This is a genomic window from Photorhabdus australis DSM 17609 (assembly GCF_000711895.1).
GTDB lineage: Bacteria > Pseudomonadota > Gammaproteobacteria > Enterobacterales > Enterobacteriaceae > Photorhabdus > Photorhabdus australis.
Window position 1 is genome coordinate 1 of record NZ_JONO01000041.1, and the last position, 46,854, is coordinate 46,854.

At 43.0% G+C, this 46,854-nt stretch carries 40 protein-coding genes, 1 tRNA gene and 1 pseudogene; 15 read left to right on the top strand and 27 right to left on the bottom strand.

Annotated features, from left to right (window positions below; translation table 11 throughout):
* Positions 1–181: 181 nt before the first annotated feature.
* Positions 182–379, top strand: coding sequence for a DUF7706 family protein (locus BO26_RS12640; protein ID WP_036771860.1), 198 nt, complete (start codon positions 182–184; stop codon positions 377–379).
* A gap of 271 nt (positions 380–650) precedes the next feature.
* Here the strand turns inward: BO26_RS12640 and BO26_RS12645 are convergent, their stop codons facing one another.
* Together BO26_RS12645 and BO26_RS12650 are read right to left on the bottom strand one after the other, a co-directional pair.
* A complete protein-coding gene (locus BO26_RS12645; RefSeq protein WP_036771863.1) occupies positions 651–971 on the bottom strand; it encodes a hypothetical protein in 321 nt (106 codons plus the stop codon).
* Positions 971–4,999 carry an RHS repeat-associated core domain-containing protein gene (locus BO26_RS12650; RefSeq protein WP_236637451.1) on the bottom strand — a complete coding sequence of 1,343 codons (4,029 nt, stop codon included), beginning with the start codon at positions 4,997–4,999 and terminating at the stop codon, positions 971–973. Before BO26_RS12650 ends, BO26_RS12645 begins: the two co-directional genes overlap by 1 nt.
* Between BO26_RS12650 and BO26_RS24100 the strand changes: the two genes are divergently transcribed.
* Complete coding sequence (locus tag BO26_RS24100) at positions 4,965–5,399, top strand: hypothetical protein (RefSeq protein ID WP_477707031.1); 435 nt, start codon at positions 4,965–4,967, stop codon at positions 5,397–5,399. The genes BO26_RS12650 and BO26_RS24100 overlap by 35 nt on opposite strands.
* On the opposite strand, the gene BO26_RS12655 is transcribed toward BO26_RS24100, so the two are convergent.
* The 8 genes from BO26_RS12655 to BO26_RS24885 form a co-directional block, all read right to left on the bottom strand.
* On the bottom strand, positions 5,387–5,806 hold the full coding sequence (locus BO26_RS12655) for a DUF1795 domain-containing protein (RefSeq protein WP_036771867.1): 420 nt from the start codon (positions 5,804–5,806) through the stop codon (positions 5,387–5,389). The genes BO26_RS24100 and BO26_RS12655 overlap by 13 nt on opposite strands.
* Before the next feature lie 57 nt (positions 5,807–5,863).
* Positions 5,864–7,759, bottom strand: a complete 1,896-nt coding sequence (locus BO26_RS12660) for a type VI secretion system Vgr family protein (protein ID WP_036771868.1) — start codon at positions 7,757–7,759, stop codon at positions 5,864–5,866.
* A gap of 727 nt (positions 7,760–8,486) precedes the next feature.
* Positions 8,487–9,230, bottom strand: a complete 744-nt coding sequence (locus tag BO26_RS12665) for a 4'-phosphopantetheinyl transferase family protein (RefSeq protein ID WP_051690970.1) — start codon at positions 9,228–9,230, stop codon at positions 8,487–8,489.
* A gap of 169 nt (positions 9,231–9,399) precedes the next feature.
* On the bottom strand, positions 9,400–10,428 hold the full coding sequence (locus BO26_RS12670; protein WP_036771869.1) for a fimbrial protein: 1,029 nt from the start codon (positions 10,426–10,428) through the stop codon (positions 9,400–9,402).
* A 28-nt stretch (positions 10,429–10,456) separates the two neighbouring features.
* Positions 10,457–12,937, bottom strand: a complete 2,481-nt coding sequence (locus BO26_RS12675) for a fimbria/pilus outer membrane usher protein (protein ID WP_036771871.1) — start codon at positions 12,935–12,937, stop codon at positions 10,457–10,459.
* Positions 12,938–12,960: 23 nt separating this feature from the next.
* Entirely contained in the window at positions 12,961–13,626 is a 666-nt protein-coding gene (locus tag BO26_RS12680) for a fimbrial biogenesis chaperone (RefSeq protein WP_036771872.1), read from the bottom strand.
* Between the two features lie 58 nt (positions 13,627–13,684).
* Complete coding sequence (locus BO26_RS12685) at positions 13,685–14,212, bottom strand: fimbrial protein (RefSeq protein WP_036771874.1); 528 nt, start codon at positions 14,210–14,212, stop codon at positions 13,685–13,687.
* 1,689 nt (positions 14,213–15,901) lie between these two features.
* Positions 15,902–16,045 (bottom strand): hypothetical protein, encoded by a 144-nt coding sequence (locus tag BO26_RS24885; RefSeq protein ID WP_477707032.1) that lies wholly within the window; start codon positions 16,043–16,045, stop codon positions 15,902–15,904.
* 273 nt (positions 16,046–16,318) lie between these two features.
* Between BO26_RS24885 and BO26_RS12690 the strand changes: the two genes are divergently transcribed.
* Positions 16,319–16,930 carry a LysE family translocator gene (locus BO26_RS12690; RefSeq protein ID WP_036771875.1) on the top strand — a complete coding sequence of 204 codons (612 nt, stop codon included), beginning with the start codon at positions 16,319–16,321 and terminating at the stop codon, positions 16,928–16,930.
* Between the two features lie 255 nt (positions 16,931–17,185).
* Here BO26_RS12690 and ybaL read toward each other — a convergent pair whose 3' ends face one another.
* Both ybaL and BO26_RS22765 read right to left on the bottom strand, forming a co-directional pair.
* A complete protein-coding gene (ybaL, locus tag BO26_RS12695) occupies positions 17,186–18,895 on the bottom strand; it encodes a YbaL family putative K(+) efflux transporter (protein ID WP_036771878.1) in 1,710 nt (569 codons plus the stop codon).
* A gap of 241 nt (positions 18,896–19,136) precedes the next feature.
* Positions 19,137–19,313 (bottom strand): annotated as a pseudogene (locus BO26_RS22765) (MFS transporter); the annotation flags it as partial.
* A 231-nt stretch (positions 19,314–19,544) separates the two neighbouring features.
* Here BO26_RS22765 and ushA point away from each other — a divergent pair.
* Positions 19,545–21,203, top strand: a complete 1,659-nt coding sequence (gene ushA, locus BO26_RS12700; RefSeq protein ID WP_036771880.1) for a bifunctional UDP-sugar hydrolase/5'-nucleotidase UshA — start codon at positions 19,545–19,547, stop codon at positions 21,201–21,203.
* A 122-nt stretch (positions 21,204–21,325) separates the two neighbouring features.
* Here ushA and ybbP read toward each other — a convergent pair whose 3' ends face one another.
* Both ybbP and ybbA read right to left on the bottom strand, forming a co-directional pair.
* Positions 21,326–23,758, bottom strand: a complete 2,433-nt coding sequence (ybbP, locus tag BO26_RS12705; RefSeq protein WP_036771885.1) for a putative ABC transporter permease subunit YbbP — start codon at positions 23,756–23,758, stop codon at positions 21,326–21,328.
* A complete protein-coding gene (gene ybbA / locus BO26_RS12710; RefSeq protein ID WP_036771887.1) occupies positions 23,755–24,441 on the bottom strand; it encodes a putative ABC transporter ATP-binding protein YbbA in 687 nt (228 codons plus the stop codon). The genes ybbP and ybbA overlap by 4 nt, the downstream gene beginning before the upstream one ends.
* Between ybbA and tesA the strand changes: the two genes are divergently transcribed.
* From tesA to BO26_RS12735, 5 genes are all read left to right on the top strand, one after another.
* Positions 24,412–25,044, top strand: coding sequence for a multifunctional acyl-CoA thioesterase I/protease I/lysophospholipase L1 (gene tesA / locus BO26_RS12715; protein WP_201771271.1), 633 nt, complete (start codon positions 24,412–24,414; stop codon positions 25,042–25,044). The genes ybbA and tesA overlap by 30 nt on opposite strands.
* Positions 25,045–25,094: 50 nt before the next feature.
* A complete protein-coding gene (locus BO26_RS12720) occupies positions 25,095–25,880 on the top strand; it encodes an SDR family oxidoreductase (protein WP_036771889.1) in 786 nt (261 codons plus the stop codon).
* Positions 25,881–25,946: 66 nt separating this feature from the next.
* A complete protein-coding gene (locus tag BO26_RS12725; RefSeq protein ID WP_036771890.1) occupies positions 25,947–26,804 on the top strand; it encodes a co-chaperone YbbN in 858 nt (285 codons plus the stop codon).
* Positions 26,805–26,826: 22 nt separating this feature from the next.
* Positions 26,827–27,747, top strand: coding sequence for an SPFH domain-containing protein (locus tag BO26_RS12730; RefSeq protein WP_012777160.1), 921 nt, complete (start codon positions 26,827–26,829; stop codon positions 27,745–27,747).
* A 2-nt stretch (positions 27,748–27,749) separates the two neighbouring features.
* Positions 27,750–28,205, top strand: coding sequence for an NfeD family protein (locus BO26_RS12735; RefSeq protein WP_036771892.1), 456 nt, complete (start codon positions 27,750–27,752; stop codon positions 28,203–28,205).
* Here the strand turns inward: BO26_RS12735 and cueR are convergent.
* Positions 28,199–28,600, bottom strand: a complete 402-nt coding sequence (gene cueR / locus BO26_RS12740) for a Cu(I)-responsive transcriptional regulator (RefSeq protein ID WP_036771895.1) — start codon at positions 28,598–28,600, stop codon at positions 28,199–28,201. The genes BO26_RS12735 and cueR overlap by 7 nt on opposite strands.
* Positions 28,601–28,741: 141 nt before the next feature.
* On the opposite strand from cueR, the gene copA reads away from it, so the two are divergent.
* A complete protein-coding gene (gene copA, locus BO26_RS12745) occupies positions 28,742–31,477 on the top strand; it encodes a copper-exporting P-type ATPase CopA (RefSeq protein WP_036771897.1) in 2,736 nt (911 codons plus the stop codon).
* A gap of 104 nt (positions 31,478–31,581) precedes the next feature.
* On the opposite strand, the gene BO26_RS12750 is transcribed toward copA, so the two are convergent.
* Together BO26_RS12750 and BO26_RS12755 are read right to left on the bottom strand one after the other, a co-directional pair.
* Positions 31,582–32,070, bottom strand: a complete 489-nt coding sequence (locus tag BO26_RS12750; RefSeq protein WP_036771900.1) for a type II toxin-antitoxin system YhaV family toxin — start codon at positions 32,068–32,070, stop codon at positions 31,582–31,584.
* Positions 32,070–32,387: a type II toxin-antitoxin system PrlF family antitoxin gene (locus tag BO26_RS12755; protein ID WP_036771902.1), complete on the bottom strand. Its 318-nt coding sequence runs from the start codon at positions 32,385–32,387 to the stop codon at positions 32,070–32,072. Before BO26_RS12755 ends, BO26_RS12750 begins: the two co-directional genes overlap by 1 nt.
* A gap of 186 nt (positions 32,388–32,573) precedes the next feature.
* Here BO26_RS12755 and BO26_RS12760 point away from each other — a divergent pair, with 186 nt between their 5' ends.
* Positions 32,574–33,386: a TraB/GumN family protein gene (locus tag BO26_RS12760; protein WP_036771905.1), complete on the top strand. Its 813-nt coding sequence runs from the start codon at positions 32,574–32,576 to the stop codon at positions 33,384–33,386.
* Between the two features lie 314 nt (positions 33,387–33,700).
* On the opposite strand, the gene BO26_RS12765 is transcribed toward BO26_RS12760, so the two are convergent.
* The 3 genes from BO26_RS12765 to BO26_RS12775 form a co-directional block, all read right to left on the bottom strand.
* A complete protein-coding gene (locus BO26_RS12765) occupies positions 33,701–34,759 on the bottom strand; it encodes an LLM class flavin-dependent oxidoreductase (RefSeq protein WP_036771907.1) in 1,059 nt (352 codons plus the stop codon).
* 138 nt (positions 34,760–34,897) lie between these two features.
* Positions 34,898–36,172 carry an MFS transporter gene (locus tag BO26_RS12770; RefSeq protein WP_036771908.1) on the bottom strand — a complete coding sequence of 425 codons (1,275 nt, stop codon included), beginning with the start codon at positions 36,170–36,172 and terminating at the stop codon, positions 34,898–34,900.
* Positions 36,173–36,228: 56 nt separating this feature from the next.
* Complete coding sequence (locus BO26_RS12775; RefSeq protein ID WP_236637453.1) at positions 36,229–37,116, bottom strand: outer membrane protein OmpK; 888 nt, start codon at positions 37,114–37,116, stop codon at positions 36,229–36,231.
* 832 nt (positions 37,117–37,948) lie between these two features.
* Between BO26_RS12775 and BO26_RS12780 the strand changes: the two genes are divergently transcribed.
* On the top strand, positions 37,949–38,569 hold the full coding sequence (locus BO26_RS12780; RefSeq protein WP_036771911.1) for a riboflavin synthase: 621 nt from the start codon (positions 37,949–37,951) through the stop codon (positions 38,567–38,569).
* A 260-nt stretch (positions 38,570–38,829) separates the two neighbouring features.
* Here BO26_RS12780 and purK read toward each other — a convergent pair whose 3' ends face one another.
* From purK to ppiB, 4 genes are all read right to left on the bottom strand, one after another.
* Positions 38,830–39,897 carry a 5-(carboxyamino)imidazole ribonucleotide synthase gene (gene purK / locus BO26_RS12785; protein WP_036771912.1) on the bottom strand — a complete coding sequence of 356 codons (1,068 nt, stop codon included), beginning with the start codon at positions 39,895–39,897 and terminating at the stop codon, positions 38,830–38,832.
* Positions 39,894–40,424 carry a 5-(carboxyamino)imidazole ribonucleotide mutase gene (gene purE / locus BO26_RS12790; RefSeq protein WP_036771913.1) on the bottom strand — a complete coding sequence of 177 codons (531 nt, stop codon included), beginning with the start codon at positions 40,422–40,424 and terminating at the stop codon, positions 39,894–39,896. The genes purK and purE overlap by 4 nt, the downstream gene beginning before the upstream one ends.
* A 138-nt stretch (positions 40,425–40,562) precedes the next feature.
* Positions 40,563–41,285, bottom strand: coding sequence for a UDP-2,3-diacylglucosamine diphosphatase (gene lpxH / locus BO26_RS12795; RefSeq protein WP_036771914.1), 723 nt, complete (start codon positions 41,283–41,285; stop codon positions 40,563–40,565).
* Positions 41,286–41,295: 10 nt separating this feature from the next.
* The gene (gene ppiB, locus BO26_RS12800; RefSeq protein ID WP_036771916.1) at positions 41,296–41,790 is read right to left on the bottom strand and encodes a peptidylprolyl isomerase B; all 495 of its coding nucleotides are present in this window, start codon (positions 41,788–41,790) and stop codon (positions 41,296–41,298) included.
* 269 nt (positions 41,791–42,059) lie between these two features.
* Here ppiB and cysS point away from each other — a divergent pair, with 269 nt between their 5' ends.
* Complete coding sequence (gene cysS / locus BO26_RS12805; RefSeq protein ID WP_036771917.1) at positions 42,060–43,445, top strand: cysteine--tRNA ligase; 1,386 nt, start codon at positions 42,060–42,062, stop codon at positions 43,443–43,445.
* 59 nt (positions 43,446–43,504) lie between these two features.
* Here the strand turns inward: cysS and ybcJ are convergent, their stop codons facing one another.
* On the bottom strand, positions 43,505–43,717 hold the full coding sequence (gene ybcJ, locus BO26_RS12810; RefSeq protein ID WP_036771918.1) for a ribosome-associated protein YbcJ: 213 nt from the start codon (positions 43,715–43,717) through the stop codon (positions 43,505–43,507).
* Entirely contained in the window at positions 43,717–44,592 is an 876-nt protein-coding gene (gene folD / locus BO26_RS12815; RefSeq protein ID WP_036771927.1) for a bifunctional methylenetetrahydrofolate dehydrogenase/methenyltetrahydrofolate cyclohydrolase FolD, read from the bottom strand. The genes ybcJ and folD overlap by 1 nt, the downstream gene beginning before the upstream one ends.
* Positions 44,593–44,788: 196 nt before the next feature.
* On the opposite strand from folD, the gene BO26_RS12820 reads away from it, so the two are divergent.
* Both BO26_RS12820 and BO26_RS12825 read left to right on the top strand, forming a co-directional pair.
* Positions 44,789–44,865, top strand: a tRNA-Arg gene (locus BO26_RS12820).
* A 165-nt stretch (positions 44,866–45,030) separates the two neighbouring features.
* On the top strand, positions 45,031–46,245 hold the full coding sequence (locus tag BO26_RS12825) for a tyrosine-type recombinase/integrase (protein WP_036771921.1): 1,215 nt from the start codon (positions 45,031–45,033) through the stop codon (positions 46,243–46,245).
* Positions 46,246–46,433: 188 nt separating this feature from the next.
* Here the strand turns inward: BO26_RS12825 and BO26_RS12830 are convergent, their stop codons facing one another.
* On the bottom strand, positions 46,434–46,667 hold the full coding sequence (locus BO26_RS12830; RefSeq protein ID WP_036771923.1) for a helix-turn-helix domain-containing protein: 234 nt from the start codon (positions 46,665–46,667) through the stop codon (positions 46,434–46,436).
* Positions 46,668–46,854: the final 187 nt, after the last annotated feature.

The following is a 46,854-nucleotide window of genomic DNA, read 5'->3' on the forward strand; positions in this document are numbered from 1 at the left end:
TTAATACCGGCGGCCAGATTACGGTGAAGGTGATGGACGGTTGTCTGGTGCTCATTCCTGACAGTGAGGCCACGCAACAACAGCATCAGCAGTACCAGCGGCAACAGGTCCAACTGCGGGAGATAAAGCAACAGATGCGGGCGCTGATAACCGGTTTTGTGGGTTAAGGGGAGAGCATAAGATGACGATAGTGATTGAACATTTACAGGACATTCAGTTAACCCACATTGAAGCGCTGGCCTTGGCTCAGCTGGTGAAGCGGCTGAACTGGGCGGAGATACGCGCCTGTGCGATTGATGATGCGGAAGCCTGGGTTATCAAGGCCGCGATAGGGCGGCTCCAGTCGGCACTGGCGTGTCACGGGTATTCACCACGGTAAGAAAGAAACAGGCCGGAAGCGATTCCGGCTTTTTGCGATTTCAGGGAGAAAACAGAATAAAATATCTAAAATATAGCCTATGTATATATTTATCATTAATCTTATATTTTTCTGTATTATTCCTTTTTTTATCTTCTTATTTATTTTATATTTTTGTGGTTTTAAATTATATATTTAATATATAAGACCAACCCTGAAAGATATTTATTTTAAGCATAAAATAACAAGGCTGGAAGATCACGGGGATCTTTCCGGCCTTATTAATTATTAACTACCACTTATATGGATACGCATGATTTGATAAGATTTGCTGCTTAATTTCCTCATCAAGAGGACTATTTTCACGTTTTTCTAAATATTCGACTCTTTTGATTACAAAATTCTTATCTGCTTCTAGAAATTTTGAGAAAACTTTATCCCAATCATCCTTATAACCATACATATTCAACATTTTTTCCAATGCTGAATTTATCAAAGGACTACTTGAATATATCAGTGTTCCAGGATCTTCACATTCAAACTTTATATAAAGGATCAGCTTGATTATTGCATTCACCTCTTCCCTTGCTAATTGAATAGATTCGTGCTTCATTATTTCCCTCCGCACTTTCTGATTTTAACTTGATTATCAGTGAGTTTGAGTCTCGTATCATAATCAAGATGTTCTAATATGGTATATGGGTTTTTACCGGCATACAGAATATTATTCAATTTCAACTTTCCTTCATGAGTATATTCTAATCTAGAAGGTGAACGGATATTTCCTCTTTCCCCTGGGTCTATTTTGAAAATAATCGCATAGTCTCCTCGTCCTATATGATTGGGGTTGTTTATCAATAAATCTCTCATTACATCTTTTGGCGACATCAGTATATCCGTTATATAAACTTTTCCACTGACGTTTGGATTAAGAACACCGCTCTTCATAATGCCGTCAAAGCCAGCTTTATTTGTATAGTGAATAAATACATTTTCACCAGCTAGCCCCAGAGGATCAATCCAGTTCGCCGGATTATGAACGTATGAATACGGGTTCGGACCCCCATTTAGCCCTAGAGGGTCAGTACTCAGGTAGCACGCTGCTTCCGGCAAATAATAGCGAAATCGGTTATAAAATAAACCACTTTCTTCATCAAAAAGTTGCCCGGCAAACCGGAGGCCCGGGTCCAGTTGCGGGTTTTCACCCAGCCCGCTCAGCCGCAGCCCGTACAGAGACTGCTTTGGCTGCCGCCACACCCGCTTGCCTGTCGGGTCGAACAGCGCCAGCGGCTCGCCGGTCGGGGCGCTGACCGCATACTGGGTCTCCACCTCCCCGGCCATCAGTTCCACCCGGTTATCCAGATTCAGCGTGAACTGTTGCGTCTGCTGCGCCACCAGTGCCCAGCCGTCAAACACCAGATGGCGGATCATTTTCAGCCGGCCATGCTGATACTCCCGGATTTCCGCCGGCACATCGCCGTCCCATAAATACGTGGTCAGTTTACCGGTCTGGATACAGCGCTTTTCGGTCCGCCGTCCAAAAGCATCATAGCGATATTCCCACCGGATACCGTCCGGGGTGATGAGACCTGTCAGCTGATTCTGGCTGTTCCAGCGGTATCGGGTCAGCGCCGGACGGTAACCTTCTTCTAAACGCTGTTTCTCCTTCATCCGACCGGCCCGGTCGTACACAAACTTATGTGGGCCAATCCAGTTCAGACGGTGACCTTCCTGATACAGCGTTTCCGCCCTGATTTCCTGCACCCCGTCGAACCGCCGGGACGGGTAACCGCTGGCGTCATATTGATAATGCTCGCGCAGGTTCCGGCTATCACCAACTGACACCACCTGACCATTTCCGTTAAGGAGATAGTGCAGCTGTTGCCTGTCATCATTGGTTGCTGTCAGGTTGAGTGCGGCATCATATTCATACTGACGCGCCAGACCAGCAAAGGTGGGTGTCGGAATATCCGCCAGGTCAGTCTGCCGGAAAAAATGGGGATTACAGCCGGCACGTTGGGCGGTCAACAGGCCCATCAGGTTGTACTGCTGGCGTAGGATGAAACCGCTTTCGGTGCGACGGCCCGTGTCCCGTCCGGCTTCGTCGCGTTCTACTGTTAGAGGTAACAGGTCGTCCAGCGTTAACCCGATCAGCTCCCCGGCCCGGTTGACCTGCATCCGGCTCTGCCAGTGTTCCGGGTGAGTCTGTCCGGCGAACCGGGGCGGCCCTGCTGTGGGTTCGGTTGCGCCGGTCAGCAGCTGTCGCTCCACTGTGCGGTTATCCGGGTAGTGGCGCAGAATTTCGCCGTGCGGCTGAATTTCCCGGACTATCCGGTCTTGTTCATCATATTCAAAAGACAGCGTGTTGTCCGGTGACTCAACCATCAGCAGCCGTCCCACAATATCGTAATGATAATGGGTGGTGCCTTCCGGGGCATGCAGGGCGATCAGCCGGCGTGTCGCATCATAGTCATAGCGGGTCACGGTCTCTTCTCCGTCCCGCTTCTCAATGCAGTTGCCTGACAGGTCATAACGGTAGTGCCAGCGGGTACCGGCATAATCCTGCTCAGTGACCACCCGGCCATCGGTATCCAGGAGGTACGTGTAGTTTTCCCCTTGCGGGTTAATCACTTCAATCAGTTGCAGCGAGTCGGCATCATAGCGGTACTGCCAGCGGTTTCCTTCACCATCATGCCGTGCTACCGGCAGGTCAAATGGCCCATATTCCACCTGCCATGCCACCCCGCGCGCATCGGTCCAACAGGTTAAATTACCATGCCGGTCATGGTGAAAATGTTCCAGATTGTTATCGGGCCGGTCGCTAACGGCCACCCGGTGATGTCGGTCGTAACGCCAGCGCCACAGTGCCCCGGCGGCGGTCATGCTGCGCAGCCGGTCCTGACTGTCGTAGCCGAGGTTAACTGTGCGGCTTTCCTCATCAAACAGTCTGACCAGTCGCTGATGGGTATCATATTCCTGAGTACGGCGGTTACCGTCGGTGTCTTCTTCCGCTGTCACCAGCCCGAAAGCATTACGGGTCAGGGTGGTTTTCCGGCCATCCGGGGCAATAAATCCTTTCGGCTGGCCCTGTTCATCATACAGTTGCAGCCAGGTGCGGTGCAGCGGGTCAGTCATGCCGGTCAGTTGCAGGGTGTCGGCATCATAGCTGTATTGCCAAACCGCCCCAGTTGCATCAGTGAATGAAGTCACCCGACCAGTATCAGCCAAGTAGATCAGGGTCAGGACTTCTCCCATCGGTGACGTCTGTTGTATCAGATTGCCTTGGTTATCATAGTCATAGCGGGTGATACTGCCGCCAGGGGTGTGGACTTCGGTGACCTGATGCTGGTCATTGTAATACCAGGTCGTAGTGTGCCCCTGTGGCGTGGTAGAGCGGGTGAGGCCAGGGGCGTAATCTAGGTGGACTGGATAGAAGCCGCCAGCCCCCACACTGTCAGTACAGCGCCCCTGTTCATCGTAGCGGTAATCCACCCAGGTTTGGTCGCCGTCAGACCAGCGGCTTATCAGGCCCTGCGCGTTGTATTCATAGTACAGGTGGAATTGCTGGGTGCTGTCTGCTTCCGCCAGCTGGCCATTATCATGATAGTGATAGCGGGCCATGACTGCCTGTAACCCTTCATCGGTGCGGATAATCTCTGTTAGCTGCCCGTTCAGGTTATAGCCCAGAGTCAGCACTGGTCCGTCACTGTGGATGACGTCTGTCAGCTGATAGCGGTCGTTATAGACAAAACGTAGTCGGTTGTCGTACACATCCCGGTGTTCAGTGAGCAGCCAGCGCTGCGTGTCGCCGGGGGAAGACGGGGCAGGCAGGGTAAAATATTTTTGTACCGGGGAATCGCGGTGGCGGAGGAGATATCCCGGTTTGTGCCGGCTCAGGGTGAAATCCGGGTGGTCCGGGTTGATACTGTGAGTACAGGTGGCCGGTAACGCAAAATAGAGTGAAGCCCCTTCGGTGGTGCTGATTTCTACTCGGTCGCCGGTGACCCGGACGCATTCGGAAAAGCTGTCGGTCCATCCTGGTCCCAGCAAGCCTTGTTCTCTGGGGGTCCAGCTGCGTAAAAACACCAGCGGTAGGGTCTGACCGAGGGTGATATCCGTGCGCTGGTCGAACAGTTGGCCGGTGGTGACATCAATCGGGTCGCCGGTGAAGAATTTTTTCGTCGCTTCCCAGTAACGTTTCGCGCCCTGAGTCTCTTTAAAGGCGGTTTTGGCACAGGAAATCGTGCCCATGGACAAGATTTTTCCGGCATGCCGGGCACCGGCCTTTGCCCCGTTCAGTACCGCCTGACGACCGGCTTTGGTGAACAGTTTACCGAGGCCCTTAATGGCTCCCCGGGATGGTGGCACCAGAAATTCCACGGCTATCAGAATCGCCCGTTCCCAGGCGGAGAATTCTTCCTCAATATCCAGATAGGTGCCCTGACCGGAGCCGATAAACACGGTTTTAGCCCCGGCTTTGATGGTGGCGCCGCAGACCAGTTTGTCATCTGCCCGGGCCGCCGGGTAGCCGTTGATGAATACTGTTTCACTGCCCTGAGCAATCAAAGATGGAGCGGGATGTTTCGTACAGTCGGCAGTATCGACAGTGGCTCTGGCGGCTGGTTTGCCTTCAATGGACACGTTTGACGAGCCGCTGCTGAGTTTGCCGTCGGGCGGGCCAATACTGTCCACCATGCGGGTGACTGCGGAACTGGCGGCACTGATAACATTCCCCAGAGCTAGTGTGCCGGCAGTGCCCAATGCTATTACCGCAACGGTGGCTAAACCGCCGGTGCCCACCACCACCGCAGCGGCTACGGCAAAGACTGCCGCGCTTATCAGTGCTCCGGTAATGGCGCCAGCCAGCGCACCAAGGAAGCTGGCATGTTTAATCGGGTCGTCCTTGCGGGCTGCTGCCGGGCCTGGTGTTCCCTGTGGCGGGGAAACGGGCGCCGCGTGTCGGGCTCCGACCCGGGCAATTCGGGTGACAATTTCATCACCAAGTGACATGTTATGCCTCCTGCCGGGTCAGACGGCCTGAAAACTGTGGATAACCTCCAGTAGTGCATCTCGCTGTCCCGCTTCAAAGGGGGTGGGGGAGGTGAGGTTGAAGGCCAGTAGCTGTGTGCCGCGGATTTGCAGCACCACGGTCTGGTACATGTCCCCTTCCGGGCTTTTCCATTGGTAATCCAGGCGGCGGGCAGGTTGCTGGCTGAGAGTGATTTCGCTACGTTGGTGTTCCTGGTAACCGGGCAGGTGTGTGCGGAACTGCTCCAGGGTCTGTTCATAGTAAGCGTAGTTATCCATACCGGCTGGCACCGGAGTGCGGTTAACCACCAGGTTAATGCCGCTGTCGTCCGGCAGCACAAAGACATGCATGGATTCATCCCGCCAGTTGTCTGGGATAGCGAGGGTGCCTTCATTCATCTGATACACTGTGTTTTCCATGATTTTTTCCGTTATTTGATTTGGGGCATGCATTAAGGTGTTGAATATCAATACGGGTCAGTTCACATTGACCTGTTTGCCATTGATGGTGATATTGAGTCCCTGAATGCTGATATTGCCGGCGTTGTCGATGGTAATGCTGCCCCCTGCGGTGGCAATTTCGATCCCCCCCGACTGAGAGTGTATCTGAATGTTATTTTTCACGTTCAGCAGACTGTCTTTTTCTACGGTGATTTGACGCAGGCCGGTGATAGCGCTGACTTCATTGCCCGTGACTTCTTTATGGCGGTCATTCCTGATCGACAGTACCTGATTATGGCCGATGCTTTCGGTATGGTCGTTCATCACCCGGGTTTCTCGGTTATTGAGCACCACGGTATTCATATCGCGTTGCGCGTGCAAAGCCAGCTCTTCACTGCCTTTGGCATCTTCAAAACGCAGTTCGTTATAGCCTTCCCCTTTATGGGTTTTTGAGCGGAAAGCCATCTGGGTTTTACTGCCCGGTAACGCGCCCGGCGGGATGTTGCTGGCATGATAGGTCCGTCCGGTGACTATCGGCTGGTCCGGGTCACCATGCAGAAAGTCCACCACCACTTCCTGACCAATACGCGGAATCGCCAGCATCCCCCAGCCCTGACCGGCCCACGGCTGGGTCACCCGTATCCAGCAGGAGCTGTGGTCGTCACTCTGGCCGTAACGGTCCCATAAAAACTGTAATCGGATACGACCATACTGGTCGCAGAAGATTTCTTCCCCTTCCGGACCAACCACTTTGGCAATCTGTGGGCCGTCCATCACCGGCTTGGGCAGTGGCGTTGGACGCCAGTGCTGGTCATAGGGGATAAAAGTGAAGTGGTTACTCATCACTGTGCCTGACTCACTGCTGGCCTGCTCCAGCGCCTGCGGCTGGCTGCCTGTATGGGCAACACTGACCAGTTGCCAGAGCCGGTTGAGGTCAGGGCGCGGATGGTCGGTCAGGGTGAACAGCACGCCCGGTTGCATGGCCGCATCGTTACTGTCTCCGTATCCCATCAGAGCATTGTTGCGCAGGGCTTCCAGCCGGTAGCGGGTAAAATCAGCACCGTGCTGCTCATCTTTGAAGCGACCGGGAAAATCAAAGTGTTCATAACCGGTATACTGGAGGTTGGTTTCCCGCATCTGCTGGCGAAACTCGGCAGCCCAGACGGGATTTTTAAAGGTGTAATCCTTGAGTTCGACGGTAGCCGGACGTACCTGAGCACTGCGGGTCAGGGCGGTGATACACAACGACTGAGCTTGGGCGGCATCTTCCGGGTGATAGGGCAAGACTGGCCCTTTGGCGATGGAGCCGGCATCGTCGGCAAATACCAGCGTATTTTTATGGCCACTAAACTCAAAGAAGTAAAAGATGCCTTCTTCCGCCGTCAGCCGTTGCAGAAAATCAAAATCAGTTTCCCGGTACTGGACACAAAACTCTCGCTCCGGGTGCGGATTACGCAGGCTGAATACCACATCCCGGACGCCGTTTTCTTTGAGTAGGGTGGTAATGATAGTTTTAATGTCCTGCTGCTGAAAGATACGGGAATTCTGGCGCAGAGAGGTGCGCCACATATCCGGACGGATAGTCATTTCGTAACGGGTTTGATGCTTGCCGGTGTTGCCCTGAACAAAGCGCGCGACCATTCCGGTGACGGTACGCTGGACCTTGCCTTCGCGCAGGATGGACAAGGTGGCGCTTTTATCGAGGACGGCGGTGAAATCAATCGCCGGGTCGGCACTGGCTAAGCTGACCTCAAGGCTGAACGGGGTAGAAAAGGCCTCATTCAGTGAAAAGGCGGCAACCACAAAGGTGTGGGACGGCAGGCCGGCGGCGGAGAGGGTAAACTGTAAGCCGCCGGCACTCTGGGTACTGAATCGGTCAGCGGTTTGCTTTAGCGCCCCTGGCAACCCGGCGGCTGTTTTCTGGAATGACATATAAAGTGCTCCTTGTTATTTCTGAACGGCTTCACGTACAGTATTATCAGCCCGGCAACGTTCTGTTATGTGAGTTAAAACTAATCAAGGGGTAAAGAAGTCATCTTGGGAAAGAACATCAATATATACCTGTTATCTTTCAAGTTACCTCTTTGTTGGCTGCACTCACTCACCCCAGTCACATCGTTATCTATGCGCCCGGGGATTCTCTCCCTTGCCGTCGCGATGCATCTTGAAATCTATTGGGTATAGTGATGCAGTATTGCTTGGTCCGCAGCCTCAGAGATGATAAAGACAAGCAACCAATACTTTCATCCGATTAATATATAACGAGGAGAATATAATAAAAAAATTAAAGTGTCTTGGATATTTGATAGATGGATTTCTGTTTAATTTAAAAAAATGTGATTTAAGTCATAGAATACTTCAGGTCATTTACCTTAAGAATAATCCTATTGGCTGAAAAATAGGGGTTTTTTAGGGTTGATTCATGCTTGCTGTTTATTGAGTTTGTATTATGAAATCGAGTCATCTCAAATGATGATGATGGTATAGGCTCATATTAGTCTTTAATAATGCTAAATTACCCATTAAATTTCACTATCATATTAATTGAGGTAATAATCAGGGAAGGCAGATTCATAACGAGTATGGATATCTATACGAACTAAGGCTATTTATCCAGGTGGAAAATCTGAGATAAATAACCACTTTGTATTGTTTCAGGCTACTGAATAATTAGTGTCAATATTTCCTGTGGGTAGATAATAAACTGCCCGCGGAATAGGGTACCTGCTGGATAATGATTAGTCAGTGTCTCCTGCAATTGTAGTGTTATTTCATTATCTTCGAGGGATAGGGCAATAACTTCAGCGACTTCAAATCCAAAAAATCGTTTTACGTGTGGATAGAGTGCTTTAAATAGGCTTTCTTTTACAGAAAATGCCAATGTGAACATGTGTTCAGGGGGTAAATGGTAATTATTTAGGCAGGATATTTCTCTATTATTCAATACCATTTTTATCATTTCGTTCATATTTTGATGGCTGACAATGGTTTCTATATCGACACCAATTAATCGGTTATTGGTTTGCGGTGCTGCCAGTACAATAGTGCGATGAGATGAATGTGAAACAGAACCGCAAATCCCCTGGGGCCAGATGGGTGCGCGATCAGTGCCAGATATTAAATTAAACGCGGGTTGCCCTAATTGTGCTAAAAGTTGGCGGGCACAATAGCGTGCGGCCAGATATTCAGCTCGTCGTTTGTTGACTGCTTTATTTAATTGGGCAGGGAAGGGAAGATTTAACTGTCTGAATAGTTCATCGTGATAATAAGAGAGATCAAAACAAGCCTGCCAGAGATGTACTTGAGGATATTGAATAACCGTTCCATACTCGATTTGAGTGATAAATCCATTACCATCTTTTGGCAGCGTGGTTTGACTGGTATGTATAACTGTTTGTTCCATGTTGATTATCCAGATAAGAAGATGCTATACAGTTTATACCCGTTATCTTTCAAGTTACCTCTTTGTTGGCTGCACTCACTCACCCCGGTCACATAGTTATCTATGCTCCCGGGGATTCGCTCCCTTGCCGTCGCGACGCATCTTGAAATCCATAGGGTATATATTAATATCATTCATATTGAATTGTAAAATGTGCGGTAGCATTAGCTATTCCGCCGGTTATTTTATTTCTGGTTTGGTAATATCGGGCAGTAAAATGAGCGACATAGTCAGGATCTTGTGATGTGCGATTAAGAACCAGAGGATTTTCCAGAGAAACAGGTGTTCCGCCATATAAGATTTGGACACCAATGCCTTTTGCTGTATTTGCATTGTTGCTATTATCTAATCGAATAACACTATCTGGAGTGTCTGTAGGGTTTTTAATCCTTTTTCCTGAAAAGGTAATTTTAGGTATAACATTCTCTACACAATTCATAATTATATCAAAATTAGCATAGCCAGCAGTGGTTCCTTTTCCTTTAAATAAAGAACCTTGTACGTTACCGAAGTTTACATTTCGTAATGGTGTTGTTGTCATGCAACCCATGGTCTTAAATCTATATGTACTTGAATGTCTTACTGAAATTAAATTTAGTACTGGGCTTCCTAATACTGCTAATTTAAACATGACTCCGGAAGATAGTGATTTTCCTGAATGAATTGCCCCTTTCTTATGAAGATAAATACTAACATTTCCTATATCTTTCCAGGTGATTTTTTTTCTTGTTCCAGAGTTATATGAATAGTTATTTCCATCTGTTTTAGGATAGCCTATTTTACCAATATTCCCTCCAGAAATAACGAAATATAAATATAACTTGTCTTCGATGATTTTTAATCCACCAGTGCCATGTTCAGTATTACCCGGTTTTCCAGTAAGAACACTGTCGCCAAACATTAGGGGGATATTTTCTTCATCACATGAAAAAATTGGAGCGTTTACATCAATACCCATTGTTGAGGCTATATGTTCAGCACTGAAAGTTTTGATGTTAATGTCTTTATTATTCGCTTTGTTAATCTCTTTTTCATATTCTTTTAAATTAAAATACAAAGAAATAGGGGTGGCTTTCGGGTTTAATTGACATTCTGCAAATGACTTGTTGCTGTTTAACAGTAGTATAGGAGCAATGAATAACCATAAGTAGTGTTTCATATAAATTCCGGTTGAGAATTATTCTTAATTATTGACAACTCAATGAGGCCAAGATGATACCATTAATTTTTTGGTATTTTTTACTATCAAAATTAATATAACAGTTTTGTTGATCGCCCAAATCAGCTTTTAACTTTGCTGTATCACCAACACCGTTGAGAAAGACTTCTCCTCTTTCATTGACCATACCATTGATATTATTCTCACTTGTGATTATCGTCCCGAATGGGAGTTTCTTACTTTTATGTTGTAATGTTAAAAATACCCGATGACCAACACGAATAGAATAATCAGCCAATACCAGAGCCCCTTTTGTTGGAATAACTTTAGTGGTTGGATTATCAATATCTACGTCAGTACTAAATGTATTGGTATCAAGAGATAAAGCATTCTCGCGATATTGCGATATATAAGGTACAACGGTATATCCTCGCCAGTCTGTACTGATAGAGGTATTATTTAATACTTTTGCATTAGCTGCCCCGGGAGCGCGAATTAAAGCACTGGCACCGCTTTCGCTAATATTTTGTGCCAGGGTAACACCATAAGGATGTGCAATAATTGAGCCCTCTAGTCCATAATTAATACGCTTATTTTTTCTATGATTAGTGGTGTAACCCGCATTTACTGAACCGTATGATCCTCTATAATACAAGCTAACTGTATTACCTGATTCTTTTTCCTTCTCTGATTTTTCGTAGCTGTAATTCTGAGAAACCATATAGTTCAGATTCTGCTGTTCAAGTAAAGAGCCAGATAATGTCATAGTATGTTGGCTGTCGCCATTTGTATTATAAGTGGTATCATAATCTACAGTTGCACTATGATTACCGGATGGCAACCATTTATCCAGAGGAACACTAACATTTAACGAAAAAGTTTGATCGTTATTCATGCCTGAACGATTACGATGGTAATTGTAGTTCAATGATAAGGAGATGTTATGAATATTGGTGTGATAAGACATCATATATGATCGATTCTTGCTGGTTTTATCTTGCCAGTAATCTTGTTGCCAGGCTGATAATGAAAGATTGCCATATTGACCTAAACTTTGTCCCAGGGTTATTTGCATATGGTTTTTCGGCGCACTATTTCTGTTGTTATCAGTAATTGGGTAATTGTTATTAGCATCGCTAAAACTGAAAAAACCATTGGTATTGTAACGATAGCCAGCTAATGTCACCGTGGTATTCGTGGCAGTGAAGCTTTTATTGTAGCGTACCTGATAAGACTGGCCGGTTTTCTTTTCTCTATTTGGGAAATGCGTTTCTGCCTTTGTGACATCTATTGAAACAGTACCAAATAAGCCGAGATTGTGCCCTAAACCTAATGCATAACTCCGATAGTCGGAAGAAGCAATTGTTCCACCATAAATTGTGGTGCTGTCCCATAGCCCGTAAGTGACTTCTGTCTGGACAAATTTTTTTTTGTTGGCTTGTTTGTTGCCACTGAATTTACCGATATTAACAGAATATTTCGTTTGCCCTTTACGAATCGTCAATGGTGAGGCTGCAAAGGGTTGAGTAAATTTTCTGACTTTACCATTTTCTTCATAAATAGAGACCTCCAGATCACCATTTGAGTTGCTGGGATAAATATCGGTAATTTCAAATGCGCCAGGTGGAACAAAAGTCTGATAAATCAGATTATCTTTCTGATGGATTTCTATTCTGGCGTGAGTCATAGCAATACCGCGAACGACAGGAGCAAATCTTTGTTGACTGTCTGGCAGCATTTGACTATCAGACATCAGTTTAACACCATTAAAAGTGAAACTATCGAACACCGTGCTATCAGTTGTTGTTTCGCCCAATACCAATCGGGATCTTAATGGACGAATATCTCGCTCAGCATAAGCTTTAAGTGATTTCCATTCAGATGTTGTACTATTACGGCTATAGTAACTATTATGACGAACGCGCCACGGACCTAAATTAAAGCCACTACGTAAATTCAGGTATTGATTTTGTTCACTTTGATTTTTATTCCAGGATTGCATGCCTGTTAGATTGTAATTGGTAAAAAACATAGGCAAACCATCATCCCACTGATCAGGAGAGATTTCTCCCCTGATTTGTGATCTCATTGCCGCCTGAGGAAAATTCAGCGTTAAAGTAAGATGACTTAAATCCAAATCTGCTGATGCATATTTAATATATTTCTCTGGTTGAGAAATGATTTCCTGTTCAGAAAGTGATGCTAATTCAGGGAAGCTTTCTGTTTTTACCCCAATTTCTTTTAGTAAGCTGACAGATAATTCAGGACAAAGTTTTTCACCACAGTCAATAAAGGATAGGTTTTTGATGCCAATATCCTGTTGATTGACGATAACATTCACTTTATAGATACCCGGAATGTAACTATCTGTTTGTGCCAAACTGTCCAGATTAATGTTTTCTCTGTCTTCATCTGATAATTGTAATGCATTTATATCAAAGTACAGCTCTGCATATGCTGGCAATGATAAACAATAAGCGAGTAAAGCAAAGCTGATTATTCTTTTCACAATACACTCATCAGATAATATTATTAGAAATTAAACAGGCGCTCTTCCGTTATGCCACCGTAATCATTAATAGCCGTCAGCATCACGCTTTTTATATTACTTTGGGCCGGAAATACCTTGTGACCAAAAGGTGGAATAAATCCTGGTCTGGCTATTAGTTTGCCATCGATTTTCATCTCACTAAGATTAATGTAATAAGCTGTGGGATTAGTTAATTGAACACTATTGGCATTACGTGATGCTGCCAAACGATGAATAGCATTATTCGCATCATCATCAGATAGCCCAGTTGGGCGATAAATCAGTTTGATAATGTTTTTGATCGTTATAATCATCTTGCTGTTGTCATTTTTTTCAACCGCCGGAATTGCATTGACATTGAGCAAAAATATTGATTCCCGATCTGATGGTAGATAATTTCCCACATATGAAACACGGATTTGATGCTCGCTTTCCTTCGCCACCTTAAACAATGGTGGAGTAATAACGAACGGTACTTTGTTTTGACTGTTATCGATATTATCTACCCACGATTGAATAAGATAAGGTCTTTCTGTATCTGAGTTAGTGATAGATATAGTGGCTTCTTTTTGTGAGCCATTATAGATAAGGCGGGTTCCGCCGAGGGTTATTCCTGCCTGTGCCTGAAATACCAATATGATAAGAAAAAGCGAAATAATAAAACGCAATGTTTTTACTCCCTGAACTAAAGATGGCTCACCAAATGAATAAATATGTATATGCTGTTTATGGATAATCTGTAGTAATATTCACATTACTGGTAAAGTTACCGGCAGTAACTGTATTCCCTGTTGATATTAAATGGGCCTTAATTGTATAATTTCCGCTTCCACTATTTATGTTAATATTATTAACCTTAGTGCCAGGTTTTATTTCTGTAGTACCGTCTGATTTATACATTGCAATAGCAACATTTTTAAGTGTCGTAGCAAAATAGTTGGTGTTATCAGAAGAGTCGGTATTTGTTGTTCCTGCATCAAATTGAATATTAAATGCTGATACAGAAGTAGGGCATTTTACAAAGCTAATTGTAAACTCTTTAAGTTCAGATGACTTGCCTGTCTCTCCATTTAATACAGATGTAAATATGTGACCAAAATCAAACTCATTTTTATTGCCATTACTGTCAACAGTGCAAGTGCTATCAATAATCTTACCGTTAAATTTAATTGTTCCATCATGAGATAATGCACTGAAACTGCTAAAAGTCCCTGATATCATCACTAAAGAAGCCCAAATAAAATTCTTTCTCATTTAAAAATACCTTACCTTAATAAATATGTGTTTTGGTTTTTTCTATATAATAAAACTCTATATCTAACCAGAGTTATAATTTATTGGTTGATTATATGGTTGCAGACATTTTTATAGCGGTGTGAAACTCAATTGAGTTTACCTCTATTTTTGTCTTTTTTAATCGATGTGAATAAGTAATTTTTTACTAATGAAGAATTCTTGTATAGTCTCCTTAAACATTTCGATGATGAATAAATCACACCCATTTTGACACTTATTTCCCGTTTACTGTAGCTTGCATATATCACCATTTTTGGATAATTGTCGTTATTCTCTTGTGGGTATTCAAGGCAATATTTATCTTTAGGATATCATCATGTTTGTTAATAATAATCTCTGATATTAATTTTAGCACAAGAGAGTATATTATTTGTTCTCCAGAATATCATCTTTTTCTGTAAATATATCAGCGTTATCGATCATGATTCTCACTTTTGTTGAAATATTGCAAGTGATAAATTGCCATACCAGTAATGAAATTCTTACAAGATGATGGCTATAATGCAGTGAAAAACTCTTTTGGAATAGAATTAGGAAAACTGCCATCTTCGTTATGATTACGATAGCAATAAGTTTTTTCTAATGTCTTCAGTTTATTTTCAATTCGGAATTTTCATCTTTCTGTAGGACTATTATCACTCGACGATGTGGAGTATTAACTAAAATATGATCTTTTTCAACAACTTAAACAAAAAAAATGATGTTTTTTTTAAAACTATCAAATTGTCTTTCTTTTTCATTATGTTATAACTTTAAATTAATCGTTTGATTTAATTGGTTTTGTATGGCCTTGGTTTTCTGCATGAGATAATTTTTTACTTTACTATACTATCACTCATATAGTTTAGTGTGATTTTCGGTCTCATTTTTGGCTATATGATTAATTTTAGTAACCTATCCAGGCTTCGCATGGTTGGTGCAACATAATTACATTGCTGTTAAACATCTTCAAAAGATATATTATAGAAATCTGTTTTTTATTGCTGTTGAAGAAAATATCATTATTGAAAATAGTGAGTACGGGAGTCTCTATGTTACGATTTAATTAAGTGTTGTGGAAGAAGTTATATTGATGATTTCAATGGCTGTTATTATTAAATAAAATGATTTATAGAAATAGGTAATGAAATTTAGAGAGTAAAACGTAAAGTTAAAATTATTAATTGGGGAATATTATCTTAACTTAATTAGTGATAGTGTAGGTATTTTACTGATAATAACATTGTTATTTTACCCATTATTATTTTATGGCTATTGCAAAGTATAGGGATGGAATTATTTTATTTTCTGTATTTATAAGGATAATGGTTGAGAAAAATCATCGATTAAACTCCTTGATTTTGCGATTTATGCCTGGGAAATCTTAGCCTGACTGGATAATGGATTGGGCTGGAATAAAAATTTGTAAAAAATTTTTCAGTCGACCTTTACAATTGCTGATTCTGTTAACTAGAATCAAGATAGTAGGTTAGCAAATATTACTTTATTAGGGACGTATGAAAAGAGTATTGGTTATATATGGGAATAGTATTAGTTATATATGGATTAGAAATGTCATGTTTATATGGCATTTCTTAAACCGATACAGAAATTTATATTTTTTGCATAGTATCCTTTCACAGATTGGTATTTTTCTAAATAGGGATACTATTCGTTATTTCCTGCCAGGAGATCGCCAAAAGGGAAGCGTAGTGCCATAGCGATGGCATCTGGTGTGTCGATACTTAGGTCTTGCCGATTACGGTTTCGATAGTGCAGTTTTAGAGATGCTTGATAGTTTAGAAAGATCATTCCGTGAAATATTTATCGCCTGTCGCAATTGTTTGGCTGTGTGGCCGATATTAGTGCAGGTTTTTTTATCTTGTTTTTTATTAAATCGGATCTATTGATATTGTTAACATTATAATAAAAATATGCAGTTAGTCTCTGCTAAGTGAGAATAATGACAATAATTTTATGATCATTAATTTAAGGGGATGAAGGCACGTAATGAAGTTTGTATTAGGAGTTCCCTGTTACACTTCAAATGATTAATTATTATATATAACAGACATTGAGGATACTATGAATAACTATTACGATTATATAATTATTGCCAGTATGGTGAGTATGGTCTTAATTATGCCAGGACCAACAAATACTCTTTTGGTATCATCTGGATATTCACACGGTTTTATCAGTACACTCAGGCTGATATTGGCTGAAGCGTTCGGTTATTTAACAGCAATTAGTTTGTGGGGACTATTTTTATCTACAATCTCTCAAACTTTCGTATGGTTGTTGGTTGCTTTAAAACTTTGCGCTTCGACATACATTGCTTATTTGGCTTTCAAAGTTTGGCATTTCTCATTAGATAAAGAAAAAGCAAAAGTTTATTTTAGCACGGTATTATTTGCCACGTTGCTTAATCCTAAGGCTTTTGTATTTGCTACATATATATTTCCTCTTACTGCATTTACTGTGTGGTCAGAATATACTCTTTCCATGACAACTTTTGTTTGTGCGTTATTACCTGTTTCCCTGATTTGGGTGGGAGCGGGAAAAGTGCTATATCTGGGAAATATGGGAAAAAAGCGTTTAAAACCCGAACTGTTTTATCGTCTTGCTTCTTTAGTGTTATCTGTTTTTTCATTCTCAATGTTTTATACGTCAATGAAAGGTATTTTATATCTCTGATGCAGAGGTTTGGTACTACCTTCCTGTTGGTCTTTTCACATTGGGACATGGAGGAATGGATTGTGCAGGGGTACTTTATCTCAATATCTACCAGGTTTTATTTTAATGAAAATGTTGTTCTGTCTGAGCCGTTCCTGTCACTGATACTTAAAGTGGCAAGAACGGCTCATAGGGTGTCATAGAGTAAAGGATAAAATTATGGTTCAGCTCAGTGATGAGAATGAAGAAATTATCCCATTCCATCACTGCGTTTCCTCAAATTAATGGTACAAAGGGCGATGCTGGGGGAGGCTCAACTAAATGGCCCTGGCCTTTACTGCTCGCCAATGCATTTGCCATTGTTTTAGCAATTTCGTGCTCGCCAATAATGACATGGTTAGCCCCACGTTCCATGATATAGGTCACTTCGTCATCATAGTCAGCTCGGACGATAATATTCAGATCCGGACGAGCTTCCCTTGCACTGGCAACAATCTCGCCTGCTTCATAGCCATTCGGTATTGTCAGTAATAGGGAGCAGGCACAGTCCAGACGCGCCAGTGACATAATGTCCTTGCTGGCCGCATTGCCCATGACTGCACTGATACCTTGTTCACCCAATTCTTCAAATTTAGCTCTGGTATTTTCAATAACAACCAGAGGGAATTCTTGTTCCTGTAGGCGTTGGCATAGCAAACTGCCGATACGTCCATAGCCGACAATAATAGTGTGACCACAGATATCGACAGGAATTTGTGTTTCTTCTTCCAGAGTTTCTTCTAATAATTGTTCTTCAATCGTTTCTGTTTTTTCCAGGTAGCGGTCCAACAGGCTGAACAGAACTGGGTTCAGCATAATAGAAACAATTGCACCAGCCAGAACAAGATTGCGGGCATCCCCATCAAGTAGGCCAAGTGCAACACCAAGACCTGCCAGAATAAAGGCAAATTCACCGATTTGAGCCAGACTGACCGAAATTGTCAGTGCAGTACGGCGTGAATGGCCGAACATTTTCACCAGTAACATGGCTGCGGCAGATTTACCGATAATAATAATTGCTAGCGTTGCCAGTATCGCCAGTGGTTGCTGGATCAGTACCATTGGGTCGAACAGCATACCAACGGATACGAAGAACAACACAGCAAAAGCATCTCGGAGTGGTAATGTATCTTGAGCGGCACGGTGGCTGAGTTCTGATTCGTTCAGTACCATACCTGCGAAGAACGCACCTAGCGCAAATGAGGCGTCAAATAGTGAAACAGCACCGTAAGCGATACCCAAAGCGATAACCAAGACAGCGAGGGTAAACAGTTCTCGCGAGCCTGTACTGGCGGTTTTTGCTAATACCCACGGGATTAGACGGCGGCCAACAACAATCATCAGCAGGATAAAAGCGATAACTTTGCCGATTGTTATGGCGAGTTCCATAATTAACTGCCCGATGTTGGCTTCCTTATTACCAAGAATACCGGCAGCCGCAGGCAGTAATACCAGAGTCAGCACCATCGCCAGATCTTCGACAATCAGCCAGCCGATGGCTATCTGACCTCGTTGGCTATCGATCAATTGACGTTCTTCTAATGCTCGTAATAGAACAACGGTGCTGGCGGTTGATAAACAGAGGCCAAAGACGATACCGCTAAATAACTCCCAACCTAGTATTGCTGATAGTCCCATACCAAGCAGTGTTGCTACCAATATTTGTGCAATAGCGCCAGGGATAGCAATGGATTTTACTGCTAGCAGATCTTTGAGTGAAAAGTGTAGCCCGACACCGAACATTAATAAGATCACTCCAATTTCTGCTAGCTCCGGTGCCAGTGAGGCATCAGCGACAAAACCAGGAGTGAAAGGGCCTGCGAGTACTCCCGCAGTAAGATAACCGACTAGCGGTGAGATTTTCAGGCGTTGTGCCAGCATGCCAAGCAGATAAGCGATAAAGAATCCGCCAACGATAGTGGTGATAAGTGGTGTCGAATGCTCCATTAAGGCTCCTTCTTATTGAGGCTATTAAATAGCATAGTGAAGAGGTAGGTGTAATAATATTTTATAGGTAATTCGAGGTAAATTCGCTAAAAAAATGACTAAAACATAAAAAAATATCGATTGAAAGGATTAAATTACCCGTAATAGAGATTTGTGTCGCTATATTTGATTATTTATGAGATATATAAAGGTTATTCCCACATAAAAAATGGCTTTTATGTGGTGGAATTTAGCAATTTTTCTAGTTGTTATCTTCTATATTAGGTAATAAGGCGGTAAATATGCCAAGTAACGGTAGAAAAGCACAAATCTGATAAACCAGTTCAATACTTGTTCTGTCCGCAATGTTGCCAAGTACCGCTGCGCCAATACCTCCCATACCAAAAGCCAACCCGAAAAACAGACCAGATATCATCCCGGTTATTGGGAATGAGTTTGTTGGTTATTTGTTACATTTTACATATTAGGCTGATATTAATTTTTTACTACACCGTAGATAGTTTGATAATACGCTCAAAAAAATGAAATGAAATATGTTCTAATAATCACATAACGTAACCTATCTCAGAAATGATTTGTTAATCCCGCCTTGTTAGCTTTTGAAGCTGTTCTTGCATGGCAATTCACTAAAAAAACATGGAGATATACCATGAAGTTTTCGTTTAAGACCTCAGCTTGTGCTTTGGTTGTTTCTATGACACTACTTCCAGCAATGGCAAATGCTTGGGAAAAAGATAAAACCTATAGCATTACTATTTTACACACCAACGACCATCATGGGCATTTTTGGTACAACGACCACGGTGAATATGGTTTAGCTGCTCAAAAAACAGTTGTTGATGAAATCCGTCAAGAAGTCACCGAAAGAGGCGGTAGTGTGTTATTGCTTTCCGGTGGAGATATTAATACTGGCGTACCAGAGTCTGATCTGCAAGATGCGGAGCCTGATTTTAAAGGAATGAATCTGGTAGGTTATGATGCAATGGCGTTGGGTAACCACGAGTTTGATAATCCGCTGTCAGTATTGCGTCAGCAGGAAAAATGGGCGAACTTTCCTTTCCTCTCGGCCAATATTTACGATACCAGCACCGGCAAACGTTTGTTCAAGCCTTATACCATCTTTGATAAACAAGGGGTTAAGATTGCGGTTATTGGCCTGACGACTGATGATACGGCGAAAATCGGCAATCCTGCTAACTTCCCTAATGTTGAATTTCGGGTTCCCGCGATAGAAGCTAAAATGGTCATTGAGGATCTGAAAAAAAATGAAAAGCCAGATGTGATTATTGCGGCAACCCATATGGGGCATTATGACAACGGTAATCATGGTTCTAACGCGCCGGGTGATGTTGAAATGGCGCGTAGTTTGCCTGCGGGCTATTTGGATATGATTGTAGGTGGTCACTCACAAGACCCGGTTTGTATGTCTATGAAAAATAGAGATTATAAACAGGTTGATTATGTGCCGGGATCGCCATGTGCGCCTGATCGTCAGAATGGTGTTTGGATTGTTCAGGCTCACGAGTGGGGTAAATATGTTGGCCGTGCTGATTTTGAGTTCCGCAATGGTGAATTTAAGCTGACTCATTATGATTTAATTCCCATTAATCTTAATAAAAATGTGAAAAAACCGGATGGTTCTACTGAGCGTGTTTATTACACTCATGAAATTGTGCAAAACCCAGAGATGATAAAGTTGCTAACACCTTACCAGAATAAAGGTGATAAACAGTTAAACGTAAAAGTAGGTTCTGTTGAGGGTAAACTGGAAGGTGATCGCAGCAAAGTTCGTTTTGTTCAGACTAATATGGCTCATGTTATTCTTTCTGCTTTGATGGAACGCGCGAATGCTGATTTCGCTATTATCAGTGGTGGCGGTATTCGTGATTCCATTGAATCAGGCGATATCACTTATAAAGATGTACTGAAAGTGCATCCATTCGCTAACTCATTGGTTTATGTTGATCTGAAAGGTAGCGAAGTTGAAAAATATCTGGCAGTCGTTGCTAACATGAAAGTTGACTCCGGTGCTTATGCCCAGTTCTTGAATGTCAGTTTGATTGCTGATGGCAAGGGTGTTAAAGATGTCAAAATCGGTGGAAAACCTTTGGAACTCAACAAAACTTACCGCCTGGCAATGCTTGATTTTAATGCTATCGGTGGTGATGGTTACCCTCGTCTGGACAATCATCCAACCTATGTCAACACGGGTTTTGTTGATGCGGAAGTTCTGAAAGGATATATCGAGAAGCATTCACCATTGGAAGCGGCTGATTATAAGCCAAAAGGTGAAATTGTTTATCAATAACTCCTGATAAGGTGGGATAAATCGGCAGGGCTGCAATTTTGCACTGACCGCGAACTGTCGGCGGCAGTTTGATCTGGCAGCCCTGATATTTAAGCTTTGGTAATGTCGGCGAAAATACTCTTTTATCCCTGAATTTGCCGGTGTAATCCCGTTCCTCGTAATAACCTGATTCCCAGCCAACTACCACATAAAGAAAGCAATAAGCTGCTGATGATTGGCAGTAAGAGCCACATTTGCCATTCTGGTTGCCATGGAAAATCAAAAACTTTTGTTTGCAACAACCAAAGCGCAGCTTCTGCGCCTAATGCGGCGGCAAAACCTGCCATTAACCCAAGCAACGCAAATTCACTCCAAAGGGTACGGCGCAGTAATGGCTTACTCGCTCCCAAGGTGCGGTAAACCACGAGTTCAATTTGCCGCCGGTGCATTCCTACCTGAACTTGTGCCAACAGGAGTAATACGCCACATACCATGACCAACCCGACCATGACCTCCAACGCTTTACCTACCTGTTGTAAAATACCCTGAATTTGCTTAATCATTGCGCCCGTATCAAGCAGACTCAATGTCGGAAATTGACGATTAAGTTCGGTCAAGAGGCGACCATCACCTTCATAATGGAAACTGGTTAGCCAGGTTTGTTGCTGATTTTCTAATGCGCGTTTGGGAAAGATAAATAGGAAGTTTGGCCGCAAGCTTTCCCAATCTACCAACCGGATACTGCTGACTGTGACGCTGAATTGCTGTGTATCACCACTGAATGTCAGTTTATCGCCGATTTTGATTGCCAAACGTTCAGCAACTTTCTGCTCAATAGAGACTTCATTCTCTTTTGGTGGCCAGCTACCTTCTGTCAAAGTATTAAACGGGGGAAGTTCTTCTTTCCATGTCAGATTCAATTCCCGTCGCACAATGTTGCTGTCCGGTTCTTTGGCATCTGCCCACGCAATGGCTGACTGATCATTAATTTCCGTCAGGCGGGCCAATACTACTGGATAAAATTCTGTAAGTTTAATCTGATACTGATCCAGTAAATGTTTTACCTGTGGAATTTGCTGTCCAGTCATGTTAATCAGAAAATAGTTTGGGCTATCTGGTGGCAATTGCTGTTGCCAGCGGTCAAGTAAATCACCCCTGATCACTAACAACAAAGCCAGTAACATAAATGATAAAGAGAAAGACGCCAGTTGAGTCACAGTTTGAAATGGCTGCCGCAGTAGTCGACTAATCGCTAAACGAAAACTGAGATGGCGGGATTTCAAATGGCGCAATAGCCACAATCCTCCCCAACCGAGTACCGCCAGTAACAAGGCAACAATCATTACGCCAGCAAGTAACGCCCATAATATAGGATTGGTGCCCGTCAGAAGAACAAGCCCACTAACTACGGCCAATGTCACCAATGGCAAGTAATAACGCAATGGCCAGACAGGCGCGATAATATCATCACGCAATACTCGTGATGGCTGTGTTGTCATTAATTGCCTGTATGGGCGCATCCCAACTAGCAAGGTAATAACAGATAATGCTCCTAATGCCCATACCCACGGCCAGAACCCTGCCTCTGGTAAAGTCTTCGGCAACATAGGCGCCAGAGTCTGTATTAGCAGATATTCAAACATCAATCCTAAAAGCGCACCTACCAACGCCGCCGCCACTAATAGCACTAACCACTGACCAATCACCCACTTACGCAAGGCCCAGCGTCCCGCGCCAAGTGTTTTAAGTACGGCGATCAAGTTATGCCGGCTATGGCAATAGTGAGTCATTGATACTGCCACAGCAGCAACAGCAAGTAATAGTGTGAGCAAAGCTGATAACAACAGGAATTGTTGCGCTCTTTCAATAGATTTTGCCAGCGCGCCACTATCCTGCTCCAGGGTATACCAGCGCTGATCAGCCTTAAGTTGTGGATCAATCAATTGCTGATATTGATAAATGGCTTCTTTATCACCAGAAAACATATAACGGTAAGTCAGACGACTACCCGGCTGAATTGCACCGGTGGACTGGGCATCGTCAAGACTGATTAGGATCCGTGGTGCAATCTGAAATGGATTGAAACCACTGTCTGGTTCCTGAATTAATTCTCCGCTGACTCTGAGTGTGGTGTCACCAACATCCAGATTATCGCCAATTTTGATTTTCAACAGTTCAAGCAAACGCGGTGCGACCAGAACGGTACCTTTTTCTGCTTGCAAACCGGGGGGATTGGTTTCCAGCTTGCCATATAACGGATAGAGATTGTCTGCGGCTTTCACATTAGCCAGTTGAGGAATATCCCCGGCATAGGTCATCGTGGTGAAAGAGAGCTGGCTACTCAACTTTAACCCAAGATCTTTCGCCTGTTGTAACCATCTGCCATCTACCGGATAAGACGCCCGCAGAACCAAATCACCTGCCAGAAAATCCCGGCTCTGGTAATGAACACTTTGATCAATACGATCACTGATCCTGCCTAATGCCAACACGCAAGCGACAGCCAGAGTGAGAGATAACCAAACAATCAATAAAGAGGGAGTGCGCCATTCGCGCCAGAACCAGCGCCAAATCATCTTTCTTCCCTCAATGTTCCATCAACCAGTCGTAAGCAACGTTGACAGCGGGCGGCAAGCTGGCTGTCATGAGTGACCAGAATTAATGTTGTGGCGTAATCACGATTCAGAGAAAACAGTAAGTCAGCGATGCGATCACCAGTTTGTCGATCCAAATTACCTGTTGGTTCATCAGCAAACAGAATTTTTGGCTGACTGCTAAATGCCCGTGCTAATGCTACCCTCTGTTGTTCACCACCAGAAAGTTGGGCTGGCATATGTTTCAAACGTTTCCCCAATCCTAATTGTTCAAGCAATTCGATGGCTTGCTTCTTACTACTATTTTCAGTCTCACCGCGTAATAAAGCAGGGAGCTGGACATTTTCTAGGGCGTTTAATGTTGGAATTAACATAAATGACTGAAATACAAAACCGACATTTTCAGCTCGTAGTTTCGCCCTCTGTTCTTCATTCATTTGGCTTAAATTATGCCCTAACAGCCGGACTTCACCGTCACTACCATCATCCAACCCGGCAATAATGCCAAGCAGTGTGGATTTACCCGATCCAGATTCTCCTACCAGAGCAATGGTCTGTGCAGGCTCGACAACCAACCTGACTCCCTGCAATATAGTGATCTTATGTTCCCCCTGACCAACGTGTTTACTGAGATGCTGAACTTCAAGAATATTTCCCGTTATCATTTACTTTTCCTATTACTATTGGTGTTATCCAGCGCCAGAACTATTGCGGCAGATACCCTGCTGATCTTGGGTGATAGCCTCAGCGCGGGTTACCATCTGCCGGTTGAACAATCATGGCCTGCTCTGATGGAAAGAAAGTGGCAGAAATCCGGCAATAAAATCACTGTTATCAACGGCAGTATCAGCGGTAACACCGCTGCTCAGGGCCTTGAAAGGCTACCTGGATTACTTAAACAATATCAACCCCGTTGGGTATTGATAGAATTGGGTGCCAATGATGGGTTACGCGGTTTTCCCCCACAACAAACAGAACACGATCTACAACAGATCATCACCTTAGTGAAACAAGCCAATATTCAACCTTTATTGATGCAAATCCGTTTGCCACCAAATTACGGGCGCCGTTATACCGAATCTTTTGCCAGGATTTACCCCAGACTGGCAGAACATAATCAAATTCCTCTGCTGCCGTTTTATATGGAACAAGTCGCTATTAAACCGGAGTGGGTGCAACAAGACGGATTACATCCTAATCTAGCCGCTCAGCCATTTATCGCTGACTGGATGTCTGACACACTATCAGTACATCTTAATTATTCTTAAGTAGTAAACTATTAGTTTCAACAAATTGATGTATATAAGTAGGTAAAGTTATGCAAAAGTCAGTTCTTATCACAGGCTGTTCCAGTGGAATTGGTCTGGTGGCGGCGAAAACACTACATCAGCGGGGCTATAGAGTATTAGCAGCTTGTCGAAAACCCGCAGATTTACAGCGTATGCGCGAGTTAGGACTGGAACCTATCGAATTAGATCTTGATGACAAGATGAGTGTTGAACGTGCCGCTGCTGAAGTCATCAAGCTAACCAATGGTCGCCTGTACGGACTGTTTAATAATGGTGGTTTTGGTATTTATGGTCCTTTGAACACTATCAGTCGTGAACAATTGGAACAGCAATTCTCAACCAATCTGTTTGGTACACATCAACTTACTTGTTTACTACTCCCAATCATGCAACTTCATGGTGAAGGTCGTATTATCCAAACCAGTTCGGTAATGGGACTAATTTCAACCCCAGGTCGCGGTGCTTATTCTGCCAGTAAATATGCTTTAGAAGCATGGTCAGATGCATTAAGAATGGAATTGGCAGGGACAGGCATTAAATCCAGCTTGATTGTACCAGGCCCGATAAAAACACGTTTTACCGAAAACGTGAATCAGACACAACGTGATAAGCCTGTCAGAAACTCTAGAATCGCCCGCTATTTTACTCTGACACCCGAAGCGGTTGTGCGTAAATTGATTCACGCTTTAGAAAGCCCGAACCCTAAATTACGTTATCCAGTGACTTGGATCACTCATGCGGTAACTATTATGCGCCGGATTTTACCGGGAAGATTAATGGATAAAATACTGACTAAACAGAGTGGTATAGCTTGAAAGTTAGCAAAGTAACCTCATCTGTTCAATAATACCCTACAACACTGAATTTAAGAGACTCATTATATGCTACCAACCACTACTGGAATTGACATTAACGAAAGTAATCTGCATCAAGCTATTGAACAGTCTATGACTGTGCCGGTTTTATTTTATTTCTGGTCTGAACGTAGCCCTCATTGTCAGGAATTAAGTATAACGCTGGATAAACTAGCCGCAGAATATGCCGGTCAATTGGTTCTGGCAAAAGTAGATTGCGATAAAGAACAAATGATCGCAGCACAATTTGGTTTACGAGCCATTCCTACTGTGTATGTTTTGCAACAAGGCCAACCAGTAGATGGTTTTCAGGGGCCACAACCGGAAAAAGCGATTAGAGAGATGCTTACCCGCGTATTACCCAAACCAGAAGAGCTGAAAGCTGCTCAAGCTGAGGAACTTATCGCAGAAGGAAAATATCAGGAAGCACTCCCGCTATTGAAAGAAGCCTGCCAATTGGCCCCCAAAAACAGTGAAATTGCGCTTAAGTTGACTGAAGTGCAAATTATGCTCAATAATATACAAGAAGCTCAGGAAATTCTGAATCTTATTCCATTACAGGACCAGGATTCTCATTATCACAGTTTACTGGCTAAAATTGAGTTACAAAAGCAAGCCGCGGATACACCGGAGATCCAGCAATTGCAACAAGAATTCTCCACTCAACCGGAAAATGCAGACTTGGCTGTTAAACTCGCACTGAAATTGCACGAAGTTAGTCGTAATGAAGAAGCTCTGGAATTATTACTGGGTTTTCTGAAAAAAGATCTTTCTGCGGCCAATGGTGCAATCCGGAAAACAATGATGGATATTATGTCTGCAATGGGAACCGGTAATGCTCTGGCTTCGAAATATCGTCGTCAGGTTTATTCGCTGCTTTACTGATTTATTTGATTAAGGAATTGTTATGGATTTATTTGCTTTTGGTGCCGTACCTATTCTGATATTCATTGCAGTGGTGGTTGTATTTACTTGTGTAAAAACAGTGCCTCAAGGTTATCAATGGACAGTAGAACGCTTCGGCCGTTATACCCGAACATTATTACCGGGTCTACATATTATCGTCCCTTTCATCGACCGCATTGGCCGTAAAATTAACATGATGGAACAAGTGCTGGATATTCCTTCACAGGAAGTTATTTCCCGTGATAACGCCAATGTTACCATTGATGCGGTCTGCTTTATTCAGGTTGTCGATCCTGTTCGGGCTGCCTATGAAGTCAGCAACCTTGAACTGTCTATCATAAACCTGACGATGACTAACTTTCGTACTGTTTTGGGTTCGATGGAACTGGATGAAATGCTATCCCAACGTGACTCCATCAACAGCCGTTTACTGCATATTGTCGATGAAGCCACTAACCCATGGGGAGTAAAAATTACCCGTATCGAAATCCGTGATGTTCGCCCACCGAAAGAGCTGATTTCTGCCATGAACGCCCAGATGAAAGCAGAACGTACAAAACGTGCTGATATTCTGGAAGCGGAAGGTATCCGTCAGGCTGCTATTTTGAAAGCTGAAGGTGAAAAACAGTCTCAGATTCTAAAAGCAGAAGGGGAACGTCAGTCTGCGTTTCTCCAGGCAGAAGCGCGTGAACGTGCTGCTGAAGCGGAAGCACGTGCAACCAAAATGGTTTCTGATGCGATTGCTGACGGTAACATGCAAGCAATTAATTACTTTGTTGCCCAGAAATATACGGATGCACTCACCAGTATTGGCGCCTCCGATAACAGCAAAGTGATTATGATGCCTCTGGAAGCCAGCAATCTGATGGGCGCTATTGGCGGTATTACTGAACTGATTGGCGAAAGCAAAAAAGGTAAGTAAGCATGATTGCACAGATTACAGATCAGATTCCCTGGCTCTGGTTCTCCTTTGGGGGCTTACTGTTAATCGCAGAGCTTTTGGGAACCGGTGGTTATCTACTCTGGACGGGTACAGCAGCTATTGTTGTGGCACTTGTCACCTGGTTTCTGCCAGGAATGGGTTGGGAATGGCAAGGTATTCTGTTTGCAACTCTGACGCTGCTCTCTGCAATACTGTGGCGCTACTGGTTACGTCGTCATCCGGCAAAAGGTAGTGATACACTGAACCAGAAAGATCACCAGCTCATCGGTATCCATGCCAAACTGACCGCCGATACCGAAAATGGTTACAGCCGGGTCAGACTGGCTGATGGCAGCTGGCGTGTTCACTGTGACAGTGAGCTACCAGCCAATACCGAAGTAGAAGTGATCGCTGTTGATGGTATTACTCTGAAAGTAAAACCCGTCAATTCTCAGTGATGAGCGCAACAACCTGATAAATGATCTATGATGGGGCACGCCGCCCCGTCATCTCCGGGGCACTCTTCCGCCAAGGATAACAATTTACTTCTGATTTTCTGTAACTCTTCAATCGTCTTTTCTATTTCAGCGACTTTATGCAGTGTTGCCGCTTTTACATCGGCACTGTGACGATTGGGGTTGCGAAATAACACTAAGAATTCACGACATTCATCAAGAGTAAAACCGACCTGTTTTGCCTGACGCAACAGCGTTAATTCATCAATATGTTTTTGCTGATAATAACGGTAACCGTTATTTCCTCTTTCTGGTGGTGTGATCAGATCCTTTTCTTCATAAAACCGGATAGCTTTGCTGGTCAGACCGGTTTTTTGGGCAATTTCACTGATGTTCATTTTTTCCCCCTTGACCTTCCCCTGATGGGAAGGTTTAACCTTCGTAACAAGCCAGAAATTCATCTGGGCTGTAGACATAATCAACAATTATCACACAAGTGTGAAGAATAATTACGTCACTATGTATTAGGAGGTTTTTTTATGTCACATACAACTATTTTAGCGTTACAGGGGCTTTCCTGTATCCACTGCGTTAACAGTGTGAAAAAAGCACTGGGAAATCGTGCAGACGTGGAACAGGCCGAAATTACTACTGATTACGCTAAGGTTACTGGCGAAGCTTCCCCTGAATCATTAATTGGAACGATTAAAGAAGCCGGTTATGACGCTGAAATTGCCAGTCGGCCTGATATCGAACTGGCACTATCTGGCCTTAGTTGCATGCATTGTGCAGGTACAACACGTAAAGCGCTGGAAGCAGTAGATGGCGTTATCGCCGCAGACGTGAATACTGAAACGGCTAAAGTTTATGGCAAAGTTGATGCCGATGTGTTGATTGCCGCCGTTGAACAGGCGGGTTATCACGCAGAACTGGCTTCTGGTCAACATTTCCCAAAATCTAAGCCGCTGACAATACCTGCTTCAAACAGACCGGAACCTTTGGCAGCGGCAATTTCTTCTGTTCCGGTCGAAAAAATTGACGAATCTGTTGTCAGTGATAGCGATGATAGTATCCAGTTACTGTTGGATGGTATGACTTGTGCCAGTTGTGTGAATAAGGTTCAGAAAGCATTGCAGAGTGTCGAAGGTGTGGGAAATGCCAGAGTGAACCTTGCTGAGCGCAGTGCTTTAATTACCGGTAGCGCTTCACCTGACGCACTAATTCAAGCAGTGGAAAAAGCAGGATACGGTGCAGAATTGATTCAGGATGAAGCTGAGCGGCGTCAACGTCAGCAACAAGTTTCTGAAGCCAATATGCGTCGTTTTCGCTGGCAGTCAGCATTAGCATTGTCCGTCGGTATTCCTGTGATGGTGTGGGGGATGATGGGCGATAATATGATGCTCACGCCAGAAAACTATACTATCTGGCTGACCATCGGGATTATTACGTTTGCTGTGATGATCTTTGCTGGTGGTCATTTTTATCGCAATGCATGGCAAAGTCTAAAAAACGGCAGTGCTACCATGGACACATTGGTGGCATTGGGAACGGGCGCTGCTTGGCTTTATTCCATCAGTGTCAACCTATGGCCGAATATTTTTCCACCACAGGCGCGTCATCTTTATTACGAAGCTAGTGCCATGATTATTGGCTTGATAAATTTGGGTCATGCTTTGGAACAACGTGCCCGCCAGCGTTCCTCAAAAGCGTTGGAACGTCTGCTGGATTTGACACCACCGACTGCCCGCGTGGTGACAGAAGATGGCGAAAAAGAGATACCTCTGGCTAATGTTAAACCGGGAATGACATTACGTTTGACGACCGGTGATCGTATCCCTGTTGATGGTGAAATTATTCAAGGTGAAGTCTGGATAGATGAAGCAATGCTGACTGGTGAGCCGATTCCCCAGCAAAAATCCAAAGGTGATAACGTTCATGCAGGTACGACCGTACAGGATGGCACGGTGTTGTTTACTGCCGCCGCAGTAGGTAATCAAACGGCATTAGCGCGGATTATCAAACTGGTACGTCAGGCACAAAGCAGTAAGCCAGAGATTGGTCAGTTGGCAGATAAAATCTCCTCAGTGTTTGTTCCGGTTGTCGTCGCGATAGCTTTGATTTCAGGTGCCATTTGGTACTTCATTGGTCCAGCGCCGCAGATTATGTATTCGTTGGTCATTATTACCACGGTACTGATTATTGCCTGTCCTTGTGCCCTTGGACTGGCAACGCCTATGTCGATTATTTCTGGCGTTGGCCGGGCAGCAGAATTCGGTATTTTGGTTCGGGATGCTGATGCCCTGCAACAAGCCAGTGAACTGGACACAATTGTTTTCGATAAAACCGGGACGCTGACCGAAGGTATGCCGCAAGTTACTGATATCCATATATTCAATGGGTACAGTGAGCAAGAAGTATTAAGTTGGGCAGGCGCACTGGAAAATGGTTCTAACCATCCATTAGCTAAAGCAATACTCGCTAAAACTGAAGGATTGTCATTACCGCAAGTTGAACAATTTCGTACTCTGGCTGGGCTGGGTATTCGTGGTGAAGTGAATGGCACAACTTTGTTGTTGGGTAATCAAGCATTGCTGGAACAAAATCAGGTTGATACAGAGGAATTAAAACCACTGATTGCTCAACAAGCAGAGAAAGGTATCACGCCGGTTCTTCTGGCTGCGGGAGGTAAAGCGGCGGCAGTGCTATCAATTCGCGATCCACTTCGTAAAGATACCATTACGGCATTGGCACGATTGCATCATCGAGGCTACCGTTTAGTGATGCTGACCGGCGATAATCCAGTGACTGCCAATGCGATTGCGCAAGAAGCGGGGATTGATGAAGTTATTGCAGGCGTGTTACCTGATGGTAAAGCTGAGGCTATTCAGAAACTTCAGGCGGCAGGTCGTAAGGTTGCTATGGTAGGGGATGGTATTAACGATGCTCCTGCGCTGGCGCGGGCTGATGTCGGGATTGCAATGGGCGGGGGGAGTGATATCGCTATTGAAACCGCGTCGATGACCCTGATGCGCCACAGTTTGCATAGTGTCGCCGATGCAGTTGAATTGTCTAAAGGAACGCTGCGCAATATGAAACAGAACCTGCTGGGGGCATTTATCTACAATACACTGGGTATTCCAATCGCAGCCGGGGTGCTCTATCCATTTACCGCAACACTGTTAGATCCCGTGATAGCGGGTGCAGCAATGGCGCTTTCTTCAATTACGGTGGTGAGTAATGCTAACCGTTTGTTGAGATTTAAGCCTAAATCATAATGCAAGATCGTAAAAGTGCGGTATCTATGATCGCACTTTACATCTCTCACCTATCTAACTGACAAATTAACAGCCAAGGCGTTCTGGTTTGTTTAAGTGACAGATTACATTACATCTTTGTTACCTTCTATTTCTGAATTACTCCGATTATGACCACTTCTGCTGGCTGCGATCAATGTAGCCCAGTCATCGGGTGGATTTCCCCGTCCCAGCATCTTCTCGAAGATCGCATAGGGGTCGGACTTACTACCTTCCGAACGCAATGTCTCCTCATCGTTGACCCAGGCATACACAATGACCTTAGCCTTGGAATCGTAACGGAAGAATAGACGGAACCTTCGACCAATTTTAGCTCGACGCCAATGGCGATAGGTGGGTCCCAAAGTATTTCCTTGCCGATACTCATCTCGGGAGGGATCACTTGGCACCACATCTAGAATCAATTTACTTAGTGCTCGAAACAACTTGACGTTAGCATTGCTCTCAAACTTGTCAGAGGCACTCTTCTCAGCCCTTTTTACTGCATCATGCAGCTTCTGAAGCTGCTGTATTACACAGGAGTGATACAACAGTGTCCATCCATGCCGCTGCATCAAATTACCACATCTCCGTCAATGTCTTCATTTAGATCAATAGCATGACCAGAATTGTATTGCATAGCTTCGTATAATTCTTTAGGTAAGCCATTGACATGGTGCCCAGCTCGAATGTCTGCAGACAGTAGATCAAGGAATGCCCCAATAACAGGATCTTCGTGCTCAGCTCCTGCGCGAGTCATGACTACTTCACCATCACGCAGCTCAAAGGCCAGCTTGCTACCTGTATCAATACCTAATGCTTGACGGATAGTCTTAGGTAACGTTATCTGACCTTTGGAAGTCAATGTTGCAAGTTCATAGATAGATATCATAGTAACTCTCCAGTTATTACTTTAATTATATGGTAAGGAGTATTCCTTACCTAATCAAGGTAATCTTGTATGCTGATAGGAGTAAAAGAAATATCAATGGAAATAAATAAAGATACAGCAGAGGTACAGCTGTAATATTAGCTGGAAAATGGTTAGCCTAAAATAAATGCTGAACCGGAGATACAAATGGGACGACTGATTAAATACTTTACCAATATGCTGGGGCTGAACCCTTTCCGCCGTTATCCCTATCCAGCTTATGATATTACTCTGACAGGTGACAAATATTTGCATCTGGTGGGCAGTATTCATATGGGAACTGAAAATATGTTTCCACTTTCTGAAATATTAATAGAGCAACTTAATCAATCTGATACGTTAATCGTGGAAGCAGATATTACTCAAGCAGGTTTCCCATTTAATGACGAATTTCAATCACACTTCCGTATCGAACAACGTCTGTCTTCTGAGATGTATCAGGATTTTCGGCGCTATTGCAATGAAATCCGCCAACAAGAAGAACCCCTTAATTCATTACCTTCATGGCAAATCGCTTTAATTCTGCAAGTTGGGCAGGCGCAAAATCTTGGATTACATCCTCACTACGGTGTTGATTATCAGCTACTGAATGTGGCTAAAGCACAAGGGAAAATGATTATCGAGCTTGAGGGGACTGACTCACAGATTCATTTACTTAATCAGCTCCCGAATAATGGCTTGTCACTACTAGAAGATACATTATTACATTGGCACGACAACGCCCGTGCTTTGCAAACAATGATAAGTTGGTGGATGGATTATCAACCTAAACAGCAAACACATTCTTTACCAACAACTTTCAGTGAAGATATCTATCAAATACTGATGATTGATCGTAACAGACAGTGGAATAAATACTTACGGGAATTGCCCGTCGGGCGGTATTTGGTTGCTGTCGGCGCTTTGCACCTGTATGGCGAAGGCAATTTGCTTCAGATGTTGCTAGGAGGACAGAAATAAAAAAAGGCCAATATTTCTATTGGCCAGTCAAAGAGGAATAACCTGTTATTTTCGTTATTCTTATTATTCGGAGTATTACCTACAGGCAACAGAGCCACAACCAGAGTACCAATTTCAAGATACCATTTCATCCATTGCCCTTAATTATAAAATTATTCTATGTAATGAAATTGTGACACTAGTGATCATTCTATCAGAAAAACAGAACGTTAACTTTACTGTTTATGTTAGTTATGGCGTTTTGAAAGCAGGACAACCTTATTGCCCCCGAGTTGTCCCGATCTTTAAGTCAGTAATGAGTCAGGATATTAATTTTAAGCAAATTCTGCTCTGAGTTGTGGCAGGATTTTTTCGCCGAAAGTGGTTAAGCCCTTAATATAATCTGGGAAAATCAACATAACCCCATCCAGTTCACATTCACGTAGTAAATCTGATAATTGTTTGCGACATGTTTCCGGACTGCCAATAGCTGTGTGGGTCATGAAGGCATTTTGGGATCTTTCAACCATAGCATTGCTTTTTTCACCAACATCGACACCAAAACTATGCATCATGCTTTTGACTGCTTCTATATCCAAACCATCACGATAGAACTGAGCCAGCGTTTCAGCTTCTTCATCTGTTTCAGCGCAGATAATTGTACTCATACAAAAGGTTTTGGTAGTAGTACCGTATTCTGCTGCAATACGTTTAGCCATCAGACTGATTTGTCGTGTTTCTTCTTCATCTTTGCCACCAATGAAGCACACATCGGTATGGCGTACACTAAAACGCAGTCCTCGTTCTGACTGGCCGGCGCAGACCAAATAAGGACGAGGAACAGAAATTGGTTTGGGTTCGGAAACACAATTCTTTAAATTAAAGTAATCCCCTTGATGATCGACCTGCTTTTCGCACCAAAGCCGTTTGATTAATTGAGTCCATTCTTCGGTCATGGCGTAACGTTGATCGTGATCTAAATTGCTATCCCATTCCCCCATTTGTTCAAATTCGTCTTTAAATGAGCCGGAGACAATATTTAGCCCTGCACGTCCATGACTAATTTGATCTAATGTTGCGATCATTTTGGCCGTCACGGCGGGGTTATGCAGCCCGGCGTGCATGGTTGCGATAAGTCGGGCATGATGAGTGACTTCGGCAATGCCGGCCATCATCGTGACAGATTCCAGCGAACAGCCCCAATGTTCTGTTTCGCCGCCAAAGCCGCGCCATTTACTCATGGACATAATAAAATCCAGACCAATTTGATCAGCCAGAATAGCAGCTTCACGGTTTTGCTGATAAGAAGCATCCAGTGGAGGTGTATTTTTAGAAATAATCCATCCACCTTTAGCTATAGGTAGAAAAACTCCGAATTCTTTGTTTGCCATCATTAATTCCTTGTTTATGTGTTATAAGGAATACCTTTTTATACCCGTTATCTTTCAAGTTGCCTCTTTGTTGGCTGTTTTCACTTGCCGCCGCGTTGTAATTTGAAATCTATCGGGTGTAGATCTATTTTATTTTTAAATTCAATTAAGTAAGGAACTGTTGTCAGAATGTTTCCTTGCTATTTGTAAAGGTGGTTGCATCGTAAAAGTGATAATCAGAATGGTAAGTACCGGTATAGCAATAATGAGAAATGCGGGGGTAAAACTACCTGAATAATCCTTAATTGCTCCCACCAGAAAAGGGGCGAAACACGCGATAGTGGAGATTAAGTTCACCACTGAGAACAATTCCAGATAGGGCGCGCGACCAAAATAATTGAACAGTAATATGCTGGATGCCAGAAAGGTCATGCCATAACCGATACCAATACACAAAGTGAATAGGATTAAAAATGTCCATGATGTAGCGACGCTGAGTGCGAGAAGACCACAGATAATTATCGACAGACTGCCGATAAGCAGTTTCTTGGGATCGAGCCATTCACCAACCGCGCCCCCTGCAAATCTTGAGAATGCGTTGATAAAAGCCAAAATACTGAGCGAGGAAGCAGCAACAGATTCGCTGAATCCATTTTCAGTAATATGGGCTACAGCAAAACTGTTAACGGTGATCCCGCACAGTAAGAAAGAAGTATAAGCGGCTGCAATGGCATAAAATTGCCAGGTATGCAGTGCTTGCCGGACATTCCATATTTCTCTGGTGCGATAGATACTGGAAGGGACATGGTCTTGTTGATTTTGGCTGACTCTTTCAGCATGGGCATTTTCCCTTTTGCCTTCTCGCATAACCAAAATGGTCAATAAACTGATCAATGTAAGTAATACCCCGGATATTGCCCAATGCATACGCCAGTTTCCCCAAAATCCCGTTGCCATAAAATAGATCCACGGACCGACTACTCCTCCTAATCCTCCAATGGTGAAATAGATACCAAAAGCTAATGACTGTTTTTCAAAGAGTCGGCTAATGACATAAGTTCCGGGAACAGTAGCCATAAGACTAAAACCGATGCCTAATAGTGTTGTACCGGTGAAATAAGCGGCGATACTGTGCGTGTTGTAGAGGATGTAAAAGCCGGTGATAAAAGTCAGTGTACCGATCAGTAAGGTGGCACGAACACCTGTCCGGCGAATAAACATTGCTGGAAGATAACTGGACAGTCCACATGACAGGCCAAGTAAAGTGAACCCCAGACCTGCATCAGTCCAACTCCAGTTTAATTCCTTGATCATACTGGGTAATACAACGCCCAGTGAGGTAAATGTGGTTGCAGTGACCAGAAAGTAAACCAGCCCTAAAAGTATCAGCAGGAGCCACTGATAAGTGCGTCCGAACTTGTCATGTTGAATGGGCATCTTGACTCCATAATGGATAAAGGTAATCAGAAAATTTCTGATATTTTATTGCGGTATCAGAAAAAACTATATCGAATAAAGATCCCATAGCTAAATTGATCCGTTCGATAATAAGGGGTATCTCTTATTTTGTATTTATTTTTTATGGGGTTCAGGATAATACCTATCCATAAATGACCTGGTTGGTTACTAAGACGTTTTCCTAAATCGTAATGCAATTCTGGTTTGAAATCGATAGTTTCAGGTTTCCCATGTAAACCTAATGTATAATCAAAAGTCCCAACAATACGGAAATCACCTAAACGATTGTTGAAGGGAATTCCATAATCGATATGAACTCGCTGATCATTCCAGCTACTATTGCCGTTATTCTCAAAATAAAAGGTTGTACGTAACCAACTAATCCAATTTGTCTGCCAATCAATACTGATACCTGGGAAATAGTCGTAATCTATACCTTTAGTTTTAGCAACCCATTGAGCGAACAGAATATCTTTTAAAGGGCCAAAAGAGAGGTCATTCCCCGTGACTTTGCTAAAGCTCATTCTTGGTACAAATTTATAATAGTAGGTGCTTTTATCGCCTTTATAATCACTTTGCAGCGAGTTTTGCCAAATACTATAGACGTACATATCGCCGACACTGTAGTCGCCGAAAGCTTCTAAAATCGGCGAAATGGTTTTTCTAGGATCGACCCGATTTTCAAATTGCATGTAAAGGCTGGTATCAATGGATTGAAAATTAACAAAATTGCTGGCCTGAGCTTGATGGATTACTGGCAGCAATAATAGTATAGAAAGCAATCCACCCTTCTTTAATCTGGTGTCGATCCAGTGCCAGGCGATTGTTAAATAAGCGGTACAAGGAAATAGAAAAGAGATCCCTGAGGAGAAAAAAAGCGCTGGGCCGTTTCTCGTATCGTGGGTTTTTGAGGCAAATAACACGAAGGTTCCCCTTCTCATGTGGTATTGAACTGATGGAAGTTAACATTGATCTAATAGGGTGGTTTTGTCAAAGGGATATTTGATTTTATTGATGTAAAGGTGAGGGAAGTAGAAAAATGAGATTATTTTAACCTTAGTGATTTTTTAGTGTCAGTAATATATTGATTATTTAATTAGCGATAGGTTTTTTATTTGATTTTATGTTGCTAGTTTGAGTTGATATTGTTAATTAATTTAAGTTTGTCATTGGGAATAATAAATGGATATTTATTATAGTGTAATTAAGACTATTTCCGAGTTATAGTGAAAATACTTATTTTCTATATTTGATAATTATCAATTTAATATTGAAAATAATATTAAATAATTATCGATTACATAAAAATTGATATATACTCAAGACACTTCAAAGTGCATGTTTGAAAAACGATTATGTTGTTGAATTTAAATGTTTTTATGTCTGACAACTCAAGCATCTTGAAGTTCATTCGGTATAATTAAAAACTATAGAATAAAGTATTTTACTGATTTATTAATGTTTTATTTAAACTTTGATTTAAGCCAATTGGATATAAGGTATTTTTTGAATATAGATTGTAACAGTGTGGTTAATAGCTTTAATAAATTTTTATTAGACATATGCTTATGAAAGTCATACATTATCTCAGTGTAACAATGGTATTTATACCCAATAGATTTCAAGATGGATCGCGACGGCAAGGGAGCGAATCCCCGGGCGCATAGAGAATTATGTGACCGGGGTGAGTGAGTGCAGCCAACAAAGAGGCAACTTGAAAGATAACAGGTATATACTTAATAAAAGAGGGTGACTATGTATACTGGAATTGTACAAGGAAAAGAAAGCGTATTATCTCTTGATAAAAAAGACGGGTTTAGTACATTAACAGTCAGTAATAATAACCATTTCTTTGATGATGTTTCTGTGGGGGCTAGTGTTGCGATTAATGGTACATGCTTGACTGTCACCCAATTTAAGAACGATATCGTCTGGTTTGATATATCAGATTTTACGGCTGATGTGACCACATTAAAGTTTTTAAATGTGGGGGATGAAGTTAATATTGAAAGATCACATCAAATGAATAAAGAAAATGGCGGTCATAGTCTATACGGGCATGTTGAAGGTGTGGCAGAAGTCGTTGAATTTATTAAAACTGGCGAAACTTATCGATTAGTGATTAATATTCCTGGAGATAATATCAGATATTTTTTTCATAAAGGTTTTATTGGGCTGCATGGTTGTAGTTTAACAATCAATGGTATAAATGAAGAAGATAAAACTATAGAATTGAATTTAATTCCAGAAACGTTAAGGGCTACCAATCTTAGTAATATTAAAGTTGGTGACTTACTTAATTATGAAATAGATCAAACAACCAGAACGATTGTAGACACGATATCTAGATCGATGAATACTAATAGATTAATATGATAATTGAAGCAACATAAATAGGTTGGAATTCAGAGTAATAATCCTTACATCCTCCTGATTCATGAGGGATTTTTTCAGCTAATTTAATAAAAAATAGCCCAAGGAGTTGGGCTATTATAAGTCTCATATCTTGAAATCTATTGGGTATATTTGTGTCCTTACTGTAGGACTATTGTGGATACAAATCAAAATAATCAGATCAATAAACAATGTCAGTATCAGACTTAACTTCAGCTTCGCTTGTACAAAGCTGAGGTTAACTAAGTTAATTTTTCCTGCACCCATTCAAGGCCACTCAGGTATTCAGGCGGCAGCATTGGAATAAGTTTCTGCAGTGTATTTTTTAACTCGTTTTTATCTGTGTGAGAAAGATTAAGATGACCAACCTTACGTGCCGGGCGAACTTCTTTCTCATACCAATGTAAATGTACCAATGGTAAGTTGAGCCATTGTGTATTGATGTCTGTACCAATCAAATTAACCATGACTGATGGCGCGGTAACTTCTGGCTGAGGCATGGGTAAATCCAGAATAGCGCGGAGATGTAATTCAAACTGGTTGATGGACGCGCCATTTTGTGTCCAGTGACCACTGTTATGAACCCGCGGCGCCAGTTCATTAATCAGTAAATTATCACCGACAATAAAACATTCCATTGCCATCACGCCGACATATTTCAGCTCATGCATAATGGCCGACAACATGCTTTCGGCTTGCTGCTGTAGGTGGCGATTTTCCGAAGGAAAAGCAATACTGGTACGCAGAATACCATCCTGGTGCAAATTGTGAGTCAATGGATAGAACACACAATCGCCACTTCCATTGCGGGCACCTACCAGAGAAACTTCGCCAGAGAAAGGAATTGCTTGTTCAGCAATACATTCACCATAAATATCATCGGGTAACTCTGTTTCATCCCCGGGACAAATGCGCCATTGTCCACGGCCATCGTAACCACCGATACGGCGCTTAACGATAACGAGATTACCGAGTTCAGAGAATAATTGCGGCCATTGGTTGGTATCAGACAGTAATTGCCACGGAGCAGTTGCAAGCCCAAGGCTATCTATTAATTGCTTTTGTGGCAGACGATCAGCCAAACGAGGGAAAATATCCCGATTAGCGAAAGCCTTATGGCGAGCGAGTTCTTGGGTAAGGGCAGTTTCCGGCCAGCGTTCGATTTCAGCAGTAATCACACTGTTCTGGTAAGGAACGGCTTCGGGTTCTGCATCCAGACCAACAGGGTAAACCGAGATACCTAAAGGCTCACCGGCCTGACGTAACATCCGCCCAAGCTGACCATTACCTAATACACAAACTGGCTTCATACTTCCTCCCGTGGATCGGGATTATCGAGTACATCCTGAGTTTGTGTTTCACGCCAATAAATAAGGCGCTTCAGCAAATCTTTATCATGACGAGCCAAAATCTGTGCTGCCAACAGCGCTGCGTTTGCTGCGCCTGCTTTCCCAATCGCAAGTGTGCCGACAGGAATACCTTTTGGCATCTGTACGATAGAGTAGAGGCTGTCTACGCCATTAAGTGCGGCACTTTGTACGGGTACGCCCAGAACAGGCACCAGAGTTTTGGCGGCCAGCATGCCGGGCAGATGGGCAGCACCGCCTGCGCCAGCGATAATGACATCTAAGCCCTTTTGTTCCGCTTGTTCGGCAAAACTGAATAATTTATCTGGTGTGCGGTGGGCAGAAACAATTTCAACATGGAAAGGTACATCAAGAGAAGTGAGAATATCAGCTGCGTGCTGCATGGTTACCCAATCGCTTTTAGACCCCATAATAATGGCGATTTTAGCGTTGTGTTGAGTTGTTCCTGCTGAATCAGGCCGGGCAGTCATAAATCAAATGCTCCTGTATTTTAACGTCCACCAGAACGAATATAGCGCTTTAAGGTCGCGGATCATATCATGCTCACAAGCTAAGGAAAACGATTGCGTTACTTTATACTTTACATTTTGATACCTGGTAAGGGTGATTCAGAATGGGAAAAAGATAAGATCGGTTGATTTGTCCGTTATTTTGAACATTGATCCTTGATGGTGCCATGCACCAAGCACACCGCGGTGATACATTTTATTATGTAGAGCAACTTCATGTACCGCAGGACGATGAGTATGTCCATGGATCATCCAGTCAGCTTGATACCGCTCAAAAGCATCAATAACAGCTTGTTGATTGACATCCATAATGGCTTCTGATTTTCGGCTGTTGACAGATTGACTATTTGCTCGCATTTTTACGGCAATTTTCTGACGGATAAACAGGGGTAATAGTAAAAACAGCCGCTGAATCCACGGGGTATGAACCCGCTTACGGTATTGTTGATAACCTTCGTCATCAGTACATAAGGTATCTCCGTGCAGGATTAGCACCCGCTTACCATACAGTTCCAGGACTTTTTCCTGTGGTAGCAAGATTATTCCACTTTCTTTAGCAAAGCGGGAACCGATTAGAAAATCACGATTGCCATGAATAAAATGACAGGCAACACCTTGTTGATGCAGTGTTTTTAATGCACTGGCGATTTCACGGTGGAGAGGGTTGTTATCATCATCGCCAATCCAATAATCGAATAGATCACCGAGGATATAAAGGCTATCTGCTTGAATAGCATCCTCACGCAGAAAACGCAGAAAACCGGCAGTAATTGCCGGTTCGTGCTCGCTTAGATGTAAATCCGCGATAAAAAGTGTACACATACGCAGTAAATTACTCGCTGACGGTCACTCTTTCAATGATAACATCTTCGCATGGTACGTCTTGGTGCATACCGCTTCGGCCAGTAGAAACGCCTTTGATTTTATCAACAACGTCCATACCTTCGATAACCTCAGCAAATACACAGTAACCCCAACCATCAGAGCGCTCAGAGCGGAAGTTCAAGAAATCATTATCAACAACATTAATGAAGAATTGTGCAGTTGCTGAGTGTGGATCGTTGGTGCGGGCCATAGCCAGAGTACCACGATTGTTTTTCAGGCCATTGTTAGCTTCATTTTTGATGGCTGCATCAGTCGGTTTTTGTTTCATACCGGGTTCAAACCCGCCACCTTGGATCATGAAGCCGTTAATAACGCGGTGGAAGATGGTGTTATCGTAGAAACTATTGCGACAGTAGTTTAAGAAATTCTCGACAGTTACAGGAGCTTTATCGGCGAAAGTATTAATCACAATATCGCCAAAGTTGGTATGGAAAGTCACCATAATGGAAATCCTAATAATAATTTTGATTAACCCGATTCAGGGCATTCGGACCAGGTGGCTTTTATATCACATCTGCCATAATGAGTCAGTACCTATTAATTTCAGTAAGCTATGTTGATCGTCAACCTTGCAAAGTGCTTAATATCGGGTTTCAATATCTTATTGGATTATGCTGTATCGAAAATTTATTTATGAGATAGGGACATAAATCCAGAGTTATCAATTCGTTATTTTTAATCACGCGTACAGTGAATTTACGGAAAATCCCGATGCTAAAAATTTTCAATACCCTCAGTCGTCAAAAAGAAGAATTTAAGCCAATTCATCCAGGGATAGTAGGGATGTACGTGTGTGGTATCACGATTTATGACCTATGCCATATTGGTCATGGCAGAACATTTGTTGCCTTTGATGTAATTGCTCGTTACCTGCGCTATCTGGGATATGATTTGACATATGTGCGGAATGTGACTGATGTTGATGACAAGATAATCAAACGTGCCGCAGAAAATCATGAAAGTTGTGATGATTTGACCAGCCGTATGTTGGCAGAAATGTATAAGGATTTTGATGCGCTGAATATTTTGCGCCCTGATCTAGAACCACGTGCGACTCGTCATATACCGGAAATTATTGAACTGACCGAATCGTTGATAAAACGTGGTCATGCTTATGTCGCAGATAATGGTGATGTGATGTTCTCCGTTGAAAGTGATTCGGATTACGGAGCGCTTTCCCGTCAAGATCTCAGTCAGTTACAGGCAGGAGCACGAGTAGAAGTGACTGATGTTAAGCGTAATCCAATGGATTTCGTATTGTGGAAAATGTCTAAGCCAAGTGAACCAAGCTGGGAATCGCCGTGGGGAAAAGGGCGTCCGGGTTGGCACATTGAATGCTCTGCAATGAATGGTAAACAGCTGGGCAATCATTTTGATATTCATGGTGGTGGTGCTGATCTGATGTTTCCACATCATGAAAATGAAATTGCTCAGTCTACCTGTGCTCATGATGGTCCGTATGTGAATTATTGGATGCATTCGGGAATGGTCATGGTGGATAAAGAGAAGATGTCTAAATCACTGAACAACTTCTTTACCATCCGTGATGTACTGAAATATTACGATGCGGAAACGGTACGTTATTTCCTGCTGTCAGGTCATTATCGTAGTCAGCTTAACTATACCGAAGAGAATCTGAAACAGGCACGTACTGCGCTTGAGCGTTTTTATACGGCTCTGCGTGGTACGGATGCTTCTGTATCGCCAGTAGGTGGAGCAGTATTTGAAGCGCGTTTTATTGAAGCAATGAATGATGATTTCAATACCCCAGAGGCGTATTCCGTTTTGTTTGATATGGCACGTGAAATTAACCGCCTGAAATCAGAAGATTTGTCAGCTGCGAATGGTCTGGCGGCAGTGTTACGTAAACTGGCTGGTATTTTAGGTCTGTTGGAACAAGAGCCGGAGCAATTTTTGCATAATGGTGTTCAGGTTGATGATGAAGACATTGCTAGAATTGAAGCATTGATTAAGCAACGTAATGATGCCCGCAAAAACAAAGATTGGGCGCTGGCAGATTCTGCTCGTGATCAGTTAAATGAGATGGGCATTGAACTGGAAGATGGTCCGCAAGGGACTAGTTGGCGTCGTAAATAAGTTCGATAGAGTACAGCTGCCTTGGTAATTAAGGCTCCCTTTTGGGGAGCCTACTTTAATTACTCTTTGATGCAAACGGAATCACCATTGAAGGTGACAACTTGTCCGGCGGTAATTTTACAGCGCTTACGTGTTTCTGTTTGACCGTTGACTTCAATCAGACCTTCAGCAATAACTGCCTTGGCTGTAGCGCCACTTTCACTCCATCCTTGGAACTTCAGCAGATCGCACAGTTCCACATGGGGATGACCTTCCAAATAAAAAATTTCCATTAACAACCTTCAGTTTTTTCCACATCATGATATTCCTCGCAAGCTTGCAAGGTATTCTGGATAAGCGTAGCCACTGTCATAGGACCAACTCCTCCCGGAACAGGAGAGATCCAGCTTGCTCGTTCTGAAGCGGTTTCGAAATCAACATCACCAATGACTTTACCGTCTTCCAGGCGATTAATGCCGACGTCAATAACAATAGCGCCTGGTTTAATCCACTCACCAGGGATAAAGTTTGGTTTACCGACAGCTACAATTAGCAGATCTGCATGTTCCACATGGTGGCGTAAGTCTTTGGTAAAACGATGAGTAACTGTTGTGGTACATCCAGCGAGTAACAGTTCCAGACTCATTGGGCGACCAACAATATTTGAAGCACCGATAATGACGGCATTCAGGCCATACGTGTTGATTCCACAACGCTCAAGCAAAGTTGCAATGCCGCGTGGAGTACAGGGGCGTAATTTTGGCGCGCGTTGACACAGACGGCCAATATTATAAGGATGGAAACCATCGACATCTTTATCAGGTTGGATACGCTCCAGAACTTTGACATTATCGATCCCGGCAGGCAAAGGAAGCTGAACCAGAATCCCATCAATGTTTGAATCATCATTAAGCTGATCGATAAGGTTTAACAATTCTGCTTCGCTGGTAGTATTTGGCAGATCATAGGAACGGGAAACAAACCCGACTTCTTCGCAGGCACGACGTTTACTGGCGACATAAATCTGAGAAGCGGGGTTTTCTCCGACCAAAACAACGGCGAGACCGGGAGCACGTTTTCCCGCTGAGACACGTTGTTGAACACGTTCTGCTACTTCTCTTCTGATTGTCTGCGCAATCGTTTTCCCGTCAATAATTTTTGCTGGCATGTACTCATAAATCCATAAATCAAACATTGGGATATCGCCTATTTTGTCAGAACATAAGCGTGCTGTCAGTTTTATTGATAATCAGAAAATAGCCAGATGGAGATTTATGAGAAGAAAAGCCATTGACTCAAGGGCTTGTCCCCGTATAATCTCACCCCGCATCGGAGCATTACTGATGCAGCTCATCTTTCAAGATGCGCCCTTAGCTCAGCTGGATAGAGCAACGGCCTTCTAAGCCGTAGGTCACAGGTTCGAATCCTGTAGGGCGTGCCATCATCACTTCCGTCAACGTCTATTGAAGTCCATTAAACCCAGTAAATACAAGGCATTTCTACAGTTCCTATTCTTTCTACGTCCACTATAGTTTGTTGAAATCCATCCTATAATGGGGGTACATTTGGGGGTATGTTCAGGTTCAATGAAAAGTGATACCCCCATATGAAATTAAATGCCAGACAGATAGAGTCAGCAAAGGCCAAAGCTACCGATTATAAATTAGCTGATGGTGGTGGTTTGTATTTATTGGTGAAGAAGAACGGAGCGCGTTATTGGCGCCTAAAATATCGGATTGCAGGTAAAGAGAAGTTGCTTGCATTAGGGGTATACCCTAATTTGTCTTTAGCTAATGCCAGAGTCAAAAGAGATGAAGCTAAGCAACACTTGGCTAATGGCGTTGACCCCGCTGAAGTGAAGAAGACAGAACAAGAGGAGATAATTAGGCAAGCAACTAATACTTTTGAGGCTATAGCTAAAGAATGGCATTCCTATAAATTGCCGAATTGGTCTGTTGGCTATGCTGATGACTTGCTTGAATCCTTTAATAAAGACATATTTCCCTATATTGGCAAAAGAATAATAACGGATATTAAGCCTCTGGATATGTTGGAAACTCTTCGCAAAATGGAACAGCGTGGCGTTCTGGACAAGCTTAAGAAGATTCGTCAAGCTTGTAGTCAGGTATTTAAATATGCGATTGTAACTGGTAGGGCTGAATATAATCCTGCTGCTGAGTTATCTGGAGCGTTAGCATCACCGAAAGTTAAACACTTTCCACATCTTTTAGCCGATGAATTACCTTTTTTCCTGCAAACATTATCTCAATACAGGGGAAGTATCATTACTCAAATAGCAACAAAACTATTATTGTTAACCGGTGTTCGGACTATAGAACTCAGAGCTGCAAAGTGGGATGAACTAGATTTAGATAGAAAGATATGGGAAATTCCACTAGAACGTATGAAGATGCGCCGCCCGCATATCGTTCCACTGTCTGAGCAGGTTCTATCTCTGTTTAAGACATTGGAAACTATCACTGGGCGTTTTGAGTTTATTTTTCATGGGCGTAATGACTCCAGTAAACCAATGAGTGAAGCAGCTATTAATCAAGTTATTAAACGTATCGGCTATGGCGGCAGAGCAACAGGCCACGGTTTTCGGCATACCATGAGTACGATTCTGCATGAACAAGGTTATAACAGCGCTTGGATTGAAACGCAGTTAGCTCACGTTGATAAAAATAGTATCAGGGGTACGTATAATCATGCTCAATACTTAGATGGGCGTCGTGAAATGCTTCAATGGTATGCCGACTATATGGATAGTTTAGAATACAGTGAAAATGTAATTTATAGTACATTTGGTAAAAGAGCTTAATTATTATTTGCACAGATAGAGATAGAAAATTCCTATGATGGATGGATTATTTGGAACAATATAAAAAGGAATTTATTGCTCCTTACACTTTTTCAAATAAAAACAGCAAATAGTTATATAAAAGGCCCACCTTAAATAGTGGGCGATGAGTGTCTTTATTTAATGATATTTTCTGAGCCATAGCATTTTTATGATATGAATGTTTTAGTCCCGTTATTTTCATAACGGGAAGGCCAGATAATTTCAGGAGGAACTCCCAATGCATTAGAAATAATTCTTTCTCCTTTAGGCCAGTGACGTGTCAGTGCATTTGCCAGTGTGGATGAAGCCAGTCCGGCGCTCCTTGATAAAGCGGCTAATGTTATTCCTTTCTTTTTCAGTCCGGCAATAATATCGGCTGGATGCCAATCCTGTTGAATCATATTTTAGATTTTCCTGAGTGGTGACATAAAATAATTATCCTTTCATGGACTCTATCTGTAAATAGTTAAAGTTAAAAAATACCATTATTTTATTATTTCCCCCATTTAAATAAAACTCCCCCATTGATTACCCATTTTATTTTTCTTTAAATAAAGAGAAGATGATTTTCTAATTACAGAATAATGT

What these genes read in the sequence shown, in the direction of transcription:
- BO26_RS12640 (WP_036771860.1), top strand. Translation starts at nt 182, where the DNA reads ATGACGATAGTGATTGAACATTTACAGGACATTCAGTTAACCCACATT.
- BO26_RS12645 (WP_036771863.1), bottom strand. Translation starts at nt 971, where the DNA reads ATGAAGCACGAATCTATTCAATTAGCAAGGGAAGAGGTGAATGCAATA.
- BO26_RS12655 (WP_036771867.1), bottom strand. Translation starts at nt 5,806, where the DNA reads ATGGAAAACACAGTGTATCAGATGAATGAAGGCACCCTCGCTATCCCA.
- BO26_RS12660 (WP_036771868.1), bottom strand. Translation starts at nt 7,759, where the DNA reads ATGTCATTCCAGAAAACAGCCGCCGGGTTGCCAGGGGCGCTAAAGCAA.
- BO26_RS12665 (WP_051690970.1), bottom strand. Translation starts at nt 9,230, where the DNA reads ATGGAACAAACAGTTATACATACCAGTCAAACCACGCTGCCAAAAGAT.
- BO26_RS12670 (WP_036771869.1), bottom strand. Translation starts at nt 10,428, where the DNA reads ATGAAACACTACTTATGGTTATTCATTGCTCCTATACTACTGTTAAAC.
- BO26_RS12685 (WP_036771874.1), bottom strand. Translation starts at nt 14,212, where the DNA reads ATGAGAAAGAATTTTATTTGGGCTTCTTTAGTGATGATATCAGGGACT.
- BO26_RS24885 (WP_477707032.1), bottom strand. Translation starts at nt 16,045, where the DNA reads ATGATCTTTCTAAACTATCAAGCATCTCTAAAACTGCACTATCGAAAC.
- BO26_RS12690 (WP_036771875.1), top strand. Translation starts at nt 16,319, where the DNA reads ATGAATAACTATTACGATTATATAATTATTGCCAGTATGGTGAGTATG.
- ybaL (WP_036771878.1), bottom strand. Translation starts at nt 18,895, where the DNA reads ATGGAGCATTCGACACCACTTATCACCACTATCGTTGGCGGATTCTTT.
- ushA (WP_036771880.1), top strand. Translation starts at nt 19,545, where the DNA reads ATGAAGTTTTCGTTTAAGACCTCAGCTTGTGCTTTGGTTGTTTCTATG.
- ybbP (WP_036771885.1), bottom strand. Translation starts at nt 23,758, where the DNA reads ATGATTTGGCGCTGGTTCTGGCGCGAATGGCGCACTCCCTCTTTATTG.
- ybbA (WP_036771887.1), bottom strand. Translation starts at nt 24,441, where the DNA reads ATGATAACGGGAAATATTCTTGAAGTTCAGCATCTCAGTAAACACGTT.
- BO26_RS12720 (WP_036771889.1), top strand. Translation starts at nt 25,095, where the DNA reads ATGCAAAAGTCAGTTCTTATCACAGGCTGTTCCAGTGGAATTGGTCTG.
- BO26_RS12725 (WP_036771890.1), top strand. Translation starts at nt 25,947, where the DNA reads ATGCTACCAACCACTACTGGAATTGACATTAACGAAAGTAATCTGCAT.
- BO26_RS12730 (WP_012777160.1), top strand. Translation starts at nt 26,827, where the DNA reads ATGGATTTATTTGCTTTTGGTGCCGTACCTATTCTGATATTCATTGCA.
- BO26_RS12735 (WP_036771892.1), top strand. Translation starts at nt 27,750, where the DNA reads ATGATTGCACAGATTACAGATCAGATTCCCTGGCTCTGGTTCTCCTTT.
- cueR (WP_036771895.1), bottom strand. Translation starts at nt 28,600, where the DNA reads ATGAACATCAGTGAAATTGCCCAAAAAACCGGTCTGACCAGCAAAGCT.
- copA (WP_036771897.1), top strand. Translation starts at nt 28,742, where the DNA reads ATGTCACATACAACTATTTTAGCGTTACAGGGGCTTTCCTGTATCCAC.
- BO26_RS12750 (WP_036771900.1), bottom strand. Translation starts at nt 32,070, where the DNA reads ATGCAGCGGCATGGATGGACACTGTTGTATCACTCCTGTGTAATACAG.
- BO26_RS12755 (WP_036771902.1), bottom strand. Translation starts at nt 32,387, where the DNA reads ATGATATCTATCTATGAACTTGCAACATTGACTTCCAAAGGTCAGATA.
- BO26_RS12760 (WP_036771905.1), top strand. Translation starts at nt 32,574, where the DNA reads ATGGGACGACTGATTAAATACTTTACCAATATGCTGGGGCTGAACCCT.
- BO26_RS12765 (WP_036771907.1), bottom strand. Translation starts at nt 34,759, where the DNA reads ATGATGGCAAACAAAGAATTCGGAGTTTTTCTACCTATAGCTAAAGGT.
- BO26_RS12770 (WP_036771908.1), bottom strand. Translation starts at nt 36,172, where the DNA reads ATGCCCATTCAACATGACAAGTTCGGACGCACTTATCAGTGGCTCCTG.
- BO26_RS12780 (WP_036771911.1), top strand. Translation starts at nt 37,949, where the DNA reads ATGTATACTGGAATTGTACAAGGAAAAGAAAGCGTATTATCTCTTGAT.
- purK (WP_036771912.1), bottom strand. Translation starts at nt 39,897, where the DNA reads ATGAAGCCAGTTTGTGTATTAGGTAATGGTCAGCTTGGGCGGATGTTA.
- purE (WP_036771913.1), bottom strand. Translation starts at nt 40,424, where the DNA reads ATGACTGCCCGGCCTGATTCAGCAGGAACAACTCAACACAACGCTAAA.
- lpxH (WP_036771914.1), bottom strand. Translation starts at nt 41,285, where the DNA reads ATGTGTACACTTTTTATCGCGGATTTACATCTAAGCGAGCACGAACCG.
- ppiB (WP_036771916.1), bottom strand. Translation starts at nt 41,790, where the DNA reads ATGGTGACTTTCCATACCAACTTTGGCGATATTGTGATTAATACTTTC.
- cysS (WP_036771917.1), top strand. Translation starts at nt 42,060, where the DNA reads ATGCTAAAAATTTTCAATACCCTCAGTCGTCAAAAAGAAGAATTTAAG.
- ybcJ (WP_036771918.1), bottom strand. Translation starts at nt 43,717, where the DNA reads ATGGAAATTTTTTATTTGGAAGGTCATCCCCATGTGGAACTGTGCGAT.
- folD (WP_036771927.1), bottom strand. Translation starts at nt 44,592, where the DNA reads ATGCCAGCAAAAATTATTGACGGGAAAACGATTGCGCAGACAATCAGA.
- BO26_RS12825 (WP_036771921.1), top strand. Translation starts at nt 45,031, where the DNA reads ATGAAATTAAATGCCAGACAGATAGAGTCAGCAAAGGCCAAAGCTACC.
- BO26_RS12830 (WP_036771923.1), bottom strand. Translation starts at nt 46,667, where the DNA reads ATGATTCAACAGGATTGGCATCCAGCCGATATTATTGCCGGACTGAAA.